The sequence below is a fragment of the uncultured Brachyspira sp. genome (assembly GCF_910578695.1).
In the GTDB taxonomy this organism is placed as follows: Bacteria; Spirochaetota; Brachyspiria; order Brachyspirales; family Brachyspiraceae; genus Brachyspira.
Genome location: NZ_CAJTQJ010000006.1, coordinates 1 through 57,671, shown reverse-complemented (window position 1 = coordinate 57,671; position 57,671 = coordinate 1). Strand labels below are relative to the sequence as shown.

Annotated in this window: 53 protein-coding genes; 25 read left to right on the top strand and 28 right to left on the bottom strand. The window is 27.7% G+C overall.

The annotated features are described in order from the left end of the window. Positions 1-214: 214 nt before the first annotated feature. A complete protein-coding gene (locus QZ288_RS03415) occupies positions 215-1,690 on the bottom strand; it encodes a leucyl aminopeptidase (protein ID WP_295154965.1) in 1,476 nt (491 codons plus the stop codon). Between the two features lie 353 nt (positions 1,691-2,043). Here QZ288_RS03415 and QZ288_RS03410 point away from each other — a divergent pair, with 353 nt between their 5' ends. From QZ288_RS03410 to QZ288_RS03370, 9 genes are all read left to right on the top strand, one after another. Further along, positions 2,044-2,550, top strand: a complete 507-nt coding sequence (locus QZ288_RS03410; protein ID WP_295154963.1) for a hypothetical protein — start codon at positions 2,044-2,046, stop codon at positions 2,548-2,550. A 56-nt stretch (positions 2,551-2,606) separates the two neighbouring features. Next, positions 2,607-3,389, top strand: a complete 783-nt coding sequence (locus QZ288_RS03405; protein WP_295154962.1) for an SDR family NAD(P)-dependent oxidoreductase — start codon at positions 2,607-2,609, stop codon at positions 3,387-3,389. A gap of 47 nt (positions 3,390-3,436) precedes the next feature. Further along, positions 3,437-5,467: a hypothetical protein gene (locus tag QZ288_RS03400; RefSeq protein ID WP_295154961.1), complete on the top strand. Its 2,031-nt coding sequence runs from the start codon at positions 3,437-3,439 to the stop codon at positions 5,465-5,467. 14 nt (positions 5,468-5,481) lie between these two features. Next, a complete protein-coding gene (locus QZ288_RS03395) occupies positions 5,482-6,414 on the top strand; it encodes a lysophospholipid acyltransferase family protein (protein WP_295154959.1) in 933 nt (310 codons plus the stop codon). A 183-nt stretch (positions 6,415-6,597) separates the two neighbouring features. After that, on the top strand, positions 6,598-8,109 hold the full coding sequence (locus tag QZ288_RS03390; RefSeq protein WP_295154958.1) for a DegQ family serine endoprotease: 1,512 nt from the start codon (positions 6,598-6,600) through the stop codon (positions 8,107-8,109). A 216-nt stretch (positions 8,110-8,325) separates the two neighbouring features. Further along, positions 8,326-10,932, top strand: a complete 2,607-nt coding sequence (gene alaS / locus QZ288_RS03385; protein ID WP_295154955.1) for an alanine--tRNA ligase — start codon at positions 8,326-8,328, stop codon at positions 10,930-10,932. 25 nt (positions 10,933-10,957) lie between these two features. Next, entirely contained in the window at positions 10,958-11,611 is a 654-nt protein-coding gene (locus QZ288_RS03380) for a HEAT repeat domain-containing protein (protein ID WP_295155043.1), read from the top strand. Between the two features lie 14 nt (positions 11,612-11,625). Further along, the gene (locus QZ288_RS03375) at positions 11,626-12,444 is read left to right on the top strand and encodes a hypothetical protein (protein WP_295154953.1); all 819 of its coding nucleotides are present in this window, start codon (positions 11,626-11,628) and stop codon (positions 12,442-12,444) included. Then, a complete protein-coding gene (locus tag QZ288_RS03370) occupies positions 12,407-12,697 on the top strand; it encodes a hypothetical protein (RefSeq protein WP_295154951.1) in 291 nt (96 codons plus the stop codon). The genes QZ288_RS03375 and QZ288_RS03370 overlap by 38 nt, the downstream gene beginning before the upstream one ends. 139 nt (positions 12,698-12,836) lie before the next feature. Here the strand turns inward: QZ288_RS03370 and QZ288_RS03365 are convergent, their stop codons facing one another. The 3 genes from QZ288_RS03365 to QZ288_RS03355 all read right to left on the bottom strand — a co-directional run bounded on the left by QZ288_RS03365 (position 12,837) and on the right by QZ288_RS03355 (position 14,342). After that, a complete protein-coding gene (locus tag QZ288_RS03365) occupies positions 12,837-13,253 on the bottom strand; it encodes a C-GCAxxG-C-C family (seleno)protein (protein ID WP_295154949.1) in 417 nt (138 codons plus the stop codon). 22 nt (positions 13,254-13,275) lie between these two features. After that, on the bottom strand, positions 13,276-13,479 hold the full coding sequence (locus QZ288_RS03360) for a 3-oxoacyl-[acyl-carrier-protein] synthase III C-terminal domain-containing protein (RefSeq protein WP_295154947.1): 204 nt from the start codon (positions 13,477-13,479) through the stop codon (positions 13,276-13,278). Positions 13,480-13,703: 224 nt separating this feature from the next. Beyond that, the gene (locus tag QZ288_RS03355) at positions 13,704-14,342 is read right to left on the bottom strand and encodes a queuosine precursor transporter (protein WP_295154945.1); all 639 of its coding nucleotides are present in this window, start codon (positions 14,340-14,342) and stop codon (positions 13,704-13,706) included. A gap of 147 nt (positions 14,343-14,489) precedes the next feature. Here QZ288_RS03355 and QZ288_RS03350 point away from each other — a divergent pair, with 147 nt between their 5' ends. Beyond that, complete coding sequence (locus QZ288_RS03350) at positions 14,490-16,091, top strand: restriction endonuclease (RefSeq protein ID WP_295154943.1); 1,602 nt, start codon at positions 14,490-14,492, stop codon at positions 16,089-16,091. A gap of 60 nt (positions 16,092-16,151) precedes the next feature. On the opposite strand, the gene QZ288_RS03345 is transcribed toward QZ288_RS03350, so the two are convergent. The 7 genes from QZ288_RS03345 to rfaE1 form a co-directional block, all read right to left on the bottom strand. Continuing rightward, positions 16,152-17,051 (bottom strand): hypothetical protein, encoded by a 900-nt coding sequence (locus QZ288_RS03345; RefSeq protein WP_295154942.1) that lies wholly within the window; start codon positions 17,049-17,051, stop codon positions 16,152-16,154. Between the two features lie 82 nt (positions 17,052-17,133). After that, entirely contained in the window at positions 17,134-18,078 is a 945-nt protein-coding gene (locus QZ288_RS03340; RefSeq protein WP_295154940.1) for an EFR1 family ferrodoxin, read from the bottom strand. Positions 18,079-18,094: 16 nt separating this feature from the next. After that, positions 18,095-18,769 (bottom strand): BsaWI family type II restriction enzyme, encoded by a 675-nt coding sequence (locus QZ288_RS03335; RefSeq protein ID WP_295154938.1) that lies wholly within the window; start codon positions 18,767-18,769, stop codon positions 18,095-18,097. Continuing rightward, on the bottom strand, positions 18,766-20,082 hold the full coding sequence (locus QZ288_RS03330; RefSeq protein ID WP_295154936.1) for a DNA methyltransferase: 1,317 nt from the start codon (positions 20,080-20,082) through the stop codon (positions 18,766-18,768). Before QZ288_RS03330 ends, QZ288_RS03335 begins: the two co-directional genes overlap by 4 nt. A 4-nt stretch (positions 20,083-20,086) precedes the next feature. Beyond that, on the bottom strand, positions 20,087-21,646 hold the full coding sequence (locus tag QZ288_RS03325) for an NAD(P)-dependent oxidoreductase (protein WP_295154934.1): 1,560 nt from the start codon (positions 21,644-21,646) through the stop codon (positions 20,087-20,089). A 56-nt stretch (positions 21,647-21,702) separates the two neighbouring features. Beyond that, entirely contained in the window at positions 21,703-22,833 is a 1,131-nt protein-coding gene (locus QZ288_RS03320) for a hypothetical protein (protein WP_295154933.1), read from the bottom strand. Positions 22,834-22,851: 18 nt separating this feature from the next. Then, entirely contained in the window at positions 22,852-23,850 is a 999-nt protein-coding gene (gene rfaE1, locus QZ288_RS03315; RefSeq protein ID WP_295154931.1) for a D-glycero-beta-D-manno-heptose-7-phosphate kinase, read from the bottom strand. Between the two features lie 197 nt (positions 23,851-24,047). Between rfaE1 and lspA the strand changes: the two genes are divergently transcribed. Both lspA and QZ288_RS03305 read left to right on the top strand, forming a co-directional pair. Continuing rightward, positions 24,048-24,617, top strand: coding sequence for a signal peptidase II (gene lspA, locus QZ288_RS03310; protein WP_295154929.1), 570 nt, complete (start codon positions 24,048-24,050; stop codon positions 24,615-24,617). Between the two features lie 465 nt (positions 24,618-25,082). Next, positions 25,083-26,423, top strand: a complete 1,341-nt coding sequence (locus QZ288_RS03305; protein WP_295154927.1) for a CoA-disulfide reductase — start codon at positions 25,083-25,085, stop codon at positions 26,421-26,423. A 54-nt stretch (positions 26,424-26,477) separates the two neighbouring features. Here the strand turns inward: QZ288_RS03305 and QZ288_RS03300 are convergent, their stop codons facing one another. The 3 genes from QZ288_RS03300 to QZ288_RS03290 form a co-directional block, all read right to left on the bottom strand. Next, positions 26,478-27,878 (bottom strand): cation:dicarboxylase symporter family transporter, encoded by a 1,401-nt coding sequence (locus QZ288_RS03300; protein ID WP_295154925.1) that lies wholly within the window; start codon positions 27,876-27,878, stop codon positions 26,478-26,480. A gap of 580 nt (positions 27,879-28,458) precedes the next feature. Then, a complete protein-coding gene (locus QZ288_RS03295; RefSeq protein WP_295154923.1) occupies positions 28,459-29,583 on the bottom strand; it encodes an AAA family ATPase in 1,125 nt (374 codons plus the stop codon). A gap of 20 nt (positions 29,584-29,603) precedes the next feature. Beyond that, positions 29,604-30,473 (bottom strand): DMT family transporter, encoded by an 870-nt coding sequence (locus tag QZ288_RS03290; protein ID WP_295154921.1) that lies wholly within the window; start codon positions 30,471-30,473, stop codon positions 29,604-29,606. A gap of 234 nt (positions 30,474-30,707) precedes the next feature. Between QZ288_RS03290 and QZ288_RS03285 the strand changes: the two genes are divergently transcribed. Then, entirely contained in the window at positions 30,708-31,454 is a 747-nt protein-coding gene (locus QZ288_RS03285) for a DUF3108 domain-containing protein (RefSeq protein ID WP_295154919.1), read from the top strand. Between the two features lie 54 nt (positions 31,455-31,508). Here the strand turns inward: QZ288_RS03285 and QZ288_RS03280 are convergent, their stop codons facing one another. The 9 genes from QZ288_RS03280 to xth all read right to left on the bottom strand — a co-directional run bounded on the left by QZ288_RS03280 (position 31,509) and on the right by xth (position 37,891). Then, positions 31,509-31,643 carry a hypothetical protein gene (locus QZ288_RS03280; RefSeq protein ID WP_295154917.1) on the bottom strand — a complete coding sequence of 45 codons (135 nt, stop codon included), beginning with the start codon at positions 31,641-31,643 and terminating at the stop codon, positions 31,509-31,511. A 44-nt stretch (positions 31,644-31,687) separates the two neighbouring features. Continuing rightward, the gene (locus QZ288_RS03275; RefSeq protein WP_295154915.1) at positions 31,688-32,572 is read right to left on the bottom strand and encodes a radical SAM mobile pair protein B; all 885 of its coding nucleotides are present in this window, start codon (positions 32,570-32,572) and stop codon (positions 31,688-31,690) included. Positions 32,573-32,606: 34 nt separating this feature from the next. Next, positions 32,607-33,233: a nitroreductase family protein gene (locus tag QZ288_RS03270; RefSeq protein ID WP_295154913.1), complete on the bottom strand. Its 627-nt coding sequence runs from the start codon at positions 33,231-33,233 to the stop codon at positions 32,607-32,609. Between the two features lie 3 nt (positions 33,234-33,236). After that, a complete protein-coding gene (locus QZ288_RS03265) occupies positions 33,237-33,602 on the bottom strand; it encodes a MarR family winged helix-turn-helix transcriptional regulator (protein ID WP_295154911.1) in 366 nt (121 codons plus the stop codon). A gap of 351 nt (positions 33,603-33,953) precedes the next feature. Next, the gene (locus QZ288_RS03260; RefSeq protein WP_295154909.1) at positions 33,954-34,163 is read right to left on the bottom strand and encodes a DUF1858 domain-containing protein; all 210 of its coding nucleotides are present in this window, start codon (positions 34,161-34,163) and stop codon (positions 33,954-33,956) included. A gap of 55 nt (positions 34,164-34,218) precedes the next feature. Beyond that, positions 34,219-36,348, bottom strand: coding sequence for a hypothetical protein (locus tag QZ288_RS03255; protein ID WP_295154907.1), 2,130 nt, complete (start codon positions 36,346-36,348; stop codon positions 34,219-34,221). 8 nt (positions 36,349-36,356) lie between these two features. Next, positions 36,357-36,677 (bottom strand): YggT family protein, encoded by a 321-nt coding sequence (locus QZ288_RS03250; RefSeq protein ID WP_295154905.1) that lies wholly within the window; start codon positions 36,675-36,677, stop codon positions 36,357-36,359. 14 nt (positions 36,678-36,691) lie between these two features. Then, positions 36,692-37,024 carry an STAS domain-containing protein gene (locus QZ288_RS03245; RefSeq protein ID WP_295154903.1) on the bottom strand — a complete coding sequence of 111 codons (333 nt, stop codon included), beginning with the start codon at positions 37,022-37,024 and terminating at the stop codon, positions 36,692-36,694. A gap of 84 nt (positions 37,025-37,108) precedes the next feature. After that, a complete protein-coding gene (xth, locus tag QZ288_RS03240; RefSeq protein ID WP_295154902.1) occupies positions 37,109-37,891 on the bottom strand; it encodes an exodeoxyribonuclease III in 783 nt (260 codons plus the stop codon). A 199-nt stretch (positions 37,892-38,090) separates the two neighbouring features. Between xth and QZ288_RS03235 the strand changes: the two genes are divergently transcribed. Next, on the top strand, positions 38,091-38,975 hold the full coding sequence (locus tag QZ288_RS03235; protein ID WP_295154900.1) for an MBL fold metallo-hydrolase: 885 nt from the start codon (positions 38,091-38,093) through the stop codon (positions 38,973-38,975). Positions 38,976-39,554: 579 nt separating this feature from the next. Here QZ288_RS03235 and aspS read toward each other — a convergent pair. Both aspS and QZ288_RS03225 read right to left on the bottom strand, forming a co-directional pair. Next, positions 39,555-41,315 carry an aspartate--tRNA ligase gene (gene aspS, locus QZ288_RS03230; protein ID WP_295154898.1) on the bottom strand — a complete coding sequence of 587 codons (1,761 nt, stop codon included), beginning with the start codon at positions 41,313-41,315 and terminating at the stop codon, positions 39,555-39,557. Positions 41,316-41,943: 628 nt separating this feature from the next. Then, entirely contained in the window at positions 41,944-42,552 is a 609-nt protein-coding gene (locus QZ288_RS03225) for a RecX family transcriptional regulator (protein ID WP_295154896.1), read from the bottom strand. Positions 42,553-42,657: 105 nt separating this feature from the next. Here QZ288_RS03225 and QZ288_RS03220 point away from each other — a divergent pair, with 105 nt between their 5' ends. From QZ288_RS03220 to QZ288_RS03185, 8 genes are all read left to right on the top strand, one after another. Continuing rightward, the gene (locus QZ288_RS03220; RefSeq protein WP_295154894.1) at positions 42,658-43,314 is read left to right on the top strand and encodes an IS1595 family transposase; all 657 of its coding nucleotides are present in this window, start codon (positions 42,658-42,660) and stop codon (positions 43,312-43,314) included. A 40-nt stretch (positions 43,315-43,354) separates the two neighbouring features. Beyond that, the gene (locus QZ288_RS03215; protein ID WP_295154892.1) at positions 43,355-45,100 is read left to right on the top strand and encodes a potassium transporter TrkG; all 1,746 of its coding nucleotides are present in this window, start codon (positions 43,355-43,357) and stop codon (positions 45,098-45,100) included. Between the two features lie 342 nt (positions 45,101-45,442). Then, a complete protein-coding gene (greA, locus tag QZ288_RS03210) occupies positions 45,443-45,907 on the top strand; it encodes a transcription elongation factor GreA (RefSeq protein WP_295154890.1) in 465 nt (154 codons plus the stop codon). 200 nt (positions 45,908-46,107) lie between these two features. Next, positions 46,108-47,601, top strand: a complete 1,494-nt coding sequence (gene glgA / locus QZ288_RS03205) for a glycogen synthase GlgA (RefSeq protein ID WP_295154888.1) — start codon at positions 46,108-46,110, stop codon at positions 47,599-47,601. A gap of 36 nt (positions 47,602-47,637) precedes the next feature. Beyond that, positions 47,638-48,162, top strand: coding sequence for a DJ-1/PfpI family protein (locus tag QZ288_RS03200; RefSeq protein ID WP_295154886.1), 525 nt, complete (start codon positions 47,638-47,640; stop codon positions 48,160-48,162). A 57-nt stretch (positions 48,163-48,219) separates the two neighbouring features. Beyond that, on the top strand, positions 48,220-49,014 hold the full coding sequence (locus QZ288_RS03195; protein ID WP_295154884.1) for a Cof-type HAD-IIB family hydrolase: 795 nt from the start codon (positions 48,220-48,222) through the stop codon (positions 49,012-49,014). 80 nt (positions 49,015-49,094) lie between these two features. Then, a complete protein-coding gene (locus QZ288_RS03190) occupies positions 49,095-50,381 on the top strand; it encodes a glucose-1-phosphate adenylyltransferase (RefSeq protein WP_295154882.1) in 1,287 nt (428 codons plus the stop codon). A gap of 189 nt (positions 50,382-50,570) precedes the next feature. Next, the gene (locus tag QZ288_RS03185) at positions 50,571-50,999 is read left to right on the top strand and encodes a PepSY-like domain-containing protein (RefSeq protein ID WP_295154880.1); all 429 of its coding nucleotides are present in this window, start codon (positions 50,571-50,573) and stop codon (positions 50,997-50,999) included. Between the two features lie 43 nt (positions 51,000-51,042). Here QZ288_RS03185 and QZ288_RS03180 read toward each other — a convergent pair whose 3' ends face one another. The 3 genes from QZ288_RS03180 to QZ288_RS03170 are packed head-to-tail and all read right to left on the bottom strand — an operon-like array spanning position 51,043 to position 54,568. Continuing rightward, a complete protein-coding gene (locus QZ288_RS03180; RefSeq protein WP_295154878.1) occupies positions 51,043-53,439 on the bottom strand; it encodes a glycoside hydrolase family 3 C-terminal domain-containing protein in 2,397 nt (798 codons plus the stop codon). 53 nt (positions 53,440-53,492) lie between these two features. Next, positions 53,493-54,014, bottom strand: coding sequence for a GNAT family N-acetyltransferase (locus tag QZ288_RS03175; protein ID WP_295154876.1), 522 nt, complete (start codon positions 54,012-54,014; stop codon positions 53,493-53,495). Beyond that, positions 53,999-54,568: a GNAT family N-acetyltransferase gene (locus QZ288_RS03170; RefSeq protein WP_295154874.1), complete on the bottom strand. Its 570-nt coding sequence runs from the start codon at positions 54,566-54,568 to the stop codon at positions 53,999-54,001. The genes QZ288_RS03175 and QZ288_RS03170 overlap by 16 nt, the downstream gene beginning before the upstream one ends. Before the next feature lie 225 nt (positions 54,569-54,793). Between QZ288_RS03170 and tcmP the strand changes: the two genes are divergently transcribed. From tcmP to QZ288_RS03155, 3 genes are read left to right on the top strand one after another with little or no spacing between them, the layout of a single operon-like run. Further along, a complete protein-coding gene (tcmP, locus tag QZ288_RS03165) occupies positions 54,794-55,756 on the top strand; it encodes a three-Cys-motif partner protein TcmP (protein ID WP_295154872.1) in 963 nt (320 codons plus the stop codon). A gap of 18 nt (positions 55,757-55,774) precedes the next feature. Then, the gene (locus QZ288_RS03160; RefSeq protein ID WP_295154870.1) at positions 55,775-56,497 is read left to right on the top strand and encodes a phage Gp37/Gp68 family protein; all 723 of its coding nucleotides are present in this window, start codon (positions 55,775-55,777) and stop codon (positions 56,495-56,497) included. Positions 56,498-56,509: 12 nt separating this feature from the next. Continuing rightward, complete coding sequence (locus QZ288_RS03155; RefSeq protein WP_295154868.1) at positions 56,510-57,655, top strand: restriction endonuclease subunit S; 1,146 nt, start codon at positions 56,510-56,512, stop codon at positions 57,653-57,655. The last annotated feature ends 16 nt before the right edge of the window (positions 57,656-57,671 follow it).

Genomic DNA, 57,671 nt, shown 5'->3' with positions numbered 1-57,671 from the left:
ATATACACTCCCATTTTATCTAATTTGAATATTTATTATAGCATTTCATACAAATAATTTCAAGTTTAAAAAATTAATTATAATATATTTTATCTGTTATTTTTGCCTATAAAATTTTATAAGCAAATTTTATAATAAAAAAAGGAAGCACATAATAAATGCACCTCCTTAATTTTTTTATATTACTTAGCTATTATTATAAATTGTATATATATTAAAACCTATCTATATCAACTAATTTTTCTACAGTTTTAGCAAGCAGATAAACCCCTACTCCTGTAGCTCCTTTAGAAGTGTATTTAGTATTAACATCGCTTACAGAAGTACAAGCTATATCCAAATGAGCCCATTTAGCCCCTTCAGTAAAATATGATAAAAACTGAGCGGCTGTTATAGTACCTGCATATCTTCCGCCTGTATTTTTTATATCAGCTATATCAGATTTTATCTGCTCTTTATACTCTTCAAACATAGGAAGCTCCCATACTCTTTCATAAGTATCATCTCCTGCATCTTTCAAAGCTGATGCTAATGCCTTATCATTAGACATTAATCCTGTGGCATTTCTTCCCAATGCTATAGAACATGCCCCTGTCAAAGTGGCAATATCTATTACAAAATCGGGATTATATTTTTTTATTCCATAAGAAAGAGCATCAGCAAGTATAAGTCTTCCTTCAGCATCGGTATTAACAACCTCAACTGTAACGCCATTATGCATTTTTAATATATCACCCGGATTTATAGCAGCACTTCCTGTTTTATTATCAGTTAAAGGACATATCACAGTAACATTAGCTTCTAAATTCATATCTGATATCAAAAATAATGCCCCGCATACAGCAGCAGCTCCAGCCATATCATCTTTCATACCAAGCATACTATCAGAAGGCTTTAATGACATTCCGCCTGTATCAAATGTTATTCCCTTTCCAACCAATAATATATTCTTTTTGGCTTTAGCTTTTTTATACTGAGCTATAAATACTCTAGGAGGGTTTTTGCTTCCCGCATTAACTCCTAATATTCCATTCATACCAAGAGTTTTTAATTCTTTTTCAGTAAGAACTGCAGTAGTTATTTTTCTGCTTTCAGCCTGCTTCTTTGCTCTATCAGTAAATGTTAATGAATTAATAACATTACTAGGCTCATTAACTATATCTCTTGCCCAAAATATATTATCTGCTATTTGAGATGCTTTGAGTATGGCATTTTCTGTATCTTTTTTATGCTCTGAAACTAAAAGTATATTTTTTATATTTGATTTTTCTTTTAATCTTTTATCTCCTAAATAATTATCAAAACTGTATGAAGAAAGTATTATACCCAAACAAAACTGAATATATGATTCTTCAGAAGCTATTTCTGAAAATAATTCTGCCATATCTACTTCTATATCATCAATATGCAAATCTTTCATTATCTTTATTAATGAAGCACCTGCATTTTTCCAAGTTTCATACATATAATTTTTTACTTCTTTATATGTGATAAAAATTACTCTTGTATTACTTGCAAATGCAAAGGCAAAAGGAGTGGATATTGTATAATATTTATCTTTTACCAAACTATTAAATAATTTCATATACTCTTCGTTAAATGTACAAACTTTAGGTTCTTCTTTTTCTACTTTTACGAATACAGCAACCGTATGTTTTTTAATAAAATTAATTGTATGCTTAAGTTTCATTTTTAAGTTCCTTATATATTTTTATAAATAACTTTAGATTAACTAATTATATATAATGTTTGCTTTATGTCAATTATAATAAAAAAATTATATATATTAAAACTTATTTTATATGCAGTGTAAATGAAATTTTAAGAATTATATACTAAAAAACAGCTGAAACTTTAATAATGATATTTAATATAAAAAATGTACTTTTTAAAGTATGTATTTATTTAAAAATATACAATAATTGACGACATAATAAAGTAATAAATTTTGTGTTTTGATTATTGCATAAAATTATTTTTTTTATATTATTATAATATAGGTTATTATATTATAATAATATAAAAAATACTAAAATAAGGAGAATGAAAATGAAATTTATAAAATTACTTACATTAACAATAATATTATCTATACTTTTTATTTCCTGTAATAGCGGAATTAATAAAAAAAGACCTGAAGGCTGGATAAATAATGACACTTTCAGAGTTATGGGAATGGGCTCTCCTGCTAAAGATATAGACACTACTGATAAATTTAGAAGAGAACTCACTTCCAAGCAGGCAGCAGAATTGGATGCAAAAAATAAAATAGTTGCTAAAATAGTAGGCTCATATATAGAATCTTTGAGTTCTTCTGAAAAAGGTATGATAGATGAATATGTTATACAGGAAAGAGTTGCAGGAAGAATAAGAGGTACTTCTGTTGTAGATACTAAATGGGATTCTCAGCAAAATTGTACTATTGTTATGGAATTATATTCAAAAGGATTAAAAAATCAAATGGATAGTTTGGTGAGTAAGTATCTTAATGAGGTTGGAATGCAGTATACTGCTCAGGATGTTGCCGGAAAAGTAAGAACTTATGAATAAATTAAATAAAAAATAATTAAGGAACAAATAAAAAAATAATTAAGGAAGCATTAATTATGTATGCAGAAAATATTAAAGGGAGAACGGCTTTTGTATCAGGAGCAAGTGCAGGTATCGGCGAAGCGGTTTCTAAAATGCTTGCATCTAACGGAGTTAATCTTATATTGGCAGCCAGAAGAATAGAAAAGCTGAATATATTAAAATCCGAATTGGAAGAAAAATATAATATAAAAGTGAAAGCCATAGAATTAGACTTTTCAAAAACAGAAGATATTAAAAAAGCTGTAGAAAATCTTGCCTCAGAAAATACTTATAAAAATATAGACATACTTATAAATAATGCAGGCTTAGCTTTAGAAAAAGATTTATATTATAATAACAGCATAGAAGACTCAATACAAATGCTTAGAGTAAACTGCGAAGGCTTAATAGTATTAACTAGGCTTCTTCTTCCTTATATATTAGAAAGCAGCTATGGACATATAGTAAATCTTTCATCTACTGCAGCAGATGAAGCTTATAGCGGAGGGGCTGTATATTGTGCTACCAAATCTTTTGTAGAAATGTTCGGAGACAGTCTTAGAGTAGAATTAATAGATAAGCCTGTAAAAATAACTAATATAAAACCCGGTGCGGTAAATACCGAATTTTCTACTGTAAGATTTAAAGGAGATAAAGAAAAGGCTGATAATGTATATAAAGGATTTAACCCTCTATATGCAGAAGATATAGCCGATAATATAGAGTATGTACTAACTAGAAAAAGCCATGTACAAATATCTAGTATGACTATTATGGCAGAAAATCAGGGCAGTGCTACTATAATACATAGGCGGTAAATAAATAAGCAGTAAATATAAAATAAAAATCATAGGAGTTATTATTTATGGGAGATATAGATAACACTAGAGATAGATTAAAATTAGATGAGCTTAATAAAGATGCCAGAAAAGATTTATTTAACAAATTTGTAGATGCAGGCGGAGAAATTATAGCCGATAAAAAAAAACCTAATACGGGAGTTATTGGAGTATCATCAAGAAAATCTTCAAACACATTAGTAGGCGGAAACAGCAGCAGAAATTTAAGAGACAGCGGCAGCAGAAGCACAAAAAATAATACAAAAAATAAAAGCAGTAAATCTTCATCAGCAGACATCTCAAGTAAAAAAAACAGCGGCTTATTTGTTAATGTTAAATTATGGTTTAATGCCTTAAGTGCAGGAGTTATAACTTTTACAGGGGGAAATGTCAATCCGAAATTCTTAAACTTTATAGATAAAAATGTTATAGCAGCACTTTTAGAAATGGACACATTAATTTTTAATGCCTTAAACCCAAGCGATAATTCTAGTATAGATGCTAAAGAGAAACATCAAAAAATAGTACATCAATTTTCTAAAGACTTAGAAGATTTGGAGCTTTTAGAAAGAATAAAAGATCAATATAATGAAAAAACATATAAAGATTTTTTAAGACCGTATAAAGAATTAAACAGCGATGTTTCAGCTGACAGCTATATTAAAGAAATAAAAGCTATATTCAGACCGCTTTATGTTCTTCACGAATACTCTTCAAGAATGAAATTAGCAGGAGAGAAAGCTATGCTTGCATACGCCATTGTTGATAATATAAGCAAAGGTATAGTAAACTCAAGAATATCTGCTTTTAAAAGAGCTGTAGATTTAGTATATTCAAAGTATTATCCTAAACTATTTGTGCTTCTGCAGTATGCTTCAAAGGAAAAGCTCGAAACTATTAGTGATTTTAAACGCTATCTGAATATTACTGATGAAGATATATTAGGATACTATACTAAATTAAGAAAAGAAAAAGAAAAATTACATGAAAGTCAAATAGAAGAAGCTAAAGAAAACATAGGAAAGAAAAAAGATGATGAAGAAGAAAAATTGAGTAAAGTTGAATCTATAGGTGTAAAACTTATTAATAAATGCGTATCATTCAAAAAAGAGGATAATGACATAGAATATGAAGCAGACCCATTCTATATAGTGCCTATTAAAGATAAAATATATAGAATAAAAGTTTTAATAGATTTTTTAGACAGAGAATATTCTGCAGTATTTGTATCAAATAAAGTAAGATATAATTTAGTTTATGATAATCAGGTAAGAACAGACTATAAAAATGATTTTAATAATATATTTCTATCATTATCAGATACTAATTCAAGATTAAATGAATACAGCGAACTTTGTAAAACTATTAATAAAATAGAAGAAGATAAAGCTATGCGTTTTGAACAAAGAGTTTCTATGCTGTCTGATAAAAACGGGCAGCGTTCTTATATAGCTAAAAATTTGAAAAGCACTTTTATATCAATAATAACTCCTTTCAAGAAAAAGCTTGATAAATTATTATTAGATAAAGAAGAGAGAGAAAGAATAATAGAAAACCCTAATGATATATTAAATTTTCCAGCAGAAATAGGTAAAACAAAAAAGAGAATACAAGGTTATAGTGTATTAAAAGCTTTAACAGAGGCTTATTATTTTATTTCGGGATTTAATTATTTAATTACACAGGGAGAGTTATCAGGTGCAGGAATATTAATAGAAGTACAAGATAATCAGGCTGAAATTGAGAAACAAGAAGAAAAAACTGCTTCTGAAAATCAAAATGATGATAATAATTTAGAAAATAATACAGTTAATAATAAAGAAGATGATAAAAATTTAGATAATGAAAATAATAATTTAGATGATAAAAATAATGATAATAATAATAATTTAGAAAATGATAATACTGAAAATACAAATAATAATGATAACAATATAGATGATAATAATATAAAAGAAGATACTAATGATGAATTTAGCAATGTAGAAGATGAAGAATTATTTTCTGAAGAAAATAAAGATGCAGAAGAGACTAAAGAAGAGGAAGCTAAAAAGTAAAAGAGAGGTATCATTTGGCTTATAAATCACCAAAGGTTATAATGCTGGAATATATTCCGCTTCGTATATTAATGGAAATATTAGCATTTATGCCTTATATCATTGTAATATTATTTGCAAAACTTGTAGGAACTTTAATGTACTATTTTGTACCAAGTATAAGAAAAGTTGCATTTATTAATTTAAAGCAGGCATTTCCGCAGAAAAGTTTTAAAGAGAGAAAAAAAATAGCAAAGAGATCCATAAAATCTATGATGATGACTTTTGCAGAGTTCATTAAATCATCAAAAATGTCAGATAAGCAAATATTAAAGAGAATAAAAATAGAAGGACAGGATATATTTGATGAAGCTATGAATAAAAAAAAGAGAGGAATTATAGCTATAACAGGGCATATAGGAAATTGGGAATATATAGCTTTTTATTTTGCTATCAAAGGCTATAATCCGGGTGTTATATTCAGACCTCTTGATAATCCGAAACTAGATGCATATATGCGTTCTTGGCGTGAAAAAAGAGGAATGAAATGCATATCAAGATGGGGAGATTTAAGAGAAATATTTAATGTTTTAAATAATAATTCGCCTGTAGCTTTTTTATGCGATCAGAATTATTTAGAAGGTATTTTTGTAGATTTTTTCGGATATCCTTGTGCTACAGCTGTAGGTCCTGTAGCTATAGCTATGAAAACAGGTTCTCCAATGGCTATAGTTTATAGTCTGCCTGACAGATACGGACATCATAAAATTATAGTTCATGATATAATGTATATAGAAGAAAAAGAAACCAAAGAAGAAACTATAAGACATAATGTTCAAAGATATACAAAAAAATTGGAAGAAATAATAACAAAATATCCTGAAAATTGGCTTTGGATTCACCCTAGATGGAATACAAGACCTAAAGGCGAAGCTGAAACATTTTACAAACATAATAATTATAAATAGCTTTTTACTTTGTATTTTTTTTGTAGGTTTATATTATATAAAATTTACTTAAATATAATAATTGTAATATTCTCATAAACTATGAGGCGAAACTTTTATTATGATTTTTTATTATTATTGAAAATTAAATCAATTATCAAGTTTTAAAAAATATATTTTAATTAAATAGGAGGTTATGAGTATATGGAGCAGAAAAAACATTCATTTATGTTCTTTTTAAATCTTGGGCTTACATTTACTTTGGTTGGTATAATTATTTCTTTTTTTATATTTTCGTATGAAAAAAATTATAAAAAAGGAGAGTTTTTAGTTCATGCTCAAGCAGCACCGGAAAAAACTGCTTTTACAGGTTCATTAGACGGTGCTTTAGCAGTTGAAGGAGCTATAAGAGAAGTAGTTGATAAAAATATGCCTGCTGTGGTTAATATATCTACTGAAATAGAAGCAGGAGAAACTAGAGAAGACAGATATGCAGATGAATTCTTCAGATTTTTCTTCGGAGATCAAATGCCTAGACAGAAGAGAAGTCAGAAATCTTTAGGAAGCGGATTTATTATAAATGAAGAGGGCTATATACTTTCCAATTATCATGTAGTAAAAAATGCTACTAAAATAATGGTTACTCTTTACGGAGAAGATGAAGAACTGCCTGCCAAATTGATAGGATATGATGAGGCTTATGATTTGGCTTTACTAAAAATAGAAAATAATAACAGAGATTTTCCTTATGTTGCTTTAGGCGACAGCGATGCTATAGAACCGGGAGAATTTGCTATTGCTATAGGAAACCCTTACGGGCTTAATAATACTGTTACATTCGGTATTGTAAGTGCTAAAGGAAGAAGCGATGTAGGAGCTAATAAATATCAAAGATATATACAGACTGATGTTGCTATAAACCCAGGTAATTCAGGAGGTCCTTTATTTAATATTCACGGACAGGTAATAGGAATAAATACTTTGATATACTCTACTTCAGGCGGAAGCATAGGAATAGGTTTTGCTACTCCTATTAATCTTGCTACTTCTGTTATGACTGACTTAAAAGAAAACGGAAAAGTTACAAGAGGATATTTGGGAATATATCTGCAGGATATAGATGAAAATTTATCAAGAGGACTTAATGTAAGACAAAACAGCGGAGTATATGTAAGCGAAGTTATACCAAATTCTCCAGCCGATAAAGGAGGCTTGCAGGACGGAGATATTATAATAGAGTATGACGGCGAAAAAATGACTAAGTCAGGAGATTTATTTAATAAAGTAGCAACTACAAAAGTAGGAAAAGAAGTTACTGTTAAATATTTGAGAAATGGAAGAGAGAGAACTTCTAAAATTACTATAGAAGCCAGAGTTGAAGATGAAAATGTTGTGCCTACAAGACAGTCTCAAAATAACTCTCAAGGCAATGCCCGTTCTTGGATGGGATTAGATGTTTCAAATATCACTCCTGAAATATCTCAAAGGCTTCAGATAAGAAGTAATGAAAGAGGTGTTGCAGTTCTTAATATGACTCAGAACTCAAAAGCATATCAGTACGGACTTAGACCGGGAGATGTTATTAAAGCTATTAACGGAGTAACTATTTCAAATATAGATGATTATAATAACTTTGTTAAATCCTATGGAAATGATAAGTCATTTACTGTAACAATAAAAAGGGCAAGAATGACTTATGTTATAATTATAGAATAAATTAATAGTCTTTAACTTATAAAAGTTTATTAATCAAAAAAAGAGGGGCATATATAATTACTCCTCTTTTTTTTTATTACTTAAGTATTATATAATCTATTTTTTAATTTTAACTTGCATTCATAATTAATTTAATATATTATTAATTAAATATATAATTTAACGATAAAAAATTTAAGTTTTCATATATAAATGTTCTTAAAAACGGGAGTGATCATGACACATTTAGAATTGAGAGAAAAATTCAAAGATTTCTTTAAAAGCAAACAGCATGCTATAGAGAAATCATCATCTCTTATACCTATAGATGACCCAAGCCTTTTATTTACTACAGCAGGAATGCTCCAATTCAAGCCTTATTATGCAGGAATAAAGAAAGCTCCTTATTCAAGAGTAGCTACCATACAAAAATGTTTTAGACTTTCTGATTTAGAAAATATAGGAAAAACTGCAAGACATCATACTTTTTTTGAAATGTTCGGTAATTTCTGTTTTATGGGAGATTATTTCAAAAAAGAGGCTATAGAATTTGCTTGGGAATTTTCTACTCAAATAATTAAACTTCCTATTGAAAAAATATATGTTTCCATTTATGAAAAAGATGATGATGCTTTCAAAATTTGGAATGAACATATTGGAGTACCTAAAGAAAAGATAGTAAGACTTGGAAAAAAAGATAATTTCTGGGGACCTGCTGGGGATTCTGGTGCCTGCGGACCTTGCAGCGAACTTTATATTGATATGGGAGAAGAAAAAGGATGCGGTAATTCTGATTGTTTTGTAGGCTGCGACTGTGAAAGATATTTAGAGTTTTGGAATTTAGTATTTAATGAGTTTTTTCAGGATACTGACGGCAATTTATCTCCTCTTCCTAATGTAGGCATAGATACAGGAATGGGGCTTGAAAGATTATGCTATATTACTCAAAATGCTGAAAGCAATTATCAAACTGATGTAATGAAGCCTATAGTTGATGCAGTAGTCAAAAAACTAAATATCAAATATGAGGATAAAAATAAGACTAAAATAAATTTAATAGCGGATCATTTAAGAGCATTGGTATTTGTAATATCAGAAGGCTGTACTCCTTCAAATGAGGGAAGAGGTTATGTACTTAGAAGGCTTTTAAGAAGAGCTTTAAAAACTGCAAGCGATTTGGGACATAAAAATGCTTTTTTGAGTGAAATTACATATTCTGTAGTTAATGTATATAAAGATATATATGATTATCTTCCGAAAGAAGAAGAAAATGTAAAAAAAATACTGAAAGAAGAAGAAAATAAATTTATAAGTACAATATCTTCTGGTATGAATAAACTTTATAATGTATTTGAAGAAAATAAAGACACTAAAATAATATCGGGAAAAGATGCTTTTATGCTTTTTGATACTTACGGACTTCCTATAGATATAACAGAGGAAGAAGCATCAGATCATGGCTTTACAGTTGATAAAGCTGGTTTTGAAAAAGCTATGGAAGAGCAGAAAAAAAGAAGCAGAGGTGCAGGAGAAGATAAAAAATCAAAATTCATATATGTTGAAAATTATGAAACTAAATATGTAGGAGAAGAAACTGATAATCTGATAAACGGGGTAAACGCCAAAATTACTGCCGTATATGAAAATAACAGCAAAAAAGAAAAAGCATCATCTTCAAATGCTTTAATTATTACTGATGTATCTCCTTTCTATGGAGAGATGGGAGGACAGATTGGAGATAACGGATATATAGAAAACAGCAGAAAAGAAATCATAAAAATAACAGATACTCAGAAAAAGGAAAATACTATTATACATATAGCAGACTGCAGCAGTCATTCTTTAAGCGTAGGAGAAGAAATAAAATTATTCGTTAATTTTGACAGAAGAAGTGCCGTGAGAAAGAATCATACGGCTACTCATATACTTCAGAAAATATTAGAGCTTAATCTTGGAAACCATATTAATCAGGCTGGAAGCTTCGTATCTGATGAGTATTTGAGATTTGACTTTACTCACCCTGATTCAATTTCAGATGAAACTTTAATAAATATAGAAAATCAGGTTAATGAGATTGTATTTAAATCAATGCCTGCCGTAATAAAATATATGCCTAAAGAAGAGGCTATTTTATGCGGAGCTAAGGCTTTATTCGGTGAAAAATATCCTGATACTGTAAGAATACTTGATATAGGCAATGGTTTTTCCGTAGAGCTATGCGGAGGAAGTCATTTGACAAATACATCGGAAATTGGTTATTTTCATATAGTAAGCGAAGGTTCCGTAGCAAGCGGTGTTAGAAGGATAGAGGCTATAACAGGATTAAAGGCTGCTAATGAAGCAAGCAAATTATTCAGTAAAATGAAAAATCTAGCATATATATTAAATGCTTCAAAGACAGACGATATTACTGTAAGAGCAGAAAGCCTGCAAAACGAAGTGAAAAAACTGCAGAAAGAAATTAAACAGTTAAAAACTTCATCTGCTGCTTCTGTTTCATTTATGGATAATTATGAAGAGCTAAAAGGAATTAGATTCTATAATTTGGAGTTTAATGAGGATATTAAAGAAGTTAGGCTTTATGCTGATACTATAAAAGAGAGAGTAAAAGATAGTATCGCTGTAATGATAAGTAAAACAGATTCTTCCGACTCTATACTTGTACAGATAACAGGAAATGCTTTAAAAGAAAAAAAATTATCCGCAAATAATATTATAAAAGATATTATAGCTGTAAGCGGAGGAAGAGGCGGAGGAAAAGACGCTTTTGCTCAGGGTTCTATAGAAAATATAGATAAAGCCAAAGAAGAAATTAATAGATTAAGAAATAAATTAATAAATTAAAGAGTAAATGGTTATAAAATATAATATGATTATGAAATATAATATAAAAAAAAATATAATAGCTTTTATATTTACTGCGGTATTTTTACTGATTATATCTTGTTCTGCAAAAGATGTTACTTTGAGAAGACTTGATGATGTTCATAAAGCGGAAAAAAAGCTAGCAAAAAATCCTGATGATGAAGAAGTTATATTAGAGGTTTTAAATGCAGCACAAAATGGAGGAAGAGAGGTAAGGGCTGAGGCTATATGGCTTTTAGGAAAAATAGAGGCTGATATTGCTTATAGCGATTTTCTCAGAGCAAGTGTTGAAGACCCTGATTTTAATGTTCGATGCTTGGCTATTTTAGGGCTTGGAAGATTGGAGGCTAATAATCCTGAAACTATTGACAGAGTTAAAAGGGCTATATCCGATACAGACTTGCAGGTGCAGATAGAAGGGCTTAAAGTAGCTGGTAAAATGAATGCTAAAGAACTTTTAAACTCTATACTTGACAGTTTATCGAGTAAAAATAAATGGGTAAGAATGGCGGCTGTGGAGGCTTTGAAAGATTATGATGATATAAGAATTGACAGAGCTTTGAATCTGCTTGCTTCTACAGATAAAGATTATGCAGTAAAATCTATTATTAATCAGGTAATAGAATACAGAGAAAATAAAAAAGATGAAGAGGCATAAAGGAAATATATCAGATGAATAGGAAAATTAATTTTTTTATATTTATAATATTATCTTTATTTATTATTATATCATGTGCATCAAGATATTCCTATGTAAGAGTAGATGATATTATAGAAAAAAAGAGAAATATTGCTATTGCTTCTTTTACATTTCCTAAAAGTATGACTAATCAGTATTTAGACAAATTAAAATATTTAAATACGGAAATATATGCTGATTTTGTATTAAATAGTTTTATTAGTAATTTTAATTCTCAAAATGAAATGGTCAGACTTATAACTTTAGAAGAAGCTATTGGAAATAAAGATTTTGCCGAATTACCTAATCATTCTATATTGGGTGCTGATTATGTGGCTGCTACAGGAACTTTGGCAACTAATAGGCTGAGTGAAGAAACTTTATTAATACTTGCTGATAAGGTAGACGGTATAATGTATGCAAATTCTGCTATGTCTTTTTGGTCACAAAAGGTTACTATAGATTTCGAGATATATGATATAGACGGAGATTACTTATGGATAGACACTTTAAACGGAGATTCTTATCATATAATTGGCGATACAGGCAGTCCGACCAGACAAACTGCTTATGAAATAGTTATTGCAGATGTTATGAAATATCAAAAAAGACATGCTGAAGAATTATATATAGTTATAGATCAGGCTATATCAAACGGAGTGAGTAAATTAAAAGGAAGAGCTCCTTATGCTTTCAACACAAATGATATTATATTTACGCAAAAAACACTTAGCCTGACAAATGAAGATTATACAAAAGAGAGAGTATATATTGATGGCACAGAAACAGAAAATAGAATTGAATTTCAATGATGCAGATGATTTTCACTTCAAAAAACCATTAAAAGGCTATATGCTAAAAATAGCAGATGATCATTATGTTATAGGTAATGAAGATTTAGCTATAAAATCTACTGGAAAAACTCCGAAAGAGGCTGCAGAAATGCTTAAGGAACAATTTATAGTTCTTGCAAATGATATAATATATAAATCTAAATATGCACCTCTAAGCGAAAGAGAAAGAAAAAAACTAAATATTATTAATTCTATATGTAATATTATTTAAAGTTAAAAAAATAAATATGCTGCTGCCTATAAACTTGCTTTAGAATAGCTAATATTAAAGTTTATTATCTGCTTACTTTTTATTATTGTTAATAAAAATAATATATTCTAAGGCAATTATAATTTTTATATTAAGATATTTAAACTCTATAATTTTTGTATTTTTCCATCAATTCATCAAATATTTTAGCCGCTTCAAATATTAAATAACTGCATCCGTTTTCAGGATGTCTGTATTTTTCTACTAAAGTATCGCAGTTAATATTTCCCATTTTATTATTAAATTTATTTATATATTCTGATTCAATTTCTTTTAAAAGAGTTCCTTCATGTCCTCTGTCTTTTATAAAAGCCTTAGATAAAGCCATTATACCGCCTGTAATTATTCCGCAGGTAATTCCAACTGCCATACCGCCTCCGAAGCCTGCAGCTAATTTCAAATCATTTTTATTTATGCCAAGCTCATAAACTTTATTAGCTCCGTAAAGCATTTTTTCGGCACAATTTAAATCTTCTTCCTTTCCAAATCCTGAATATAAGTATTCATATAATGTCATAATAAAAACCTCATATATATTATTAGAATTTTATTAAAGTTGATCCCCAAGTAAGCCCTGCACCAAAAGCCGTTAATAATACATAATCTCCGTCTTTTATAGTTCCTGATTCAAAAGCCTCAGCAAGAGCTATTCCTACGCTTGCTGCTGATGTATTGCCGTATCTTTGTATATTAATATAGAATTTATCATCTTTTAAACCCAAACTCTTAGCAACAGAATTCATAATTCTAGTATTAGCCTGATGAGTTATTAATTCTAAATTAGTACCTTCTGCGTTTTATTAAAAGTTGTAAAAGTTTTCTTAAAAACTTCAGTAGCTATCGTAGTTATTGCATAATTTATAATTATATTTTTAAGCAATATAATGATAAATATGAACTCTCTATTTTTGTATGCAAAGATAACAATTATATTATTTTATGTCAATACTTTTAATTAATTATAAAACTATGCATTTTTATCCTTTACTAAATATATCATAGGCACGCTTATAATAGTAACAGCATATTTAACAGCAAAATTAAATATAAATATTCCTATTAAAGTATCAAAAGGAAGTACTCCCCAAAATGCTACAGCTACAAAAATAAAATTATCAACAGGTATGCTGAATGCATTACTTATAAGAACCCTAAGCCATTGATATTTTTTTGTAATTTTAGTTACAAATAAATGATATATTTCAGTATCGACAAGCTCGGATAATGAAGAACCTACTATAGAAGCTATTGCTATTCTAATCACAGGACTTAATGTTAATTGAAAAGCCTCATTAAACTCAAAACTTGAATCAGCAGGTATTTGAGATATTATATAAAAATATATAGGAGAAAATATATTTATAATGGCAGAAACTAATATAAGTTTTTGAGTATTTCTCTTGCCTATAGTTTTATGTGCCATATCTCTAATTGTAAAAGCTAAAGGATATAAAAATGTACCTCCATCAACAGCAAGGCTTAAAACATTAGCTATTTTTACGCTTGCTATATTAGATATCATCTGACATGCTATATAAGAACATATAATCAGTATGCTTATAAATGAAATTACTATCTCTTCTTCTTCTTTGTTTATGCTTTTCATTTCTAAATCCATTAATTTTATATATAATATATTAAATTAATATTTTAGTCTATATTTTTTAGCATAAATAAATAATGATAATTGTAAAATATAAAAAAATAATATATCATACTAAATATTTATAAAAAATGAAAAAGGTTATATGAAATGATTTATATTATACTAGCAGCTGCTGTTTTATTAATTTTTATTATCTTTGCTGTTAAAAAAAATTTAAATAACGGTAAAAAAGTAAATAAACAAATAGAAGAGTTGACTAATAAAATTAATAAAGATAAAGATGATCATGCATCTGTTTTTCAATTGGCTAAATTAAAAGAAGAAATGGGAGAAACTGAATCGGCTTTAGAAATGTATGAAAAATTACTTTCTCTATCTTTTTATGAGAAAAAAGAAGAATTAGAGGTATGTAAAAAATTAGAAGAATTTTATGAAAAACTTGGTGAAAATGAAAAAGCATTTAAATATACTCTTAAAATATCTAAATTAGATTCTAATAATATGTTTTATAATATTAAAGCAGCTGATATTCTTTGTAATGAAGGATACTATATGCTTTCAAGCGATTATTTTAATAAAGCTATGCTGAATAAAAATGAATTTAATATAGATAATCTTAAAGCAGCTTCTTTTACTTTTTTTAAAATTAAAGACTATAAAAAATGTATAGTCTTTTTAGAGGAGCTTCAAAAAAGATTGGCAAAAGAAAAAAATGATGATATAGCCTTATTAAATAGAACTTTAATATCTATGTATATGATTTCAGATGAACTCAATATTGCTAAAAGTTTTATAGAGCATCTTATTGCTGATAAAAATACTGATGATAAATTATATATTGACAGACTTTATCTGCATATATTATATAAAATACTTGATAATGAAGAAGAGTTCAAAGGTATATATGATAATTTATATGCTAAATATGATGTAGCAAATCCTAATGAAAAAATATTTGATTTAGTATTGGATTACTCTTTCTATTCATATTTTTTAAGCGATATAGAATTATCTTTAAAATTATTTGAAACAATAAATAATCTGAATTTACCTGAATTTGATATTTATAATATAGAAAATCTAATAAAATATTTATTAGATATAAATGAACATCAGAAAAAGTTAAAGCCCTATAATTCTAAAAATGATAATTATGAAAAATATATTAATAAAGAAGATATAGAAAATTGGGAAAAAGCTGTTGATTTATGGGAGGGTTCATTTACTGATATTAATTATTTAATTTCCTTAATAAAATCTGAAAATACTATAAATATTCAAAAAATACTAGATGAATTAAAAATACAGGAAAATAATAATTCTAATGAAATGAATCTTAAAATTATACAAAAAGTAGATAAAATTTATAATATGAATATTGCAGATTTCAAAAAACTATGTTCAAATTTGATAAGGACAAAATTACATCATTCTATTATACAGGAATATGATGACAGTTCATCAAAAAACGATTACGGAGATGAAGTGAATTATTTGACATACAATACTAAAGGAAATAAAAAAGATACTGTTCTAATATCTTTCAAAAGATGGAAGAAAATTGAAATCGGAGAATTGATTATCAGAGATTTTATAATGATGGTTAATGAAGCAGGAGCAAAAAACGGTATTTTAATAGTGCCTGTAAAATTAAATAATAGTGCTAGAAACTATATTTCATATAATGATAAGGTAACTGTATATTCAAGAAATCAATTTAATAATTTACTTAAAGAAGAAAAGCTATAATAAAAAAGCGACAGTTTATTTAATAATTAATAATAAACTATCACTTTATAAAAACCAAAATTATTTAAGCATTTCTCTATCTACTAAATCATTAGCAGGAACATAATCATTTATTATCTGAGAAAATACCAAAGTATCAACAAAACCGCCTCTTTTTATAGACAAGAAAAGATCATTATATTCATTTTCAGGCATACCTAACTTTTTCATAGTTACAGCCTTATAGAACACCGCATCATTAGCAAATCTAGTTCTAGGATATTCTGTTATAACTCTGTCAAATAAAGCAATAGCTTCTTGAAGTTCATTTTTATCATTTGAATAAGTTTGATAAAGCATACCATTCCATAATAATGAAAGAGGCTTGAATTTTTCTATAGAAGTTAATCCTTCTACTTTCTTAAAGCATTCATCAGCTAAAGTAATATGATTTCTAGCTATAGTATTATTTGATTTTCCTTCTTTAGCAAGAAAATAATGAACTATGCCTTTAAATTGATATAAATGCCCTATATCTGCATTATCAGGCAAATTATTAAAATCCAATCTATTTATATAGTTTAAAGCCTGAGTATATTCTTTATTTGCTATCATAACTCTTATTTCTCTGATAATTAAAGGATCATCTTTAGAAGTCCAAGGGCTATAAAAATTATATATAGTAGCTTTTAAAGGTCTTCTTTTAGGAGGATTTGCAGTATATGAACTATTAAAAGTATTTTTATTATTATCTGCTTGCATACTATTATTATTGTCTGCAGAAGAATAAGTATTATTATTCATATCTGACTGCATACCATTATTAGTTTCTACAATAACATCATTGCTAGATGAATTTTGATATTCCTTTTCTATCTCACTTAGATAATCATCTTCTATACTGCTTTCTGCAGGTTTTTTACATGATATTGCAAAAACTAATAATAAAGCTATTAATATTGCTAAAGACTTCTTTATCATTTTCCGCTCCAAACTTATTTTTATATTATTTTTTATATTCTCGGAAATTACAAAAAAATCGTTAGAATAATATTTACTATAATTATAATATATAATTTTCTATATTTTTATAATATGATTTTTGTTTATATTCTTCTTCTGCATTATCAGAATAAAAATGTATTTTTTTATCGGCATTATCAAAATATCTGTCATAAGCTTTTTTACAGTAATTTTCATGCTTGGATTTTAAGCCCAAAGGAGGATTCTCGAATTTATATACACCATTAACTCTCCAAAAGTTTAATATTCCTATATTAATAGCATCAACAGGGCATCTGAAGGCACAGCTTGTACACATTACGCATTTATTTTTAAACTTTATATTTCCTTTTTCATCATTATAAATATTATTAACAGGACATTTTTTAATGCATAAATTACAATGAGTGCAAATTTTTTTCACTCTAAATAAATTACCATTAATTTTCATAGCAGGATGCTCTATTCTAAATAAGAATGCTATTAATCTTCCAAGAGGAAATTTTTTCAAATAGCTTTCTTTTTCACTTAAAATTTCATTAGCTTCTATAACGCATAAAGCCTTAGCGGTTTTCCACATTTTTGCAGCAAACTCATCAGTATGTCTGAATAAAATATTATAAGGCATTATATAATGATACTCATTAGTAAGTATATAACCTTTATTATTTAGTCTTGACATTAAAGGATATGAAGATATATTATTAATCGTTAAAGGCTCTCCTGAAGTTTTTATAATAAATATTTTTTTTCTGTCTGCCTTATCAAATTTAGGAAATAATTTTATCAAGTCAAAAATAGGATAAGGAGCATTAAATCCATGTATAGGATAAGCAATACCTACATAATCATAATCTTTAGGACTAGGCATATCATCAAAATTATCGCCTACATTAAAGATATAAGTTTCAACATTATTTTCTTCAAATATTTTTTTATATTCTTTTGCTGCTTTTAAAGTATTTCCTGTACCAGAGAAGCAATATATTACGGCTTTTTTATACATACATATACCCCATTTTTTATTTAATCATTTTATTTAAATCATTAATAAAATCGGAAAATAATTTTACTTTACTGCTTTCATCTACTTTATTTTCTGTAAGTATATAACAGCCATCTGTGTCTGTCTCAGCAACAGCACGCCCTTTCTTAGCAGGATTCTTTATAGATAAAGTTTCATCTTCATCAAGAGTGATAAACAATACTTTTATATGTCTTGTAACAGATGACTGCATAAGCTTTAATTTCCAATAACCTGTTTGTGCTATTCTCTCTCTTAAAGTAACCTTTATTGAAAGCACAGAAATTATTTTACTAGTTTTTTCATCATAAATTATTATATCAACATCAGGTAAATGAAGCCCGTATTCTCCATAATCTATACATAAATTTCTTTTTAGTAAGTCTAAAGTTTTGTCTTTAAAAATTTTCTTTCTTTCTAATTTATTACCATTGATTATAGAAAGTCCCAGCTTTTTTACTTCATCAGTAATTATATACTCAATAATTTTTTCTAAATTTTTACCTTTGAAAGCTCTCCAAGACTGCTCAGTATCTATTATTCCGTTTTTTAAAGCATCTTTTATATAATTTTCTTTTGCTTCTTTTAAAATTTCTGAAATATGCATATAAGTATTATCATCATATACTATTTTTTTATTTTCATAAAGAGTTATTAAATCTTCAAATGTCATACTTTCTCCATAATTAAAATATATTCTGTAGGATAAACTAATTTATCTGTAGATGATATTTTTGCAAATCTTCCTGTAGATGAATCTCTAGTAGAAGGGAGCATTTTTGAAGGTATTTCTCTATGTATAATATCAAAAACTCTAAAACCTATATTTGTCATTTGTTCGCAAAATATTTCAGCATTCAATATATCAATATTTTTAAATTGAGTATTGCCTATTACAATAGCAGCTTTGCCTTTAACTTTTAATATTCTTTTCATTTCAATAAAACTTTCAAGCATATCAGCATAATAATTTTTTATCTCTCTTATCTTTTTTTTATTGCTTGAAAAATTATTTATAGTTTGAAGAATCATATCGCTTTTTAAATCCATATTATCTATATCATCTCTATTTTTATAACTGCTTCCTATAAATTTCTCTCTAAATTCAGACAAAGTATTTAAGTATCCAAACCATAAAGAAGGTAATTGATGTAAATCAGCATACTCATAACTAGTTACATAAGGAGGGCTAGTTACAATAAAATCAGCCTCCCCATCTTCTAAAGGCATAAACCTAGAATCTCCGCATTTTATTTTTCTATATTTATTGATATTATAGAAAAAATTCTTATCAAGCATAGAATTATATAATTCATGTCTTTTTATCATTCTTTTGGCAATACTAAAAAATAGAGAATAAGAATTATATTCTTTTTTCTTCATATCTCTTGTAGGCTTTATACTTTTTTGAAGCCATATAGATGCAGTTTTTAATATCTGGGCAAAAGCAACAAGATAAAAATCTCTTATATCTGTATTTTCTATTTCAAGTATAAAATAAAAAATTAAAGATAATTCTTCTTTTTGTTTTGGCTTAAACCAATAATCTATTCTCTCATTATCGGGTAGAATATTTTTTGCTTTTATTAAAAACTCTTCTTTTTCTGTTGTTAATTTTTCTTCTAATATAGAATATTCTTTTTTTAATAATTCTATATTAAGAGGAGTACTTTTTACTTTAGATATTAAATATGCTATTTCATTTATATCTGTACCATAAGCATATCTTTTATTTACAATAGCTTCAACAATAGCTGTACCGCTTCCCATAAACGGATCTGCCACTGTCTGCATTTCTTTTGTATAGATATTAATTAATCTTGAAACTAACTGCGGTATAAATTTAGCAGGATATGTATAATAATTATGTGTAATGTATGCTGTATCTTTTATAGTTTTATCAGAAAAAGACCAAGAATAATCTAAAGGAATAGAATTAAAATTACTCATATTATAAGAATATGATGAAATGATATCATTATACATAAAATCAATTTACCTTTTTATAATGAGCCTTAAAATCTTCATCAAAATAATAAATCATATTCTCATCTTCATTATGCGAATCATACCAAACCTGAGCAAAGAAAGGATTTTTTTTAGCTAATATATCAAAGTTCCAAGTATAATCAGGCATACATTCTTCGCACCAATGCCCTGCTTTTATCACAGTAAATGGCGAAGCCTCAAATTCATGCCCCTGTGCACAAGCCCATTTCAATTTTGTATGCAAATCTCCTTTAAGTATACTAGTGCTTAAAAGTCTCCCCCCCCTAAACTCTGCAGCCTTTTTTAAATCTTCTAAATCTATTTCACTGTCTTTTTTATTTTCATCATATCCGTGATTAAGAAGCTTAGCATTTTTTATATCAAGCAGAGATTTATAATCTATATAGTTTCCTTCAGAATCCTTATTTTCAAAAAGCAGATTGAAATTCTCCCATTTTTTAGGCAGATTATCAAAATTTTCTAAACTTCCGAATGCAGCTATAATCTTACCGTCCTCTCCGTTTCTTCTCCAATATGTAGGTGAATTCGGGTGAGGCAGAAGTCTTTGTATGGCAAAAAATGATATTAAGGAAGGAGGTACTATTTTACCAAATGAATAATACCAATGCTTTTTTCCTATTTCATTCCAATAATCAGCAACAGACTCCTTTTGATATTGGAATAATTCCTCCAGTTTATATCCGTCATAATACCAAAGCCCATGAAAATTTCTTACAGCATTCCAATTAGGCTTCATATATGTTTTAGTGGAGCCTCCTATAAGTTTGAATCCGTCATTAAATGTATCATAACCCAAAATCCTATTTTCTGCCTTGCTTCCCAAGTTAAAAACGCCTTTCCAAAAATAATCGTCTAAACTTCCCTTTATATCTTCTTCAATAATTCTTTTCATCAAAAGTCCGCTGTCTCTTGCAGTTGCCCATTCAAGCGGTGTATTATAGCAAGTATGAAACATAAGTCCATCGCTCATATTATCAGTAAGCATTCTATTATGAAGCATTGCAGTTTGTCTTATTACAGCCCTATTTTCTAATGATGAATCAAGTACATATCTTTCGCCCTTTAACTTAGAAAAAGAGTATGCATCATAAGGACTTATTAATAAAGGATCCCCTACCCTGCCATAAGGATGTTTTTCATTGCGGTTGCCGTAAAGAGCTACTGTAGATATATGCACAAGTTTAGGAGTTTTATCTTTATCCATTGATTCTAATATATCAACTATATGCTTAACTCCCACAAAATTTGTAAGATGTGCTAGTTTAGGATATTTATCCGACTTTGGAGGAATAACTGCTGCAAGATTAAGTACATAATGACAGTCTTTTAATAATTTTTCTAAATCATCTCTGTCATATAAATAACCTGTAACTATTTCTACTCTTTTACCGTATTGTCTTTTAAATTTCTGAGCTTGTGCTTTACTTTCTTTTCTTATAAGAACTTTTACAGTTTCAATATCTTCTATTTCCATTAATTGTCTTAATGTTTCAAGTCCCATATTTCCTGTGGCGCCTGTTAAAGCTATTGTGTATTTCATAATATATCTCCATAAATAATAAATTTTTAAATAAAAATAATATTGACAAAAAATACTTAATAATTATGGAATTTTATAACCTCGTCTTCTACCATAAATCCGTAAACAGAATCATCAAACATATTTATTCCTCTTAATTTATTAAAACCATCTATACCTAAATATTCTTTTACATAATTCTGCGATAAAAAAGGATTAGTTCGTATAAAAAAATACATTCCATTATCCATACCTGTATATGTAACTCTGCCTGTACTTGACATTCCCACCGCTAAAGAATTATCCCTGCATGGTATTTTATAAGATTCTTTTAAATCAAAATTATCTAATTCGCTTGTATATACAATATCTTCCTGATGCTTTCCTTCTATTATATTCATAGTAAGTATAGCCAAAACTTCCTTTTCTGCTATATAAACACAATCGACTATTTCTCTATATGACATCTTATTAGTATTCATATATTCAACATCTTTAAGAAAATATCTGTTTTCCATTTTACCATTATTCATATCATATATATCAATGATTGGTACTCTTTCTTTATCTCTTTTTAGTATTGCAAATTTATGATTTGTTAATGTTAATAATTTTACTATAGACTCATATTCATTATCTATAATAGTATCTATATTATAAAGCGTTTTTCCTTCAGAAGATATTTTATTTAATGACACAAAGCCTACTTTTTTATAATTAGTATTAGTTACTTTAATAGTATATGTTTCTATGCGGGGCGTATCATATCCTTCGGTAGACGGACTTTCAGAAGGAAGCGACATCATAACATTGCTTACTACAACATCGCCTATATATCTCACATTATATCCTGTTATATATATATTAGAATTTGAATCTATAAGAGATATTTTTGAAGTTTCAAGATTATTATATTCTAAAGGAAAATATTTTATATTGCTTCCTGAAGCTATTACCATTCTTGAATTATACAAATCTAATGCATAAACAGTATCATTTTTAATTCTATAAAAATCTCCGAAATAATATTCATTATCTACTTTATATATTTTAGGGCTATCCAAATTTACAAATTCATTGCTGTAAATTCCTATATCATTTCCCAAATGAAATTCTGTAACAACTTTAGCAGGTACTATTAAAGGTTTAGGCAAACAGGAAATTATAAATATCAATGTAAATAATAATATAAATATTTTTCTCTTCATAAAATAACATATCCATTTTTATAATGTATTAATTAATTCCTTCAAAGTCAAAGTAGAAGTACCTCTTTTTCCTACAACAATTCCTGCAGCTGCATTAGCAATTTCTGAAGATTCCTTAAATGATAATCCAACAGATAAGCACATAGCAAGTACAGATATTACAGTATCGCCTGCCCCTGAAACATCAAATACGCTTTTAGCCTTTGTAGGTATTATATAAGGGCTGTTTTTTGATTTTATATCTTTATCAAATAAAGCCATTCCATTAGCCCCTAATGTTATCATTAATTTTGATAAACTTAATTTTTTTATAATGCTATCTCCCAATACTTTAATTGCTTTTTCATCAAACTCATAAAAAGGAAATTTACTTTCTGAGCCTTCCGCCGCCTCTTTCAAATTCGGAGTCATTAAAGTAGCCTTCTTATAAAATGAAAAATGTTTTATAGCAGGATCAATTAATACAGGCTTATTTTTTTTATTGCATATATCTATTATTTTTTTTGCAAATGATCTTGTAATGATTCCTTTGGCATAATCGCTTATTATAACAACATTATAATTATCAACATTATCAATAAATGCTTTTTCTATTTTTTTTACAATACTTGATGAAAAAGGGCTTGTATCTTCTTCATCTATGCGAACTATCTGCTGAGTGCCTGCTACTATTCTTGTTTTAGTTATAGTAGACCTGCTTTCATCTATTATAATTCCTTTTGAAGTTATATTATAATAGTTCAGACTATCCATTATAATATCTGCTGATTTATCCTGTCCTATAACTCCTATTATGAATATATTATCATTATTATTTCCAATCAAAGATGCTGTATTTCTAGCAACATTTCCAGCACCTCCCAAATAATTTTCTTCATTATTCACGTGAAGAACAGGAACAGGAGCTTCAGGAGATATTCTTATCACATCGCCGTAAGTAAATCTGTCAAGCATTAAATCGCCTATCACAAGAACTTTTGCATTTATTATTGTTTGGGCTTTATCTTTTAAGTCCATATAATTCCTAACAATTTATTTATTTTTTGAATTATAACATAAATTATAAAAAAAAGTAAATGTTTTAAATAATTATAAAAAGCTTATATTAAAAATAGCTTGTAATTTTTAGAAATATAAATTATTATTATTTTTTAAAACGAAAGCTTTTTATTTATTTAAAATATAAAAAAATAATAAGAGATAAAAAATAGAATATGATGAAATTATCTAACATTATAGAAGAAATAAAGTTAAAGAAAATATATTTTTTAATATCGATATTAATTTTTATGGCTGATGCTATATCTAAATATTTTGTAGATAAATATCTTCAGGAAATAATTATTAAAAAAATAATAGGAAATATTTTAATATTTATTTATACAAGAAATTACGGTGTATCATTCGGTTTTTTAAATAATGTGCCGGAAGCTATTCAGCATATAATACCTGGATTATTAAAAGTTGTTGTATTTTTTTCTATGATTATAGTATTTTTTATAATGATTTCTATTAATGTAAAAAAGCAAAAATTATCTATGATAGGCTTTACTATGGTTTTTGGCGGTGCTATGGGAAATTTGGCTGATAGAATTATGAGAGGATATGTTACAGATTTTATTAGTATGGGATTTAATGAAACTATAAGATTTCCTTATAATTATAATATAGCTGATGCTTCCATTACTATAGGTATATGTATTATTGCTGCGGGAGTATTTTTATTTAAAGAAGATTTTGATAAAAATAAGAATATTGACAGCGAAGAAAATATCAGTAAATAAAATGATAATTTATTATTGTTGCTAGCTATATAAACTCGCTTTAAATTAGCTAATAACTAAAGTTATTAGCTGCTCGTTTATCTATTTAAAAGTTAATAACATAATTAGTATATTAATATTAGTAATAATAAAAAAGCGAGCCTAAGCCAGCCCCGTATGGGATAATTCGCCAAAGGTGATTTACTTATTATAGGTTAATTTCGTCGGCGAGCATAATAATAAAATTTATGACTAGAAAAAAATTTTATGTTAATAATTATTCTTTTTTTTATTAAATAAAAATTATTTATTATCGATTATTAAAATTTTATTTTTACTATATATGAATTTTTTTTATACTATTTTAAAATCTGCTTCTCTATTATATTATACTTATTTATAGCTTTAAATTTAAAATAAATATAATATAGAATCAAATAAAAGTTGATAAAAATATATTATTTATTTATATAAAAGGAGTTTAAAATGAAAAAAGTTATAATAATAGGCGGTGTAGCTGCTGGAATGAGTGCTGCTGCTAAAGCCAGAAGATTAGATAAAGAAGCTGTTATAACAGTTTATGAAAAAACTGATATCGTATCTTGGGGGGCATGCGGTATGCCTTATTATGTGGGAAATTTTTATGATAATCCTAATACTATGATAGCTAGAACTGCTGAAACTATTATAAAGTCTGGAATAGATTTGAAAGTAAAACATGAGGTTTTAAAAATAGATTCTAAAAATAAAAAAGTATTAGTTAAAGATATTATTAATAATAGAGAGTTTGAAGATAATTATGATTCGCTTCTAATAGCTACAGGAGCAAAATCTATAATACCTAATATACCAAATATTAATATAGGAAATGTATCTACTTTAAAAGAGTTTAATGACGCTCTTAATATGAAAGAGAAAATGAAAGATGCAAATATAAAAAATGTTATTGTATTAGGTGCAGGATTTATATCTATTGAGGCGGCTCATGTTTTAAAACATATTGGAAAGAATGTTACTATAATACAACGATCTGAAAGAGTATTTGGAAATAAATTCGATAAAGAATTTTCTGATATAATTATAGAGCATATAAAAGAAAATGCTGATTTGCGTCTTAATGAAAAAGTACAGTCATTAGAAGCTGATAATAATAATAATGTTAAGGCTGTGATTACAGATAAAGGAAAATATGATGCTGATTATGTTGTTGTTGCCGTAGGAGTTAAGCCTAACAGCGATTTAGCAAAAGATGCAGGAATTAAATTAATGGATAATGGTGCTATATTAGTTGATAGAGAAGGAAAGACTAGTATAGATTCAATATATGCTGCAGGAGACTGTGCTAGTATTTATGATAAAGTTTTAGATACACAAAATTATGCTGCCCTTGCTACAGGTGCAAATAAACTCGGAAGAATGACAGCAGCTAATTTGCTTGGAGGAAATGAAAAGTTTGCAGGAAGTCTAACTAGTGCATGCATACTTGCATTTGAGCTTGAAGCAGCACGCACTGGAATAACAGAAGAAGAAGCCAAAAAAAGAAATATCAATTATAAAACTGTTAGCATAAAAGATTTAGATCATACGCATTATTATCCGGACTATCAGGATTTACATATAAAATTAGTATATACGGCTGACAGCAGAAAGATAATAGGAGGGCAGATATTGGGAAAAAGAGGTGCTGTATTAAGAATTGATGTTATAGCAGCTTGCATATATGCAGGCATTACAGTAGATGAACTTGGAATGCTTGATTTATGCTATGCTCCGCCTTTTGCCAGAACTTGGGACGCTTTGAATGTTGCTGGAAATGCCGCAAAATAATTAAATATTAAAAGCATTATCTATTTTTATTAGATAATGCTTTTTTATATATTTCTAAATATATTCTTCCTCATTTGAAATAGTGCCGCTAGAATTAAATTTACCCATATCAACTTCTTTACATATTTTAGCAGTAGCTGCTGCAGTAATCATACCGTCATTAACATTAAGCATAGTTCTTCCCATATCAATAAGAGGCTCTATTCCTAAAAGTATAGCAACTAATCCTACAGGAAAGCCCAAAGCAGAAAGAGTTATTAAAGCTGCATTAGTAGCTCCGCCGCCTACTCCTGCAATACCGAAACTTCCTATAGCAATTATAATTACAGACTTTATTAAAAAAGAAGGTTCAAGAGGATTAATACCCAAAGCAGGGGCTATCATAGCGACAACCATAGCAGGATAAATACCAGCACATCCGTTTTGTCCTATAGTTACGGCTAATGAGGCTGATAAATTAGATACGCCTTCTGATATACCCATTTTATCTTTTAATGCAGATATAGTTAAAGGCAAAGTACCTGCACTAGTTCTTGAAGAAAATGCAAATGCTAAAGGAGTAAAAGCCTTAGTATAATACTTTATAGGATTATAACCGAATATTACAAGTATTATACTATGAACTGCAAGCATAATTATTATAGCAATATAAGATGCAATAAGAAATTGTCCTAATTGAGCAAAAGCATTCAAATCGCTGGAAGCCATAAATTTAGCCATAAGAGCTAATACTCCGTAAGGCGTTAATTTCATTACAAAAGCTACTATTTTCATTATAATATCATGTAAAGACTGCATAATTTTTAAAAAGAAATCAAAAACTTCAGGCTTTTTCTTTCTTATTCCCAAAGCTGCAGCACCTATCAAAGCAGAAAAGAAAACGACAGAAAGTGTAGGAGAACCTCCCATACCAGCCAAAGCTGCAAACGGATTTGTAGGTATAATATCTAATAATTGCTGAGGAACAGGTCTTGAAGAAAATTCGGCTAATCTCCCTTCATAAGACGAAGCTCCTTTTGATATATCTCCTACTATAGATTGAAGTTTAGAAGCATCTAATCCGAAACCTTTAGCTGTTAAAAAACCTACTAAAGCAGATATTGCTGTAGTTATCATTAATATCCCTATTATTATCATAGTCATTTTACCCAAATTAGTATTGCTTCCCTTGATATTAAGAAGTGCCATAGTTATAGAAACAAAAATTAAAGGCATTACCAACATCTGTAAAAGTTTTACATAACCATTTCCTACTATATTATACCAAACTATACTTTGATTTACTATTTCCATATTGTCTGAATAAATTGTTCTAAGTACAAAGCCTAAAACTAATCCTAAAATTAAAGCTAATAATACTCTAATAGTAAAATTAATATGTTTCTTTTGCATAAAATACAATAAATTAATTAGCATAAGCAATACTATAATGTTAATTACTATATAAGTTCCCATATAAATACTTCCTTTAATTAATGTTTTTATGCTTTTTAATATAATATAGTTTAAAAAAAATTGATAGTATAGAATATTTATTATTGCCGATAAAAATTATGAGCTTTGATACTCTGCCATTCTTAACAATGTCAGACGCCCATAATTTTTATATTTAGCTTTCTAGTGTTTAAAAAATTATTAGTTTTTATTATAGCTTTAAAAAAATTTTATTTAATTCAATAATTCCAAAGCAAAATATTATTATAACTTTTCTATTTCTTTATTTACTAATAAAAAACTTGTTCGTCGCTCTGCGGCCGATATCGGCATAATCCCTGCCATTCTGCGAATGTCAGGCACTCACAAGTTTTTTATTATTCTAAAACACAATATTTCTATCATATATATTAGCATATCAAAAAAATATTTAATAAAAATATTTTGATTTAAATAATATTAAAAAAAGTTACAGCAATATAATAAATGATTTTATCATAAAAAATTTACTTTTAAAAATTGCATGCATACAATTTCTAGCTTTGACAAATTTGCTGTACATTCGCAATTTTTATAATTAGATTTTTAGTGCTTAAAATCCTTATTTAATAAGATTTCGGCTTTCATAATATTCTTTCCAGCGTCTGCCTAATTTCCCAGATTTTATTTTTACAGAATTATTAAAATAATTTTTTAATTTAGGCAGATCATCTTTATTTTCTTTAGCCACGCTTCCAATCAAATTTTCAACTACAGTTGACATTTTTATATTTTTATCTCCGTAATAATATGAATGAAGTGCAGACTGATAATAAACAGATACCGCTTCAGCTGTACTCATAACAGAGTTTAATTCCTGTATCTTGGCATTTTCAAAACTTTTACCGCTTCTAAGCTCATTGAATGTAACAGCAAGCACATCGACAACATCATAATCTATATCAATATCTATATCAGAAAGTTCTAATAATGTTTGGCATTGATTAGTTATAATTTCGCTTTCAAGTTTAGGATTTTTTATAGGTTCTACAGTTTCAAAATTGAATCTTCTTTTCAAAGCACTGCTCATCTCATTAATTCCTTTATCTCTTGTATTGGCAGTAGCTATGATATTAAAGCCTGTATTTGCAAACAATACTCTGTTTTGTTCAGGTATATTCATTATTTTATCGCTCAATATACTTATAAGAGAATCTTGTATTTCGAGAGGACATCTTGTTATCTCTTCAAACCTTGTTATTATTCCTTTATTCATTCCTATATAAACGGGCGATGGTATTAATGCTTCTTCTACAGGACCTTTAGCAAAAAGCATAGCATAATTCCAAGAATATTTTATATTATCCTCATTTGTTCCAGCTGTTCCCTGTATTGTTACTGTACTATTTCCGCTTATTGCTGCTGATAATAATTCGCTAAGCATAGTTTTAGCGGTGCCAGGCTCTCCTACAAGCATTAATCCTCTGTTTCCTGCCAAAGTGATAATTGCCCTTTCAACTAGAGCATCATCGCCGTAGAATTTTTTATTTATAACTGTACCGTCTTTTAATTTACCGCCTAATATAAAATCCCTTACAGACTGAGGAGATAACTGCCAATTTTTAGGCTTATTATTTTTATCTTCTTCTTTTAATGCTTCAAGTTCATCTTTATAAAGTTCCTCCATTAAAGGTTTTTGATGAATATTTTCTTCTTTGCTGATATTATTGTCTTTTTTTGCTGTCATAAAAACTCCATTTTTTTAAATTAATTAGAAATATTTTTTTTATTTTCATATAAGAATAATCCTATACCTGTTAATATAAAAGAAATACCTGCAAACTGCTTAAAACTTATAGTTTCATGCAAAATAAAATAACCTAATATGCATGTACCTGCTGCTTCGCCTAATATAGCCATAGATATAATAGAAGCAGAAAAATATTTTAAAAGCCAAGTAAATATTACCTGTCCGAGCATAGTAGATATAAATGTGATTGCTAATATATTAATCCAAGTATTTAATGAATATCCTATAAAACTTATACCCATAGTATAAGATAAAATTCCTAAAAATATAAATGCACTAAAATAAGTTAAGCTAATCCAAGTTAAAGCTGATAATCTTTTTCTTGCATACTGTCCTATAATAAAATATATGCTTATAAGTCCTGCAGATATAAAAGCCAGAAAATCTCCAATCAATGCTTTTGAGCTTATTTGAAAATCTCCTAAACCTATTATTACAGAACCCATAACAGCTATGATAAATCCAAGTATAGCAATTTTACTATATTTTTCTTTGAAAAAAAAATGTCCTGCTATAAAAACAAATAAGGGCTGCAATGTTACTATTACAGCAGAGCTTGCTACGGATGTAAGATTTAAAGACTGAAACCATAAAAAATAATGCAAAGCAAGTGAAAAGCCTGATATAATAGAAAGTATTATTTCTTTTTTAGTAAGAGATTTAATTTCTTTTCTTGCAGATTTTCTTGATACAGTTATTACTGATATAAATAAAAATGAGATAAATATTCTGTAAAAAGCTATTATAGATGAAGGGGCGTCAGCCAGCTTTACAAATATCGCAGAAGCAGATAATGCCATAACTCCTATAAATAAAAATACAGCCATAAAATTAAACCTCAAAATAATTGCAATATAATATATTAAAAAAATACTATTGCAAGATAAAAACTTACAAACTATTAAATTTTAAAAAGGTATGCCAGCACAGATTTTGATTAGATTTAATGTACTTCTATTCATTGTTTAAATTATAATTCAAAATTATTTTATTGACAAAACTTAATTTTTTAAGTATATATAATATAGCGGATAATTTAATATAAGGAGATTATTTTAGCTATGAATAAATATGTTTTTATAATTACTCTATTTATATCGAATATTATTTTCGGATATAATCAGACATTCAAAGTAGGAGAATATATAAAATATGATGTTTTAGCTCAGGTTCCTGAGTTTAATATAAGCGGAAAAGTAGGAATACTTGAAGCTAAGGTTCTTTCTATAAGTAATGTAAACGGCATACCTGCTTATCATTTATATGCCCATGTTTATACTACTGGAGCTGCTAATTGGGTTTATAAAGTAAGCGATATATTTGAAGCTTGGGTTTCTACAAATGATTTTAAGCCTATTATTTTGAAAAAAGATACTTCAGAAGGAGATTGGACTAATAAGGAATCCTTAACTTTTTATAATAATTATTATCTATTTAATGATAAGAGAACAGTTGATGAAAAAATAGAATTTCAAGGTATGGCTTTTGATGCTTTATCGCTTGTATTTTTTATGCGTTTTGTTGATAAGAATATAGGCACATTTAAAGTTAATTGGCTTGAAGGAAAAAATATAAAAAAAGATATAAGATTTACAATAGAAAACGGAGAGGATTTAAAAACTAAATTACAAAAAGATAAACTTCCCACTATAAGAGTTTATGAAAAAGATAAATACGGCACTGATGCTTTGATTGCTAAAGATAAATATAATCAAGTACCTTTAGATGTTATTATAGCCGAACAAAAAGTATATGGGCTTACAATAAGAGTTAGGGGAATTATAAGAGAATATAAAGACGGGAAATAATTATATATTAAAAAAACTGCTGCTGCCTTATATAAAAATAAAAACTGCAGGTTATTAACTGTATAATGAATATGTATATGCTTTTCTATTTTTATATCTATATTTATATTCTAATAACATCTTTGAAAATTTATTATTATTCATCTGTAATGCTATAATCTTAAAGCTGTTATTATATATATGATGCATAATTACTCTTTTTATATTTTCTATTTTCAAGTATTTAGATATTATTACTGTATTTTTACTGCGGATTTCTTGATTTTGCTATGATAGAAATAATTAACAATAACAGGCAAATCATCAAATGGATGGTTTATGCTGTCATCATTAGTCACATAATCAAGACCAATTTCGGCTGCATACTCTTTTAGTTCTATGTCGAGAGCTTCCCAATAGATGCGGTTATCTCTGTTATATATTTCATAATACATCGGCATAAGAGCAGGGTATTTCTCTTTGATATAATCCATAATTACAGCCTTGTATTCCCCACGCAGATTTAAATTTTCAAGCCATATTAAATTGCATTGATTCTTTACACATTCTATAATAGCCTTGACATCGGTAATACCGGGAAAAATCGGAGAGATAAAACAGATGGTACGAATGCCTGCTTTATAAAACTTTTTCATTGCTGCAAGTCTGCGATCAATAGATACTGCCTTATCCATATCATTTTTGAATGTTTTATCAAGCGTATTGATAGAGAAAGAAATGCGTGCATTGGGAAATGTTTTGATTATGTCTAAATCCCGTAAAATCAAATCGGACTTTGTAGCGATTGAAAGTTTTACACCGCTTCCTTGCAGTTCAGTCAGTAATGTTCTTGTACGCTCATAAATTTCTTCCTGCGGGTTGTACGGATCTGTCACAGAACCGACAAACAGTTCTTTTCCAGCATATTTTTTTGTTTTTTTGATTTTATCCCAAATTTTCACATCTATAAACTCTCCCCACATTTCATTATGTTTTGTAAAGCGTTTCATAAATGAAGCATAACAATATTTGCAGGAATGGGTACAGCCTATATAAGTGTTTACGGAAAAATCACATACAGGCAGATTGGATTTTGTTATCACATTTTTTGTTTTAATTTTTTTTATAATTATTTTCATCTTCTCATATAATTGTTTTTATTTGTTTATATAATTATTTCCATTTTCCAAAGCGTATTTGTTTATCTATATCGGGTTTATATTGCTCTAATTGCAGTTCTTGAGGATTAGCATAACCAATACCTATAAACACGGGTACATAATAGCTTGACAGCACTTTCAGTTTTTTCTTAACTATATCATGTTCTTTATTCAGAGGTATACGCATTGAGCATGACAGACCTTCTGCTGCCGCCGCTAAAAATATATTTTCTATCACACACCAAATAGTGGCAAACGGATTTAATTTTGAAACATACTCGCCATTCAATTCTTTTGATTTGAATAAAGGTATAATTACATACAGTGCTTCTTTCAGCATAGTATATTGCTTGGGCATAGCATAGCCGTACATTTTTTGTCCTAATGTAATTGTATAAGGTCTTGGCATATTCAAATATCTGTCAGCATCAAATTTATCTGCAGTCGCTTTGGCTTCAGAAAAAGCATATTCTTTTTCTTCATTAGTTCTTAAAATGATATACTGCCAATTGCGGTTATGGTCCCAAGTTGGTGCTTTGTTTCCTGCTTCTAAAATTCTTTTAATAACTTCAAAATCAACTTCTGTATCTAAAAATTCCCTTGTAGTTTTTCTTTTGTTAATTGCTTCATAAAATTCCATATCTTAATCCTCCGTTTCCTGATTAATAAGTTCTGTCAGATTTTTTGTAAATTTCTGTGATAGATTAATTAGCTGTTCTTGTTCTTTTTGTGTAAGCATAGACATTGCAGTATCTTCTGCCCATGTGATATGGCATACAACTTTTTCACAGTAAGCTTTTCCTGCTTCGGTTATTCTTACTAATTTTTCACGCTTATTTTCTTTGCACTCTTCAACTGTTATGTATGACTTGTTTAAAAGATTTTTTATAATCAGATTAACTGTCTGCTTAGATTGGAATGTTCTCTGACATATTTCAATCTGTGTTATACCACCTTTGCTATAGAAATCGTTATAATACAGAACATTAGCTACTAGCAGTGTTTTCATCAGCATTCCATGCCGTTTAGCGTACTTATCATATAATGAAAGCTGTTCATCACGGAATTTGCAATACAAATAAGCGTTTTTCTTGGTTTCCTTTGTTATATCAGCCTCCTGCCATTAAAATCAATTATAGTAAATTTATTGACTATTTTAGTATAGCAAGCTTATGCTGTTTTGTCAAGATCATAGTTAGAGAAACATTGATATTTAGCTATAAAAAAGCAGTAAGTATCTTTCCTGCTTAATTGGTATTATCTGCATTAAGAATTGATTTAATATTGTATGATTATAAAGCGAAGGGAGAAGCTGCTTTATTATGCATCCTCTCCCTCATACAGTATTTTTTTGTAAAAATTATTTGCCTGCTTCGTATTTTTCATTTATTTCTTTTATCAAACTGTCAATAACATCATCACTCATACCATGACCTCTGCAGCCCTCTTCCAAACTTTCCCAGCTTGCAACATGACAGCCTACGCAATGAAGACCTCTGCCCATCATTATTTCTACAGAATCAGGAAATATTTGTATAATTTCACCTATACTCATAGTTTTGTTTATCATATTATTACCTCTTAATTTATTTTATTATAGTATAATACTATATTATATTTTTTTGTCAAAGTGTTAGAATAGGATAAAAATTATTAAAATTTTTTATATACTTTCTTAAATAAGAGAGATTTAATTCTCCCGTATTTTCCAATGCCTTAATTTCCATTTTTGACATTCTTTTAACATCATAATGTCTTCCTAATTTTTTATATATTCTTTTTAATGTCATTATAATATATATATTATGAGAATGCTGTTCTATATTTTCAAATAAAGTTAAAGATTTAAATAAATCAAATCCTTTTATATTGTTAAGAGCAAAGTATGAATAAAGCAAAGATACATAATCATGCGAATCTTTACCAAAAGTATCTGCTGTTTTTCTTATTATATTAAATGCTTCTTCTTCATTTTTTTGAACGCCTATTCCCTTATAATAGCAATGAGCAGTCATAGCATTAGAACATGAACATTTTAAATTTCTTTTTTCGCATATTTCTTTAGCTTTATTATATATTTCAAATGCTTTATTATAATCCTGTTTTGCTCCGCGTCCTATTTCATAAGATTTTCCTATAATAGTTAAAGCACATTCCAATGTATTATCCAAATCAAAAGCTATATTAGCCATAGAAACAGCAAGCTCAGGATACGGAGTTATAATATCGCCGTAAAATAACTCTTTAGCATATATATAGTATGATAAAGCATCATTTAATTCTACAGATTTTTTTAGCATATATATGCCTTCTTCATTATATTCTTTAGGCATATTATAAAGCATTATTTTTGCAATAGATCTGTATACCAAAGCTTTATCCAAACTGCTATTTAAACAGCTTTTCAAATTATCTAATATTAATTTATAATCATTAGCTCCTGTCATTTGAAGAGAATGAGCATAAATAAATCTTATATAAGATATTTCATCATCATTATCATCATCTATATACTTAAAAAATTCATTACATAATTGAACAGTGTTTTCATAATTTTTTAATTCATAATTAGAGAATATTAGAAGATAGTAAGTAGAGTATTTATATTCTGCTTTATCTATATATGATAAATATTTTAAAGCCTCTAAATAATCATTATCGCTTTGAGCATAATTATGATATAATTCGGCAATTTTTTCATAAAGCCAAGATTTATTATTTTCTTTAAGTATTTTTTTAAACTCTAAAATAGCCTTTTTTATTTCACCCTGATAAGCATATAAATTCCCTCTGTAATATATATGCTGAATACTGTTTATGCCAAGCACATCTATAACTTTTTCAAGCAAATAAAATACCTCTTCTAAATCTTTACCTTCTTCCTGACTGTCAGGATAGTTTTTATCTTCATTTTCTATAATTAAATCATGCAGTGCCTGAATTTTATCAAGCAGAGCATTTAATCTGTATTTATTATTATGCTTTAAAAGTTCATTATAATTTTCTATAGCCTTTCTATAATTTTCTTTATTCAAATACCATTCAGCTCTTTCATATAGAGCATTGAAGTTTATAGGATTTAATTCCAAAGCCCTATCCAAAAAAAATATGGCATCATCATAAAATTCAGATTCTATTCCTTTCTTTGCAAGTATTATGCCTTTAAGAAAGTATGCATCATCATAAAAAGGAAAATCATAAATAAGTTTATTGGCTTCTATATCAGCTTTTGTAAGTATATTAAGATTATAATAGCAAAGCCCTCTTTCAAATCTAGCTATTCTGCTGTTATCAAAACTTACATTTTTTATAAAATCATCATAATATCCTATAGCCTGATGAAAGTCCGATTCATTTTCTCCATTATTTAAATAACTGCTGGCAAGTATTAATAAAGCATCATAAGCTGTATTTTCTTTTTCAAAAAGTATCTGGGCATATTCCCTTTCTTTATCGGTATTTTTCAAATCTCTGTTAAGATACATTAAGCCTCTGTATGCATCCGTTATATTAGGGTCTATATCTATTGATTTATTTAAATCGTATTCTATTGATGAGTAAATTAAAGCTCTTTTTATATCATATTCATTTTTATCAAATTCTTCATTTTGAAGTTCTATGAATGCCGATTTGCCTCTCATATAAAAAGCTTTGGCATTATTCGGTTCTTTAGAGATAATAATATCTAATTCTTCTATTGCTTTTTTATAATCTCCGTCATCTATATATTTATTTATTTCATCTAAAGAACTCATAGTCGTACTTATATCCTAGATGCTAAATTTAATAAAAATTGGAATACTGTTCTAAGTACTATTGGAGCTGCCAATTGTAAAATTAAAAGAAATATTAAAGGAGATAAATCTATAATCCCTATAATGAGTCTTCTTCCTGCGAATACTTTGTCTATAACTCCGTCGGTTATATTATAGAAGAAATTTACTATTGGGTTATAATAATCTAAATGCATAGCTCCGAAAGCCTGAAGCCAGCTTAATATAATCCATATAAACCATATAAAAGAGTAAAGCCTCAGTATCTGCATAAGTAAATAGTATATAAATCTGATAGTTTCTATTAACATATATTTTCCATATATTATTTAATATTTTTAAGAGCTTCATCTATATTGTCTGCTGTATTAACTATAGTCAAAAACTTTGTAGCTTCAAATAAATTTCTTAATTGTCTGCTTAAAGAACAAAAGTAAACTACCCCTCCGTTTTCCCCTGATACTCTTAAAGCAGATGCTATTAATCCTAATGCTGATGAACATATATATTCAATATTATGAAAATCAAATATAAAATTCAAAGCTCCTGCATCTTTTACATAATTTAATTTTTCTTCTAAAATATCTGCATTTTCAGATATAATATTTTTTTCTATATTTATTACGGCTGTTTTATTCTCAATGATTGTACGAACCATGCAAACTCCTTATATTAATAAAAAATAGAACTATATTTACTATTTTTAATATATTATAAAACCTTAAAAAAATCAAACAGTTTTTTACTTATCCCATTCAATAAGTATAGGACAATGATCGCTGCCCATAACTTCAGTTAATATATCAGCCTTTTTTATATTGTCTGTTATTTCATTATTTACAAAGAAATAATCTATTCTCCAGCCCACATTTTTTTCTCTAGACCTAGTTTTCATATCCCACCAGCTGTAATGTCCGCCTTCTTTAACAAACATTCTGAATGTATCCGTAAAACCTTTATTTAAAAACTCAGTTATTTTAGCCCGCTCTTCTGGAAGAAAACCTATACTTTTTTCATTTTCTTTAGGTCTAGCCAAATCTATAGCTTGATGTGCAATATTCATATCTCCGCATAGTATAACATTAGTTTTTCTTTTTAATTTGCTTAGATGTTTTGTTATCTCATCATAAAATGAAAGTTTGTACTGAAAATGCTCTTTTGATTTACCGCCGTTTGGAAAGTATACATTAAATATTATAAAATCATCAAATTCTAAAGAAAGTATTCTTCCTTCTCTGTCCGAGAATTTACTTCCTAATTTATTTTTAATTTCTTTATTTGGTTTTAATTTTGTATAAATAGCAACACCGCTGTATCCTTTTTTTATTTCAGGGTCAGCAGGATTTATAAAAAGCTCGTATCCTTCTATATTTTTTAAATCTTCAGGCAGCTGTTCTTCAAAGGCTTTGGTTTCCTGCAGGCATATTATATCAGGATTTTCCTTTTTTATAAAATCTATCAAGCCTTTTTTGTATGCTGCTCTTATTCCATTAACATTCCATGATATTATTTTTAAAATACTCATTAATACAACCTTTTTATTTTAATCTTATTATTATAAACTTTATCTGCCATTAATACAAGTATATATAAAAGCATATAACAAGCATATATAAAAACATATAATATGTATTTTATTATTTATTAATAATAAATGTAAATTAGATTGATTTTTTTTTATAATTATATTATGATATGCATATAAAATAATTTAGGGTTTAATTTTGAAAGTAAGATTTCTTGGAAGCAGAGGCTCTATACCAACTCCCGGTAATAGCTTTAGCGAATACGGCGGTAATACATCTTGTATACAGATTATAGATGATGAAGGAAATTATATAATACTTGATGCAGGAAGCGGACTTAAAAATGCAAGCTATTATTCTTTAAAATCAGAAAAAAAAGAAAGCATAATACTTCTTACACATTTTCATTGGGATCATATTATAGGAATACCTTTTTTTGCACCGTTTTTTTCAAGCAAGTATAGTTTTACTGTATACGGTCCTAAAGATTCTTCTATAGAAATGTATGATACTATAAATAATATACTTGCCAAAGATTATTTTCCTATCAATTTAGAACAGTTTGCAGCCAATCTTAAATTTGAAGCCTTTTATGAGGGTAAAAAGATAGTTTTTGGAAATATGACTATAGAAGGTATATGGGTTAATCACCCTTGTCATACATTATCATATAAAATAACTTCAGGTAATAAAACAGTTGTTTATCTTACAGATCATGAACCTTATAAAAAGCGTCTTCATGCACAGCACCCCTCTCTTTCGCATTATAATCATAATGCAGATTTACTTCATGCAAGACTGATAGATTTTGTACGCGGTTCAAATGTTCTTATAATAGAGGGGGAATATACAAAAAGCGAATATTATAACGGACATGTAGGCTGGGGGCATTCTACTTTAAATGATGCTATTCAGGTGGGACTCGATGCTGATGTTCCTTATGTTATACTTCATCATCATAATCAGGAAAGAACTGATGCACAGATAGATTTAATATATAATAAATTAATGGCTTTTCTCAAAAAAGAAGAAATAGATTTGCAGCTTGCTTTTGCTAAAGAGGGCTCTTATATCAATATATAGAATTTTTTTATTTTATGCAGTTTGAAATACTAGAAAGCTAAATATAAAACTGTTCAAAGCCGCTAAATTTATTTACAAGCAATTTTTTTATTAGCAATAATAAAATAATTTTTAAATACTGAAAAGTCAAATATAAAAATTGTGAGTGCCTGACATTCAGAGAATGACAGGGATTACGCAAATATCGGCAACAAGTTTTTTTATTGGTAAATAAATATAAAAATTATGAGCATCTGACATTCGTAAGAATGGCAGAGTATCAAAGCTCATAATTTTTATTAGCAATAATAGAAAGTTTATAGCTAGCAACAATAAAATAAAAAACTTGTGAGTGCCTGACATTCGCAGAATGGAAGGGGTTATTGACGAACAAGTTTTTTATTAGTAAATAAATATAAAAATTATAAGTAATATTTTAAAGCTATAAACGAGCAGCTAATAACTTTAGTTATTAGCTAATTTAAAGCGAGTTTATAGCTAGCAACAATAAAAATAAACGAGCAGCTAATAACTTTAGTTATTAGCTAATTTAAAGCGAGTTTATAGCTAGCAACAATAATAAATTATTATTTTATTACTTTATTCTTCTATACTCAAATGAAGTTCTTCCAATTGATCATCATCAACAGTAGAAGGACATCCGCTCATCAGACATTGTCCTTTCTGAGTTTTAGGGAACGCTATCACTTCTCTTATACTGTCTTGTTTTTGAAGAAGCATAACAACTCTGTCTATACCATAAGCCATACCGCACATAGGAGGGGCACCATATTTTAAAGCGTCAAGCAGGAAGCCGAATCTTAATTTTGCTTTCTCCTCATCTATGCCTAAAAGCTTGAATATTATAGACTGTATTTTGCTGTCATATATACGCTGTCCGCCGCCTCCTATTTCATTGCCGTTTAATACTAAGTCATAAGTATCGCTTCTTACTTTGAGAGGCTCGCTTTCTAATATAGCATTGTCTTCAGGTACAGGGGCAGTAAATGGGTGATGAGTAGCCGATATTCTCTTTTCTTTATGATCATACTCAAATAATGGAAATTCTACTACCCATAAGAAATTTAATTTATCTTTATCTATTAAGTTTAATTTTTCAGCAATCTTCAATCTTAAATTGCCCAAAGCATCAAATGTAACTTTAGGAGTGTCAGCAACAAAGAATAATAAATCTCCTTTTTCTGCTTTAGTAACTTCTAATATTTTCTTTTGATTATCTTCAGAGAAGAATTTTACTATATTGGATTCAAGCCCCTTATCAGTTACCCTCATCCAAGCAAGTCCTTTAGCTCCGAATATACCTACATATTTAGTAAAATCATCAATATCTTTTCTGCTTAATTTCTCTCCGCCTTTAGCATTTAAACATCTTATTATAAATTTATTATCCAAAGCATTTTTAAATACTGCAAAATCACAGCCTTTTACAGCATCTTCTACATTTATAAGTTTTAATTCAAATCTAGTATCAGGCTTGTCGCTTCCGTACATCTCCATAGCATCATAATAATTTAATCTAGGAAAAGGAGTAGGCAGGCTGATGCCATAAACATCTTTAACTATATTAGCAGTAACTTCTTCCATAATAGATAAAAACTCATCAGTACTTAAAAAAGAAGTTTCAATATCTACTTGAGTAAATTCAGGCTGTCTGTCTGCTCTCAAATCTTCATCGCGAAAACATTTAGCTATTTGATAATATCTGTCAAAACCGCCTATCATAAGTATTTGCTTGAATATTTGAGGCGATTGAGGAAGGGCATAAAAATCTCCTGCATTTAGTCTTGAAGGAACAAGAAAATCTCTTGCACCCTCAGGAGTGCTTTTATTTAATATAGGAGTTTCTACATCTATGAAGCCTTTATCAGATAAATGTTTTCTAAAAGCATTAGTTATTTGAAATCTTTTATATAAATTATTGAATACCTCAGGTCTTCTTAAATCTAAATATCTGTATTTTAATCTTATATCCTCTCCTGTATCAATATCATCTTCAAGAAGAAAAGGAGGAGTTTCTGAAGTATTAAGAAGCTCCATTTTCTCAGCCATTACTTCAATTTCACCAGTAGGAATTTTAGGATTAATCATTTCAGGGCTTCTAGCTCTGATTTTGCCTTCTACACTGATAACATATTCGCTTCTTAAATCCTGAGCGTCATTATGTGCTTCTTTACTTATTTCAGGATTAAATACTATCTGCACAAATCCTGTTCTGTCTCTTAAATCTACAAATATTACTCCGCCATGATCTCTTCTTCTCAAAACCCAGCCAGCAAGTTTAACTTCTTTACCAATATCATCTTTAGTTAATATTCCATTATAGTCACTTTTAAAACGCATATTATAATTCCTCTTTTAATTAAAATTATTTTTTATTATTATTGCCGCTACTGCGTGCCGACGAAGTCCACTACAGTGTTGGCAGGCGTCGCTTTAACTACATCAATAATTATTTTTTTATTATTGCTATTAAAAATTATGAGCTTTGATACTCTGCCATTTAGCGAATGTCAGACTCTCATAATTTTATTATTTAAGTTATAAGCTGTTTGTTTATCTTTATTGTTGCTAGCTATAAACTCGCTTTAAATTAGCTTATAATTGATATTATAAAAATTGTGAGCATATGGGACAGAGGCACTTACCCATAAATCAGCGAGCAATTTTTATATTTAGCTTTTTAGTATTCAAAAGTTAATATATTTATTTTGAACAAACATAATCATTATATTATATGTACATATAAAAATCAATAATCTAAATAAAATGCATATTAATTTTTATATAAAATTATTTAGATTATATTTATAAAAGTACGTTTTCATAGTTTTGGTATCAATAAATATTAAGAAATTATATATAAAATTTCTTATAAAATATGATTATTTTTTTATATTTAATTTTAAACAAACTAATTCATATATTCATCAAATACATATATTTTTTAATTGCTTTTATATAACTGTTATTAATCTTTATAATTTTCTTTTTTATCTATATATTTTCTTACTAAAGTTTTTATTCTATCGTACTTAAAACCTTTACGCATTAAAGTTTTTATAAGATAATCTTCTTTTCTATCTTTATGTTCATATACTTTATAATATTTTCTTATAGCATCTTTTAAAGCTTTATCATCTATTTTATCGCTTATGGAGTTTTGTGCTTTTTCTATCAAACTTGGTTTTACTTTATTTTTCTTTAAATAATCTATTATATGTCTTTTGCTTTTACCTTTAAGTTTAAGGCTGTTTATTGCTATTTTTACGAATCTTTTATCATCTATTAAATCATATTCTTTGCAGTAATGCATAGCATAATTAATAAATCTCTTTTTATGTCCTTTTTTTATAAGTTTTTCTCTAAGCATTCCTTCACTTATAAAGCCTCTTTTTAATATTGAAATAGCTGATTTTCTAGCAGCAGATTCAAAAGCCCTAAGTCTTATATGCGGAATTTCATCATATTCAAGCTCCATTCCTTCATATAAATCAAGTTCATAAAGCCCGTTTTTTGGTATAGTAAATATATCTCCGCCTGATACTTTGATATATATTTTATCATTTTTTAATTTCATTTTTAAAATAACCATAATAAAAATAGTATAATAAATATAAATAGTTTTCAAGTATTAAAAAAGAAGGGGCTGACCCAGATAACATAAAATTATTATATTTTATGTATGAAACGCAGTAAATTAACTAAAGAAAAACAATTAAAATTAATAGAACATTTTGTAGCTGGAACCACAGCAAGAACTGCTTCTGCCATTATTGGTGTCAATCGTAAAACAGCAATATTATATTATTATCATTTACGAGAATTAATATTTAAATATGAAACAGAAAAAGAGAAAGAAATTTTTAATGGTGAAATAGAAGTTGATGAAAGTTATTTTGGCGGTAAAAGAAAAGGAAAAAGAGGAAGAGGGGCTAAAGATAAGATACCAGTATTCGGTTTATTGAAAAGAGGAGGAAAAGTATATGTAAAAATAATAAATAATACTACTAGTACAACATTATTTGGTATTATTAAGGAAAAAGTACAGCCAGATAGCATTGTATATACTGATTCTTATCGCAGCTATAATATTTTGGATGTATCTGAATTCAAACACTTTAGAATTAATCATGATGAAAAATTTGCTGAAGAAAAGAATCATATCAATGGTATTGAGAATTTTTGGAATCAAGCTAAAAGGCATTTGCGTAAATTTAATGGAATACCAAAGGAGCATTTTCATTTATTTATTAAAGAATGCCAATTTAGATTCAATAATAAAGATATTGAAAAACAATTAGAAATTATATATAATTTAGCAAAAAAGGAGCTTTTTTAGTTATCTAGGACAGCCCCTTATTTTAATTAAAGACTGATGTATGAAAAATATATTTAATAAAAGCAGGAATAATCCGAATAAAACTATAATTCAGGCTATAGATGAATTTTTGAAAAGAATTTCAAATTTGACAGCAATAACAGGTTCAATATTTGCAATATTTGTTCTTCTTATGCAGATAAGACAGGTTAATGTTTCTAATTTTTATATATTACATTATAATGAAATAATTAATATAATCACTATATTTTTTATATTTATATTTATAGATCAAATAAGAATAGCACCTAGAAAACTCTATAAAATAATGCCTATTATTCAGCTTATAGGACTTATTTTACTTAACTTTTTTAGTAAAAAATATTATTATATATATGCAAATAGAATAATTTGGACTATAGCAGGTTCTGTACTTTTCTTTTTAGTCATAGTAATAAATTGGCTTAGATTATCATATTCTAAATTAACATTATATCAAATGATTATAGCATCATTTGTATTTGTTATAACATTAGGAAGTTTATTATTGTATTTGCCTTTAAGTACAGTAGAAGGAAGATTATCATTTGCAGATGCTTTATTTACAGCTACAAGTGCAGTATGTGTTACAGGACTTAGTGTTATAGATATTTCTAAAGAATTTACATTATTCGGGCAAATAGTTTTAATAACTCTTATACAAATAGGCGGGCTTGGTATTATGTCAATATCTGCAGTAATGCTTTTATTTTCAGTAAATAAAGGAAGCGTACAGGATAGGGTAAGAACTTTAGAAATGTTTAATATTCAAAATAAAGATATAATACAATCAACTATAAAGATAATATTTTTATCAACATTTTTTATAGAATTATTAGGTGCTGTTTCTTTATTTGCTGTTTCTGAAAATCCGAATATTGCAAAAAAAATATTTTCTGCATTATTTCATTCTGTAAGTTCATTCTGTAATGCAGGATTTTCGCTTTATACTGATAATCTGCATAGATATGCAGGAAATATTACTGTCAATATAACGGTTATGTTTCTTATAATATTGGGAGGCTTAGGCTATCCTGTTATGCTCACTATATCAAGGGCTGTAATTAATAAGATAAAAGGTAAAAGATATGCATTTGATGTTCATGCCAGAATAGTAATATTTACTACTATAATACTTATAATCTTTGGAGCTGTTTTTATATTTTTCAATGAATATTCAAATTCCCTTAAAAGTCTGCCTATGAAAGAAAAAATATTAGTATCATTATTTCAAAGCGTGAGTCCTAGAACAGCAGGCTTTGAAACTATTGCTTATAGTTCTATGAGTAATGTTACTATAGGAGTTATTATATTTTTAATGTTTGTAGGAGCTTCTCCTAACAGTACAGGCGGAGGAGTTAAAACTACTACATTATTTGTATTTGTTTTTTCTGTAGCAGCTGCAGTTTTTAACAGACCTTATATTGTAGTTAATAACAGAAAAATAAATGTTTCCGCTGTCAATAAGTCTGTTGCAATAGTTACTCTTGCTATATCTATTTCTGTATTATCTTCTTTTGTTATATTTTATATAGAAAAATCTACTGCTATGATGCCTATATTATTTGAGGTAATATCAGCTATAAGTACAGTAGGGCTTTCTCTTAATATTACTCCTACTCTTACAATATGGAGCAAATTGATAATTATATTTTTAATGTTTATAGGCAGGGTAGGCTATCTTACTTTATTTATGAGCATAGGTTCTATTGACCAAGGTAAATACAGTATGATAGATTTGCCTACAGGAGATGTTACTATTGGTTAATTTATCTGTAAAGTTATTATTATATTTTTTTATTATATTTTTGCAGAAGAAAAACATATTATATAAAAAATAACATAAATAAAGAAAAAATAGTAATTTAAATAATGCATTTAAATATTATGATATTATTTTATATAGGTTTTTATTTTTTGTATAAATACTTTATTTAATTTTTTATAGTATCATTTTATGTTCTTAATAATTTATGCAAAATTAATTTTTAAGAACATAAATATATTTTTATTAATATTATTTTTTTATTTTTATAGATTAATCTTTTTATTTGTAAATATTTGAAAATAGTTTATAATATCAAAATTACTAATTTTAAGGATATTAAAAATGGCAAAACCAATAACAAAAGAAGGATATGATAAAGCTAAATCAAAACTTGCAGATTTAAAAGCAGAATTTGAAACTTTACCTGCTATTATTGCAGAAGCCAGAGAGAAAGGCGATTTAAAAGAAAATGCTGAGTATCATGCCGCTAAAGAGAAGCAAGGATTATTGAATGCACAAATTTCAAAGTTAGAGAGTGATTTAGCAGGCTGTGAAATAATAGATCCTGCTAATTTGGATAAAGATACTGTAACTTTTGGTAAAAAAGTAAAAGTTAAAGATAAAAATAGGAATGCTGTTTTTGAATATAGAATAGTAGGCGAATTGGAAGCTGATATGAGCAAAAATGAAATAACAATAGTAACGCCTATTGCTAAAGGGTTATTGGCAAAAAAGGTTGGGGATATTGTTACTATAAAAGTACCTGCAGGAGATAAGGTTTTAGAGATATTGGAAATTAGTATATGATTTTTATTTATAATATAAAATTTATTTTATATATATAGAGAGAGAATCTATTTTTTATATAAAATCTATTTTATATAAAAAAATTCTTTTATTTTTACTAAACTTTTTATTATAATAATATTATAAAATTATAATTATACTTGAAGTTTTTAAATAAAGTTATATATTTAAAAGTATATTCCAATTTTTAGGAGTTTTATATGTCCAAAATGAAAGTTATGATAGCATCATCTGAGGCTGCACCATTTATAAAAACAGGGGGACTTGCTGATGTTGTTGGTGCTTTGCCTATATATTTAAATAAACTTGGTGCAGAAGCTTTTGTAGTGCTTCCAAAATACAGAGATATTAATTTTTATGATTGTTATTTAGAGAATATACTTCCTGTTATGGGAGTATGGATGGGAAGCGGCGAAGAATGGTGTTCAGTATTCAAAACAACAAAAGACGGAGTAGATTTTTATTTTATAGAACATCATAGTTTTTTCAGCAGAGAAGGACTTTATCATGATGCTGCTTTTAATGACTATCAGGATAATGCTTGGAGATTTGGTTTCTTTTCAAGGGCTGCTTTGCAGTTATGTAAAGATTTGCAGCTTAATGTGGATATTGTACATGCTAATGATTGGCAGACAGCAGCTATTTCTGCTTATATAAAAACTTGGCATTGGAATGATGAAATAGGACATGCAGCAAGCGTACTTACTATACATAATGCTAATTATCAAGGCATATATAATGCTGCTTCAACTTATGATTATTTAGGCTTGGGCTGGAATAATTTCAGTCATGATACTTTTGAGGATCATGGCAATATAAATTTACTTAAAGGCGGAATATTCTTTTCTGATGTGGTTACAACTGTAAGCCCTACATACGCAAAAGAAATTTCTTCTCCTTACGGCGGATATGGTATGGCGCCTTATTTGCAAAATAAAACTACAAGTTTCTTCGGCATACTTAATGGCATTGATGAAGAGATTTGGTCTCCTGAAAAAGATAAATTGATACCTGCTAATTTCTCTGCAGATGATATGAAAGGCAAAAAAATATGCAAAAAAGAGCTGCAGAAGAGATTCTTACTTGAAGAAGATGATGATGTAGTGTTGATAGGTGCTGTAGGAAGATTTGTTGATCAAAAAGGGTATCATTTTATAGCTTCTATTATTGATTCTTTGATTAATAATATGAAAGTTCAATTCTGCATACTTGGTACAGGAGATAAGGGACTTGAAAGCTTCTTTGGAGATTTGCCTAAGAGATATCCTTCAAAAGCAGGTTCTTATATAGGTTTTAATAATGAATTGTCGCATTTAATAGAGGCAGGCTGTGATTTATTCGTAATGCCTTCATTATTTGAGCCTTGCGGACTTAATCAAATGTATTCTTTGAGATATGGTACTTTGCCTATAGTTCATGCTACAGGCGGACTTGAAGATACTGTTGAAAATTATAATGAAGAAACAGGAGAAGGTACAGGATTTAAATTTTATGATTCCAATCCTCAGGCATTATATAATACTATTGGCTGGGCTGTTAGTGTTTATTATGATCATAGGGACAGATTTATAAGCTTGCAGAAAAGAGGTATGAAAATAGATAATTCTTGGGAGAAAAGTGCTAAGGAATATATTAAGGCTTATGAACTTGCCATTTTGAATAAAAATAATTATGATGCAAATTGCGGCTTATGATATAATGATTTTTTATGAATATTGGAGATATAGAGTATGGAAAAAAATAATAATATTTTATATGTTATGTCAGGGCAGAATTTTCAAGATGAGGAATATTTTGAAAGCAAAAAAATTTTTGAGTCTTTGGGATATAAAACAAAAGTATCTTCTACTTATATAGGTGCAGCTCAGGGTAAATTGGGAGGAATGACAAATATAGATTTACTATTTAGCGAAGTTGATGCTGTTGAATTTGATGCTGTTGTATTTATAGGAGGAATAGGATGCATAACTTTATGGGACGATTGGCGTACTCAGGGGCTTGCTAAATTGTTTTTAGATAATCAAAAAATAGTTGCAGGTATAGGAAGCGGTATTGTAATTATGGCTAATGCTAAGATATTGGAAGGTATTAATGTTACATGTCTTTCAGCAGATGAATCTCATGTAAGGCATGGAAATGCAAATGTTTTGAAAGATAATGTTGTTGTTTCTGGAAATATTATAACCGCTGATGGTCCTAGCTCTTCAAGGGAATTTGCTAATGCTGTTGCAGAAGCATTAAATAATATGTCTTAATTAATTTTTTTATTATAAGAATAGAGTTCATATTTAATTAAAAATGGTATTTATAAAATGATAAAAGCAGTATTTTTTGATATAGATGGTACTTTAGTGAGTTTTAATACTCATAAAGTTGCCGATTCTTCTAAAGAGGCTATAAGATTATTAAAAGAAAAAGGCATAAAAGTTTTTATAGCAAGCGGCAGAGCTTTATTTTTAATAGATAATTTAGATGATTTAGAATTTGACGGTTATATAACTATAAACGGATGCAGCTGTTTCATTAATGATAATGGAAATATTAAAGAAATATATAGAGAAACCTTTGATAAGAATGATTTATTTTCTTTAAATGATTATTTGAAAACTGATAAAATTCCATGTGCTGTTATAACTAATAATGATATGTTTATTAATTATCAAGATGATACTATTAAGCATCTTTATAGTATGGCTAATGTTCAAATTCCAAAAACTGTAGATTTAGATGATTATATAAAGAATAATTATAATGATATTTTGCAGCTTAATATTTTTACAGATGAGAATAAAGAAAAATACTTAATGGATAATGTCTTGAAAAATTCTAAATCCAGCAGATGGCATTTTTCATTTGCTGATATTAATCCGAAAAATAGTGGCAAGGATATAGGCATAGATAAAATTATAGAGCATTTCGGCATTAATTTAGATGAAACTATGGCTTTCGGCGACGGCGGTAATGATATAGGTATGATAGAGCATTCTGCTTTGGGAATTGCTATGGGTAATGCTAATGAATCTGTAAAAAAAATAGCAGATTATATTACCGACGATGTTGATAATGACGGAGTATATAAGGCTTTGAAGCATTTTAATGTATTATAGTTCTTGAAAAATCAATTTTTTTTTACTATACTTATAGTATATAAATTCTTAAAGCATAATAAAAAAATATTGGAGTTTTTATGAAAATGTTTAATACTGTTGCATTGATACTTGGCGGAGGAAGAGGAACAAGATTATATCCTCTAGTAAAAGCACGTTCTAAACCTGCAGTATCTTTAGGCGGACAATATAGAATGATAGATATACCTGTATCTAATTGTATAAACAGCGGATTTAGAAATATATATGTTATTACTCAATTTAACAGTGCTTCTTTAAATAATCATATATATAATGCATATAGATTTGACAGTTTTTCAGGCGGTCATGTAAGCATACTTGCAGCTGAGCAGACTGATACTAATATAGATTGGTATCAAGGTACTGCCGATGCTGTTAGAAAAAATCTTTCTCATTTTGACAGCGAATCTGTAAATAATGTAGTCATACTTTCAGGCGATCAGGTTTATCGTATGAATTATAATGTTATGCTTCAGCATATGCTTGAAACAGGGGCGGATATAGTTGTAGGAACGGTTCCTGTTGTGAAAGAAGATGCTAAAGGTTTCGGAGTTATGCTTGTTAATAAAAGAGGGCAAATTACAAACTTCCACGAAAAACCTAAAGAAGATGAAGTTCTTAATTCATTAAAGTTAAGCGAAGAACAGAAGAAAATGTTTAATATAGAAGACCCTAATAAAGAATATTTGGCTTCTATGGGTATATATGTATTTAGAAGAAATGTACTTAAAGAATTATTAGCTGATGTATCTATGATAGATTTCGGCAAGGATATTATTCCTGAAGCTATAAAGAAATATAAAGTATTCAGCTATGCATTTCAAGGTTATTGGGAAGATGTAGGAACTATTAAAGCTTATTTTGAAGCTAATATATCTTTTGGAAGTAAAAATCCTCCTTTCGACTTTTATGATGAAAAAGCTCCTATATATACACATGTACGCTATTTATCTCCTTCTAAAGTGGAAAAGGCGACTGTAACTTCAAGTATTATAGCGGACGGATGCAGAATAGAAAATGCCACTATCAAAGAATGTGTTATTGGGGTGCGTTCTGTTGTTCAAAGCGGTTCTACATTAGAAAAAGTTGTTATGATGGGAAGCGATTATTATGAGGATAGTGAAGATATTGAAAGGCTTCATGCAAAGCACATTCCTAAAATAGGTATTGGTAAAAAATGTACTCTTAAAAATGTGATTATAGATAAGAATGTAAGAATAGGTAATGATGTTGTTATTACTAATAAAAAGAAGATACAGCATCAGGATAGTGAATTCTATTGTATTAGGGACGGTATCGTAATAATTCCTAAAAATACAATAGTAAAAAGTGGTACAATTATATAATTATTTGTTAGTTTAAGTGTATTTATTGAGGGCGGAAGTTTATCTTCTGCCCATATTATTATGCTTTATAATAAATAATGTAAAAAAATAGTAAAAATATTGTAAAAAAAATTGACAAATATATTAAAAGTGATATACTTATAATTGTAAAGATAATTTATGTATATTATTATTTAAGGAGAGTAAAAGATGAAAAAATTATCTGTTTTATTAATATCATTAATCATTTTATCAGCATATAATCTTTTTGCTGATATGGTAGTTCCGCCTTCAGCTTTGCCTGCAAATGCTTCTTCTTTTATACAAAGAGTATTTCCTAATGTGCAAATATTTAAAGTTGAAAGAGACGGAAGAAAGTTTGATGTAAAATTATCTAATGGTGTTTCTATAGAGTTTTTGAATAATGGAGATTGGGAAAATATAGACAGCGAATATGCTCCTATACCAGATGCAGCTTTTCCTCCTGCTGTTATAAGAGCTGTAAAAAATGCTTATCCTCAGGCTGCTGTTATTGAAGCTAAAAAAGAATGGGGAAATTATAAATTAAAATTAAATAATATGATGGAAGTTATGGTTTCTGGAAACGGACAAATTATGGGGCAGAAATTTGATGATTAATATAATAAAGCAGTGATATAATATCACTGCTTTTATTTTTTTATTAATTATTATTTAAAATATTTATTAAATTTTCAATATCATCTCTTGTAATAATATTGCCGCTCATAGTAGATAGAGAACGAAGAGGTGTTTCAAGCATCATACTTTCAAACATTTTTTTAGTGTCTGTTTTATCATCTTTAAATATAACATCAAGTTTTGATAGAAGTTCATTATAAAAGTATTTTGCTCTATTTTCATCAAGTAAATCTCTCAAATTATTATTAAGATTATAAGGTTTAGATGCTTTAACATTTATAGGATTTAATTTTCTTCCTAAAAGCTCTTCAAATGCATTATCAGAAATATTTATATCTTTAAAATCAAAATAATCATCAATTCTTTTTTTATAATAATTAACAGAATCTATCTTGATATTTTTGCTTAATAATAAATTTCTTGATGAATTACCAACATATATTGTATATGTTCCATTTTCTATTTCATACTGTTTTGTATCTGCATTATAGAAAGAGAAGCTTCTTTTATTCAATTTTAATATAACGGTTTTCTTCTCATTAGGCTGTAAAAATACTTTTATAAATGCTTTTAATTCTTTTTTTGCTTTAAATATATTATTTTCAGGAGCTGATACATATACTTGAGCAACTTCGCATCCGAATAAATCTCCTGTATTTTTTATATCAAAAACTATATGTATATTATCGAGTCCTGCAATTGTGCTGGCATCTGAAATTATTAAATCAGAGAATTCAAAAGTTGTATATGACAGTCCAAAGCCAAATGGAAATAAAACTTTCTTTTGAGCTTTATCATAATATCTGTATCCTACAAATATTGATTCTCTGTATTCAACGGCTCTATTTCCTCCCGGAAAATATTTATAGCTTGGATTATCTTCTAAACTTAAAGGGAAGCTTTCTGCTAATTTTCCGCTTGGATTAACAATACCGAATATTATATTAAATGCTGCACTTACCGAAGCCTCTCCAGCTAAATATAAATTAATAACGCCTTTTACTTTATCAATCCAAGTCATTAAAACAGGTGCCCCTATTGAAAGTACAACTACTACATTTTTATTTATTTTAGAAATTTCTTCTATAAGATGATTATGATTTTCAGGCAAGTTTAGATGTTTTCTGTCAAATCCTTCAGATTCATAAGAGTTTATAAGGCCTGCAAATATTATTACAATATCTTTGTCTTTAGATATATTTACTGCTTCTTCTATTAATGCATTATCTATACTTGGAGAATTTGAATCATATCCTTTTGCATAATTAAACTCTAAATTATTTTCTTTGAAGTATTCTTCTGCCGTATCTATTTTATATGCATTTATAAGAGAGCTTCCATTTCCCTGATATCTAGGCTTTTGTGCGAACTCTCCTATAACTGCAATTTTACTTTCTTTTTTTGCAGGAAGTATTTTATCTTCATTTTTTAATAGTACTATAGAGTTTTCCGCTATTTTTCTAGCTATATTATGATGTTCTTCTTTATCATAATCAAAATTATCATAAATATTATCCATAGAATATAAATAAAAATATAAAATTCTCTCTACAGTTTTATCTAATATTTTTTCATCTATTATAGTATTTTCTTTTATAATAGTTTCTTTAAGAGCATCATAAACTTTTTTATCATCGTATCCATTTGTAGAAGGCATTTGCAAATCAAGTCCAGCCTTTAAAGCTTCAACTCTGTCATTAACTGCCCCCCAGTCAGAAATAACAATTCCGTCAAATCCCCATTCATCTCTAAGTATATCTGTAAGCAAATATTTATTTTCTGAAGCAAATATTCCATTAACTCTATTATAAGAACACATAACAGTAGAAGGCTTAGCCTCTTTTACAGCTATTTCAAAAGCATATAAATATATTTCTCTTAATGCCCTTTCATCAATAACACTGTCTATTATAAGCCTTAAAGTTTCCTGATTATTAAGAGCAAAATGTTTAAGGCTTGATTGTATTCCATTATCTTCCAAACCGTTTATCCAGCCGCTAGCCATTTTTCCAGCAAGATAAGGGTCTTCAGAAAAATATTCAAAATTTCTTCCGCAAAGAGGAGAGCGTTTAATATTTATACCAGGTCCTAATACTACAGAAACTTTATTTGCCTTTGCCTCTCTTGATATAGCTTCGCCCATTTCATACATAATATTAGGGTCAAATGAACATGCAGAGCAGCATGCGGCAGGAAAGCAGGTTGATGAAATAGACTTTTGCAAACTTAATTCTTCTGATTCTATGCTTTGTTTTCTTATTCCGTGAGGTCCGTCTGTTAAATATATAGAATCTATTTTTAATCTTTTTATTTCTTTTGATGACCAAAAATCTTTACCGCTTAGAAGCGAGGTTTTTTCTTCTAAAGTCATTTCTTTCATTAATTCTTTTATTTTTTGAGAATATTTATTATCATTCATAATTAACTGCCTCAATATATTTTATTATATAATAATATAAATATTTTAGTAAATCAATATAAGTTATATATATTCTTATGAATAATATTAATAACTTTTTTATATTCATAGCTTGTAAGTTTATTAGAGGACATCAATCTAAAATCTAAAAATGAAACTTTTCCATTATCAAGAAAATAAGGATACGGATATGTTTCATCATATAAATAAAATCCTAATGATCTATACCAATTAACTCTTCTGTATGCTAAATCATTGGTATCTTCAGGCACAACTTCAACTATAATATTGCTATGCATTTTCATTAATTCTTTTAATGCCAAAGAGCCGTATCCTAAACATCTGTATTTTCTTTCTATTGCAAAATATTCTATATATAAAAAATCTTCCAATATCCAGCATAAACAAACGCCTATATGAATATCATCTTTCTTTATGTCATAAAGATTTTTTTTGATTTTTTTATTGTTTAAATATTCTTTTAAACTCCAATTTTCACGAATATTAAAAGAGTCTTTTATAATTTCTTCATTATAGTTTGAAGAGTTAATACTTTCAATTAATTCGATTTCCATTTATCTATTTTTTCTAATCTAGGCTTATATACTTTATTATATATTATTTTTATGATATTGTCATGCTCTTCTTTGCTTTTTATTTTTATGCTTGTCATTATTTTCATTTTAATAGATGATATTTTTTTATTTTCATCTATATAGGGCATATCATAATTATAATCAGAAAGTATAAGTCCGAATCTCTGATACCATTCTATACGCTTTTTAGCAATTTCATTTAAATCATAAGGTTCTACTTCTATAACTATTAATTTATTGCTTAAAATTTCTAATATTTTTGTAATCACTTCAGAACCATATTTTTTTCCTCTTAATTTTTTATCTATGGCTAAATATTCTCCGTAATTGAAATCATCTAAATCCCAAAGCAGAGTTAAGCCTATAGGTGCATCATCATCTAATATAGCATAAAATTTATAATTACTATTATCTTCATTTTCTAAAGTCATATCAAAATTCCATCTTTCTTCAGGAGGAAAAGCTTCATTGTATAAATTTTTATAAAAATCTTTATTTTTTTTATCTTCTTTCATTTCAATTAATTTAATCATAATAAAACTCCGTTTTAGTCCTAATATATACTATTTTTTTAATTAAGTAAATACAGTATTATTAAAAATTGCTTGAATAAATTATAAGTATTGTTTATACTAATATTTTTAGTACGAGATAAGTTATATAGAGCAAAGTAAAAAGGTTTTTTGAAGGGTATAAAACTTTGATTTATATATTGTAATAATTTAATTATATATTATACTTATATACAGGATTTATGTATGAATAGAAAAGAACCAAATTTCAATAAAAAAATAAATAAAAATGCTATAGAAAAATGTAATAAATGTTCTTTAAAAAAAGATGAAAATAATATAGTTAATACTTTATGTAAAGAAGTTATTGGTACAGATGGAGAAAAAATAAGATGCGTAGGGAATTGGGCATATAAAAAAGTATATTATATTACAAGATATTTTGATATTTTTTTTAATGGAATGAAAAATAAATTTTTTAATTTAAATTATTTAGAAATATGTTCTGGTCCTGGAAGATGTATATATAAAAATGAAGGAACAGAATATGATGGGACTGCTTTATCAATACTGCATCATTCTTCATACAAACATGCAAATTCTATTTTATTTTTTGATAAAGAGGAAGAAGTTGTAAATATTTTAAATAATAGAATTATGAAATTGGGAAAACAAGATAAATCTAAAGCATTTATTGCTGACTATTATAAATATGATGATATAATCAATATTATTAGTCATAATATGGTTAAAGAAAATTCATTAAATTTATTAGTAATAGATCCTACAGATTGCAGTGTTCCATTTGAAACTATAAAAAATATAAAAAAATATTTAGGAAAAGTAGATTTAATAATTAATTTTGCTTATGGTACGGATTTAAAAAGAAATATAGTAAAATTTGTTAATGGAGAATTAACAACTGCAAGAGATAAATATATAAAATTTCTTGGTGATGATGATTTTTTAAATAATAAAGATGTAAAAAGGTATGCTGAACATAATAATAATGATAAACTATTGGAATTATATTTTAATTATTATCGCGAACATTTAAAACAGATAGGCTTTACATATATCGATCCTTCTGTAAGTGTTAAACATTTTTATTCATTATTATTTGCTTCTGCTAATAAAAGAGGTTTTGATTTTTGGAAAAAGATAAAAGAAATAGAATCTTCAGGACAGAGGACATTAGATTTATTTTAATTTTTATTGGAGTTAAATATGGCTAATAATTCAAATATAGAATGGACAGAATCTACATGGAATCCTGTTACAGGCTGTACAAAAGTAAGTGCAGGATGTCAGAATTGTTATGCTGAGAAATTGGCTAATAGACTATATGCTATGGGGGTAAAAAATTATATAAATAAATTTGAGCTTACAATTCATAAGGAAGCATTAAATATTCCGATGAAGTGGAGAAAACCAAGAATGATATTTGTAAATTCTATGAGTGATTTGTTTCATGAAGATATACCACTTGAATTTTTAAAAAGAATATTTAATGTTATGAATGAATGTTCTCAGCATACTTTTCAAATACTGACAAAAAGGTCAGAAAATATGCTTAAACTATCTAGCAAGCTAAAATTAACTGACAATATTTGGCTTGGTGTAACTGTGGAAAATAATGCTTCACTTTATAGAATATCAGATTTATTAAAAACTAATTCAAAAATAAAATTTGTTTCATTTGAGCCTCTATTAACTTCTTTACCAGATTTAGATACTAATGGTTTAGATTGGGCTATAGTAGGAGGTGAGTCAGGGTATAATGCACGACCTATGAAAGAAGAATGGGTTATTGATATAAAAAATAGATGTTTAAATAGTAATACAGCATTTTTTTTTAAGCAATGGGGCGGTGCAAATAAAAAGAAAAACGGAAGATTACTTCAGGGCAGAACTTGGAATGCTATGCCAGAATATGCTTTATCTATTTAAGGATTCCAAACAATGACCCACTCACTCCCTGCAGGCTGGCAAGAAGTAAAATTAAAAGATATATGCAATATACAAGACGGAATACATACTACTCCAAATTATGTTAATAAAGGAATTAGATTTATAAGTGTAGAAAATATTAATAATATATATTCTAGTAATAAATTTATATCAAATGAAGACTACAATAATTTATATAAGGTTAAAGCAAAAAAGAACGATATTTTTATGACAAGAATAGGAGATATAGGAACTCCTGCTATTGTTACTAAAGATGAGGAATTAGCCTACTATGTAACTATAAGTTTACTTAGTAATATAAATAAAAAAATTTATTATAAATATCTATATTATATAATACAATCGTACAGCTTTCAAAGGGAACTATATGCAAGAACATTGCATGTAGCCTTTCCTAAAAAAATCAATTTAGGTGAAATTGGAGAATGTAAATTTATATCTCCACCCCTAGACGAACAAAAACGCATAGCCTCAGTACTGTCCTTATGCGACGAAGCAATAGAAAACCTTAATAAACTTATATATAAAAAAGAACTTTATAAGAAAGGTGTAATGCAAAGAGTGCTTACAGGCGAAGTGCGGTTTGAGGGTTTTACTGATGAGTGGAAAGAAATAAAAATATCTGAATTGGTACAAAAAAATATTATTTTTATAGAAAAAGGAAAAGCTATAAGTAAAAATAAAATTATAGAAGGTAATATTCCTGTTATAGCAGGTGGAAAAATTCCTGCATATTATCATAGTGAATATACTCATGATTTTCCTTGTATAACTATTAGTGCGTCTGGAAGTGCAGGATATGTTTGGTTTCACAATTATAAAATATGGGCTTCTGACTGCAATGTTTTATATACTGAAAATAAAAAATATAATATAAATTTTTTATATTATTATTTAAATCATATACAAGAATATATATACAATTTGCAAATAGGAGGAGTTCAACCGCATGTATATGCTAAAGATATAATTACTTTAACAGTACCTAATATAGGTATCGAAGAACAAAATAAAATTGCTTCTTTCCTTTCTCTTATAGATGGAGACATTGACAATCTTAAAAAATTATTAGAGCTTCGTAAAGAGCAGAAGAAAGGACTTATGCAGAGGCTTCTTACTGGGGAAATTAGGATATAGATAATAATAAAAATAT

Bases quoted from the DNA above. Each gene is read 5' to 3' on its own strand.
- QZ288_RS03415 (WP_295154965.1), bottom strand. From the start codon at position 1,690: ATGAAACTTAAGCATACAATTAATTTTATTAAAAAACATACGGTTGCT.
- QZ288_RS03410 (WP_295154963.1), top strand. From the start codon at position 2,044: ATGAAAATGAAATTTATAAAATTACTTACATTAACAATAATATTATCT.
- QZ288_RS03405 (WP_295154962.1), top strand. From the start codon at position 2,607: ATGTATGCAGAAAATATTAAAGGGAGAACGGCTTTTGTATCAGGAGCA.
- QZ288_RS03400 (WP_295154961.1), top strand. From the start codon at position 3,437: ATGGGAGATATAGATAACACTAGAGATAGATTAAAATTAGATGAGCTT.
- QZ288_RS03390 (WP_295154958.1), top strand. From the start codon at position 6,598: ATGGAGCAGAAAAAACATTCATTTATGTTCTTTTTAAATCTTGGGCTT.
- alaS (WP_295154955.1), top strand. From the start codon at position 8,326: ATGACACATTTAGAATTGAGAGAAAAATTCAAAGATTTCTTTAAAAGC.
- QZ288_RS03380 (WP_295155043.1), top strand. From the start codon at position 10,958: ATGATTATGAAATATAATATAAAAAAAAATATAATAGCTTTTATATTT.
- QZ288_RS03375 (WP_295154953.1), top strand. From the start codon at position 11,626: ATGAATAGGAAAATTAATTTTTTTATATTTATAATATTATCTTTATTT.
- QZ288_RS03370 (WP_295154951.1), top strand. From the start codon at position 12,407: ATGGCACAGAAACAGAAAATAGAATTGAATTTCAATGATGCAGATGAT.
- QZ288_RS03365 (WP_295154949.1), bottom strand. From the start codon at position 13,253: ATGACATTATATGAATACTTATATTCAGGATTTGGAAAGGAAGAAGAT.
- QZ288_RS03360 (WP_295154947.1), bottom strand. From the start codon at position 13,479: ATGAATTCTGTTGCTAAGAGTTTGGGTTTAAAAGATGATAAATTCTAT.
- QZ288_RS03355 (WP_295154945.1), bottom strand. From the start codon at position 14,342: ATGAAAAGCATAAACAAAGAAGAAGAAGAGATAGTAATTTCATTTATA.
- QZ288_RS03350 (WP_295154943.1), top strand. From the start codon at position 14,490: ATGATTTATATTATACTAGCAGCTGCTGTTTTATTAATTTTTATTATC.
- QZ288_RS03345 (WP_295154942.1), bottom strand. From the start codon at position 17,051: ATGATAAAGAAGTCTTTAGCAATATTAATAGCTTTATTATTAGTTTTT.
- QZ288_RS03340 (WP_295154940.1), bottom strand. From the start codon at position 18,078: ATGTATAAAAAAGCCGTAATATATTGCTTCTCTGGTACAGGAAATACT.
- QZ288_RS03335 (WP_295154938.1), bottom strand. From the start codon at position 18,769: ATGACATTTGAAGATTTAATAACTCTTTATGAAAATAAAAAAATAGTA.
- QZ288_RS03330 (WP_295154936.1), bottom strand. From the start codon at position 20,082: ATGTATAATGATATCATTTCATCATATTCTTATAATATGAGTAATTTT.
- QZ288_RS03325 (WP_295154934.1), bottom strand. From the start codon at position 21,646: ATGAAATACACAATAGCTTTAACAGGCGCCACAGGAAATATGGGACTT.
- QZ288_RS03320 (WP_295154933.1), bottom strand. From the start codon at position 22,833: ATGAAGAGAAAAATATTTATATTATTATTTACATTGATATTTATAATT.
- rfaE1 (WP_295154931.1), bottom strand. From the start codon at position 23,850: ATGGACTTAAAAGATAAAGCCCAAACAATAATAAATGCAAAAGTTCTT.
- lspA (WP_295154929.1), top strand. From the start codon at position 24,048: ATGATGAAATTATCTAACATTATAGAAGAAATAAAGTTAAAGAAAATA.
- QZ288_RS03305 (WP_295154927.1), top strand. From the start codon at position 25,083: ATGAAAAAAGTTATAATAATAGGCGGTGTAGCTGCTGGAATGAGTGCT.
- QZ288_RS03300 (WP_295154925.1), bottom strand. From the start codon at position 27,878: ATGGGAACTTATATAGTAATTAACATTATAGTATTGCTTATGCTAATT.
- QZ288_RS03295 (WP_295154923.1), bottom strand. From the start codon at position 29,583: ATGACAGCAAAAAAAGACAATAATATCAGCAAAGAAGAAAATATTCAT.
- QZ288_RS03290 (WP_295154921.1), bottom strand. From the start codon at position 30,473: ATGGCTGTATTTTTATTTATAGGAGTTATGGCATTATCTGCTTCTGCG.
- QZ288_RS03285 (WP_295154919.1), top strand. From the start codon at position 30,708: ATGAATAAATATGTTTTTATAATTACTCTATTTATATCGAATATTATT.
- QZ288_RS03280 (WP_295154917.1), bottom strand. From the start codon at position 31,643: ATGCATCATATATATAATAACAGCTTTAAGATTATAGCATTACAGATG.
- QZ288_RS03275 (WP_295154915.1), bottom strand. From the start codon at position 32,572: ATGAAAATAATTATAAAAAAAATTAAAACAAAAAATGTGATAACAAAA.
- QZ288_RS03270 (WP_295154913.1), bottom strand. From the start codon at position 33,233: ATGGAATTTTATGAAGCAATTAACAAAAGAAAAACTACAAGGGAATTT.
- QZ288_RS03265 (WP_295154911.1), bottom strand. From the start codon at position 33,602: ATGAAAACACTGCTAGTAGCTAATGTTCTGTATTATAACGATTTCTAT.
- QZ288_RS03260 (WP_295154909.1), bottom strand. From the start codon at position 34,163: ATGATAAACAAAACTATGAGTATAGGTGAAATTATACAAATATTTCCT.
- QZ288_RS03255 (WP_295154907.1), bottom strand. From the start codon at position 36,348: ATGAGTTCTTTAGATGAAATAAATAAATATATAGATGACGGAGATTAT.
- QZ288_RS03250 (WP_295154905.1), bottom strand. From the start codon at position 36,677: ATGTTAATAGAAACTATCAGATTTATATACTATTTACTTATGCAGATA.
- QZ288_RS03245 (WP_295154903.1), bottom strand. From the start codon at position 37,024: ATGGTTCGTACAATCATTGAGAATAAAACAGCCGTAATAAATATAGAA.
- xth (WP_295154902.1), bottom strand. From the start codon at position 37,891: ATGAGTATTTTAAAAATAATATCATGGAATGTTAATGGAATAAGAGCA.
- aspS (WP_295154898.1), bottom strand. From the start codon at position 41,315: ATGCGTTTTAAAAGTGACTATAATGGAATATTAACTAAAGATGATATT.
- QZ288_RS03225 (WP_295154896.1), bottom strand. From the start codon at position 42,552: ATGAAATTAAAAAATGATAAAATATATATCAAAGTATCAGGCGGAGAT.
- QZ288_RS03220 (WP_295154894.1), top strand. From the start codon at position 42,658: ATGAAACGCAGTAAATTAACTAAAGAAAAACAATTAAAATTAATAGAA.
- QZ288_RS03215 (WP_295154892.1), top strand. From the start codon at position 43,355: ATGAAAAATATATTTAATAAAAGCAGGAATAATCCGAATAAAACTATA.
- greA (WP_295154890.1), top strand. From the start codon at position 45,443: ATGGCAAAACCAATAACAAAAGAAGGATATGATAAAGCTAAATCAAAA.
- glgA (WP_295154888.1), top strand. From the start codon at position 46,108: ATGTCCAAAATGAAAGTTATGATAGCATCATCTGAGGCTGCACCATTT.
- QZ288_RS03200 (WP_295154886.1), top strand. From the start codon at position 47,638: ATGGAAAAAAATAATAATATTTTATATGTTATGTCAGGGCAGAATTTT.
- QZ288_RS03195 (WP_295154884.1), top strand. From the start codon at position 48,220: ATGATAAAAGCAGTATTTTTTGATATAGATGGTACTTTAGTGAGTTTT.
- QZ288_RS03190 (WP_295154882.1), top strand. From the start codon at position 49,095: ATGAAAATGTTTAATACTGTTGCATTGATACTTGGCGGAGGAAGAGGA.
- QZ288_RS03185 (WP_295154880.1), top strand. From the start codon at position 50,571: ATGAAAAAATTATCTGTTTTATTAATATCATTAATCATTTTATCAGCA.
- QZ288_RS03180 (WP_295154878.1), bottom strand. From the start codon at position 53,439: ATGAATGATAATAAATATTCTCAAAAAATAAAAGAATTAATGAAAGAA.
- QZ288_RS03175 (WP_295154876.1), bottom strand. From the start codon at position 54,014: ATGGAAATCGAATTAATTGAAAGTATTAACTCTTCAAACTATAATGAA.
- QZ288_RS03170 (WP_295154874.1), bottom strand. From the start codon at position 54,568: ATGATTAAATTAATTGAAATGAAAGAAGATAAAAAAAATAAAGATTTT.
- tcmP (WP_295154872.1), top strand. From the start codon at position 54,794: ATGAATAGAAAAGAACCAAATTTCAATAAAAAAATAAATAAAAATGCT.
- QZ288_RS03160 (WP_295154870.1), top strand. From the start codon at position 55,775: ATGGCTAATAATTCAAATATAGAATGGACAGAATCTACATGGAATCCT.
- QZ288_RS03155 (WP_295154868.1), top strand. From the start codon at position 56,510: ATGACCCACTCACTCCCTGCAGGCTGGCAAGAAGTAAAATTAAAAGAT.